Origin of the sequence: Tritonibacter litoralis, assembly GCF_009496005.1 — a bacterium.
GTDB lineage: Bacteria > Pseudomonadota > Alphaproteobacteria > Rhodobacterales > Rhodobacteraceae > Epibacterium > Epibacterium litoralis.
The window spans coordinates 1-42,551 of record NZ_WIBF01000019.1 but is presented as its reverse complement, the minus strand read 5'-3'; the positions used below and the strand labels follow the sequence as shown (position 1 = coordinate 42,551).

The 42,551-nt window shown below is 53.9% G+C and carries 34 protein-coding genes and 1 pseudogene; 31 read left to right on the top strand and 4 right to left on the bottom strand.

What is annotated here, in order from left to right:
* Positions 1 to 352 precede the first annotated feature (352 nt).
* The 6 genes from tssK to GFB49_RS19530 all read left to right on the top strand — a co-directional run bounded on the left by tssK (position 353) and on the right by GFB49_RS19530 (position 10,883).
* Positions 353 to 1,690: a type VI secretion system baseplate subunit TssK gene (gene tssK, locus GFB49_RS19555; protein ID WP_153217788.1), complete on the top strand. Its 1,338-nt coding sequence runs from the start codon at positions 353 to 355 to the stop codon at positions 1,688 to 1,690.
* Positions 1,691 to 1,693: 3 nt separating this feature from the next.
* A complete protein-coding gene (icmH, locus tag GFB49_RS19550) occupies positions 1,694 to 3,613 on the top strand; it encodes a type IVB secretion system protein IcmH/DotU (protein ID WP_153217786.1) in 1,920 nt (639 codons plus the stop codon).
* Between the two features lie 2 nt (positions 3,614 to 3,615).
* On the top strand, positions 3,616 to 7,221 hold the full coding sequence (gene tssM / locus GFB49_RS19545) for a type VI secretion system membrane subunit TssM (RefSeq protein WP_153217784.1): 3,606 nt from the start codon (positions 3,616 to 3,618) through the stop codon (positions 7,219 to 7,221).
* Positions 7,222 to 7,225: 4 nt separating this feature from the next.
* Positions 7,226 to 7,906: a type VI secretion system-associated protein TagF gene (tagF, locus tag GFB49_RS19540; RefSeq protein WP_153217782.1), complete on the top strand. Its 681-nt coding sequence runs from the start codon at positions 7,226 to 7,228 to the stop codon at positions 7,904 to 7,906.
* 83 nt (positions 7,907 to 7,989) lie between these two features.
* Positions 7,990 to 8,703 carry a protein phosphatase 2C domain-containing protein gene (locus GFB49_RS19535; RefSeq protein WP_153217790.1) on the top strand — a complete coding sequence of 238 codons (714 nt, stop codon included), beginning with the start codon at positions 7,990 to 7,992 and terminating at the stop codon, positions 8,701 to 8,703.
* The gene (locus tag GFB49_RS19530) at positions 8,700 to 10,883 is read left to right on the top strand and encodes a serine/threonine protein kinase (protein WP_153217780.1); all 2,184 of its coding nucleotides are present in this window, start codon (positions 8,700 to 8,702) and stop codon (positions 10,881 to 10,883) included. Before GFB49_RS19535 ends, GFB49_RS19530 begins: the two co-directional genes overlap by 4 nt.
* 39 nt (positions 10,884 to 10,922) lie before the next feature.
* Here the strand turns inward: GFB49_RS19530 and GFB49_RS21450 are convergent, their stop codons facing one another.
* From GFB49_RS21450 to GFB49_RS19515, 3 genes are all read right to left on the bottom strand, one after another.
* Positions 10,923 to 12,971, bottom strand: coding sequence for a peptidoglycan DD-metalloendopeptidase family protein (locus GFB49_RS21450; RefSeq protein WP_194269423.1), 2,049 nt, complete (start codon positions 12,969 to 12,971; stop codon positions 10,923 to 10,925).
* A 224-nt stretch (positions 12,972 to 13,195) separates the two neighbouring features.
* Positions 13,196 to 14,014 (bottom strand): hypothetical protein, encoded by an 819-nt coding sequence (locus tag GFB49_RS19520; protein ID WP_194269422.1) that lies wholly within the window; start codon positions 14,012 to 14,014, stop codon positions 13,196 to 13,198.
* A 170-nt stretch (positions 14,015 to 14,184) separates the two neighbouring features.
* Positions 14,185 to 14,625 carry a DUF1036 domain-containing protein gene (locus GFB49_RS19515; protein ID WP_153217774.1) on the bottom strand — a complete coding sequence of 147 codons (441 nt, stop codon included), beginning with the start codon at positions 14,623 to 14,625 and terminating at the stop codon, positions 14,185 to 14,187.
* Positions 14,626 to 14,792: 167 nt separating this feature from the next.
* Here GFB49_RS19515 and GFB49_RS19510 point away from each other — a divergent pair, with 167 nt between their 5' ends.
* The 24 genes from GFB49_RS19510 to GFB49_RS19395 all read left to right on the top strand — a co-directional run bounded on the left by GFB49_RS19510 (position 14,793) and on the right by GFB49_RS19395 (position 39,278).
* Positions 14,793 to 15,476 carry a hypothetical protein gene (locus GFB49_RS19510; RefSeq protein WP_153217772.1) on the top strand — a complete coding sequence of 228 codons (684 nt, stop codon included), beginning with the start codon at positions 14,793 to 14,795 and terminating at the stop codon, positions 15,474 to 15,476.
* 77 nt (positions 15,477 to 15,553) lie between these two features.
* Positions 15,554 to 16,027: a hypothetical protein gene (locus GFB49_RS19505; RefSeq protein WP_194269421.1), complete on the top strand. Its 474-nt coding sequence runs from the start codon at positions 15,554 to 15,556 to the stop codon at positions 16,025 to 16,027.
* A gap of 126 nt (positions 16,028 to 16,153) precedes the next feature.
* A complete protein-coding gene (locus GFB49_RS19500) occupies positions 16,154 to 16,696 on the top strand; it encodes a MotA/TolQ/ExbB proton channel family protein (RefSeq protein ID WP_343032648.1) in 543 nt (180 codons plus the stop codon).
* Between the two features lie 9 nt (positions 16,697 to 16,705).
* Positions 16,706 to 17,164 carry an ExbD/TolR family protein gene (locus GFB49_RS19495; protein WP_153217766.1) on the top strand — a complete coding sequence of 153 codons (459 nt, stop codon included), beginning with the start codon at positions 16,706 to 16,708 and terminating at the stop codon, positions 17,162 to 17,164.
* On the top strand, positions 17,161 to 17,574 hold the full coding sequence (locus GFB49_RS19490; RefSeq protein ID WP_153217764.1) for an ExbD/TolR family protein: 414 nt from the start codon (positions 17,161 to 17,163) through the stop codon (positions 17,572 to 17,574). The genes GFB49_RS19495 and GFB49_RS19490 overlap by 4 nt, the downstream gene beginning before the upstream one ends.
* A complete protein-coding gene (locus tag GFB49_RS19485) occupies positions 17,571 to 19,058 on the top strand; it encodes a hypothetical protein (protein WP_153217762.1) in 1,488 nt (495 codons plus the stop codon). Before GFB49_RS19490 ends, GFB49_RS19485 begins: the two co-directional genes overlap by 4 nt.
* A gap of 304 nt (positions 19,059 to 19,362) precedes the next feature.
* Positions 19,363 to 19,953 carry a DUF6931 family protein gene (locus tag GFB49_RS19480; protein ID WP_153217760.1) on the top strand — a complete coding sequence of 197 codons (591 nt, stop codon included), beginning with the start codon at positions 19,363 to 19,365 and terminating at the stop codon, positions 19,951 to 19,953.
* 20 nt (positions 19,954 to 19,973) lie between these two features.
* Complete coding sequence (gene tagH, locus GFB49_RS19475; RefSeq protein WP_153217758.1) at positions 19,974 to 21,467, top strand: type VI secretion system-associated FHA domain protein TagH; 1,494 nt, start codon at positions 19,974 to 19,976, stop codon at positions 21,465 to 21,467.
* A complete protein-coding gene (locus tag GFB49_RS19470) occupies positions 21,448 to 22,869 on the top strand; it encodes a type VI secretion system ImpA family N-terminal domain-containing protein (RefSeq protein ID WP_194269420.1) in 1,422 nt (473 codons plus the stop codon). Before tagH ends, GFB49_RS19470 begins: the two co-directional genes overlap by 20 nt.
* Positions 22,870 to 22,975: 106 nt before the next feature.
* Positions 22,976 to 23,515 carry a type VI secretion system contractile sheath small subunit gene (tssB, locus tag GFB49_RS19465; RefSeq protein WP_153217754.1) on the top strand — a complete coding sequence of 180 codons (540 nt, stop codon included), beginning with the start codon at positions 22,976 to 22,978 and terminating at the stop codon, positions 23,513 to 23,515.
* A 42-nt stretch (positions 23,516 to 23,557) separates the two neighbouring features.
* On the top strand, positions 23,558 to 25,048 hold the full coding sequence (tssC, locus tag GFB49_RS19460; RefSeq protein WP_153217751.1) for a type VI secretion system contractile sheath large subunit: 1,491 nt from the start codon (positions 23,558 to 23,560) through the stop codon (positions 25,046 to 25,048).
* Between the two features lie 41 nt (positions 25,049 to 25,089).
* Complete coding sequence (locus GFB49_RS19455) at positions 25,090 to 25,575, top strand: Hcp family type VI secretion system effector (RefSeq protein WP_153217749.1); 486 nt, start codon at positions 25,090 to 25,092, stop codon at positions 25,573 to 25,575.
* Positions 25,576 to 25,637: 62 nt separating this feature from the next.
* The gene (gene tssE / locus GFB49_RS19450) at positions 25,638 to 26,231 is read left to right on the top strand and encodes a type VI secretion system baseplate subunit TssE (RefSeq protein ID WP_153217747.1); all 594 of its coding nucleotides are present in this window, start codon (positions 25,638 to 25,640) and stop codon (positions 26,229 to 26,231) included.
* Between the two features lie 3 nt (positions 26,232 to 26,234).
* Complete coding sequence (tssF, locus tag GFB49_RS19445) at positions 26,235 to 28,163, top strand: type VI secretion system baseplate subunit TssF (protein WP_153217745.1); 1,929 nt, start codon at positions 26,235 to 26,237, stop codon at positions 28,161 to 28,163.
* Positions 28,088 to 29,176, top strand: a complete 1,089-nt coding sequence (gene tssG / locus GFB49_RS19440) for a type VI secretion system baseplate subunit TssG (protein WP_153217743.1) — start codon at positions 28,088 to 28,090, stop codon at positions 29,174 to 29,176. Before tssF ends, tssG begins: the two co-directional genes overlap by 76 nt.
* Before the next feature lies 1 nt (position 29,177).
* On the top strand, positions 29,178 to 31,811 hold the full coding sequence (gene tssH, locus GFB49_RS19435; RefSeq protein WP_153217741.1) for a type VI secretion system ATPase TssH: 2,634 nt from the start codon (positions 29,178 to 29,180) through the stop codon (positions 31,809 to 31,811).
* Positions 31,765 to 32,931, top strand: a complete 1,167-nt coding sequence (locus GFB49_RS19430) for a hypothetical protein (RefSeq protein WP_194269418.1) — start codon at positions 31,765 to 31,767, stop codon at positions 32,929 to 32,931. The genes tssH and GFB49_RS19430 overlap by 47 nt, the downstream gene beginning before the upstream one ends.
* A gap of 313 nt (positions 32,932 to 33,244) precedes the next feature.
* Positions 33,245 to 35,575 (top strand): type VI secretion system Vgr family protein, encoded by a 2,331-nt coding sequence (locus GFB49_RS19425; RefSeq protein WP_153217737.1) that lies wholly within the window; start codon positions 33,245 to 33,247, stop codon positions 35,573 to 35,575.
* Position 35,576: 1 nt separating this feature from the next.
* Positions 35,577 to 36,182: a DUF4123 domain-containing protein gene (locus GFB49_RS19420; RefSeq protein WP_153217735.1), complete on the top strand. Its 606-nt coding sequence runs from the start codon at positions 35,577 to 35,579 to the stop codon at positions 36,180 to 36,182.
* A gap of 1 nt (position 36,183) precedes the next feature.
* A complete protein-coding gene (locus tag GFB49_RS19415) occupies positions 36,184 to 36,486 on the top strand; it encodes a PAAR domain-containing protein (RefSeq protein WP_153217733.1) in 303 nt (100 codons plus the stop codon).
* A 15-nt stretch (positions 36,487 to 36,501) separates the two neighbouring features.
* On the top strand, positions 36,502 to 36,873 hold the full coding sequence (locus GFB49_RS19410; RefSeq protein WP_194269417.1) for a hypothetical protein: 372 nt from the start codon (positions 36,502 to 36,504) through the stop codon (positions 36,871 to 36,873).
* A 4-nt stretch (positions 36,874 to 36,877) separates the two neighbouring features.
* Positions 36,878 to 37,234 carry a hypothetical protein gene (locus GFB49_RS19405; RefSeq protein WP_153217729.1) on the top strand — a complete coding sequence of 119 codons (357 nt, stop codon included), beginning with the start codon at positions 36,878 to 36,880 and terminating at the stop codon, positions 37,232 to 37,234.
* Complete coding sequence (locus GFB49_RS19400; protein WP_153217726.1) at positions 37,231 to 38,205, top strand: LysM peptidoglycan-binding domain-containing protein; 975 nt, start codon at positions 37,231 to 37,233, stop codon at positions 38,203 to 38,205. Before GFB49_RS19405 ends, GFB49_RS19400 begins: the two co-directional genes overlap by 4 nt.
* A gap of 14 nt (positions 38,206 to 38,219) precedes the next feature.
* Positions 38,220 to 39,278: a hypothetical protein gene (locus tag GFB49_RS19395; RefSeq protein ID WP_153217724.1), complete on the top strand. Its 1,059-nt coding sequence runs from the start codon at positions 38,220 to 38,222 to the stop codon at positions 39,276 to 39,278.
* Positions 39,279 to 39,382: 104 nt separating this feature from the next.
* Here the strand turns inward: GFB49_RS19395 and GFB49_RS19390 are convergent, their stop codons facing one another.
* The gene (locus GFB49_RS19390; RefSeq protein ID WP_194269416.1) at positions 39,383 to 39,955 is read right to left on the bottom strand and encodes an invasion associated locus B family protein; all 573 of its coding nucleotides are present in this window, start codon (positions 39,953 to 39,955) and stop codon (positions 39,383 to 39,385) included.
* Between the two features lie 722 nt (positions 39,956 to 40,677).
* On the opposite strand from GFB49_RS19390, the pseudogene GFB49_RS19385 reads away from it, so the two are divergent.
* Positions 40,678 to 42,551: pseudogene (locus GFB49_RS19385) on the top strand (S-layer family protein); the annotation flags it as partial.

Sequence of the window (42,551 nt, the reverse complement as noted above, 5' to 3'; positions counted from 1 at the left end):
ACGGCTGAAAGTTATCTTGGCTTTGTTGACGTCACTTCAATCCGGCTCTGGGTCCGCCATTTGTCAACATGACCTAGTACAGTTTCGCTCGTCATTTATTCTTTTTGTGTCTCTCGAACCTAAGATAAATTTCAAAAAACAAAATTGATCAACAATTTGATTCTTTCAAAATAGATTTCTTATTCTTTTGAGGGTGGGTTGTATAATAATATTATTTCTTGCATCACTGTTGCCGAAAGCACATATTAAAACCTATTAACGCCACGGTTTAGTGGTACTTGACCCATTCTATTTAACGGTGCACATGTGATCTGATTTTTGCGTATCCAAGAATTTTTTTGGGGAATATTTTATGTCACGCTTTAGCAAGGTTGTTTGGAAAGAAGGTTTGTTTCTGAAACCTCAGCATTTCCAGCAATCGGACCGGTATTTTGAGAAACATCTCGCGTTTGGACGTTCGGAGATGGGCGCTCAGTCTTTTCCATGGGGCATTGCCGAAGCTGAGTTTGATGGGGGCCAACTGCGGCAGGGGCGGCTTGAGCTTCAGAGAGTTTCAGGCTGTTTTCGCGACGGTACCATCTTTTCCGCCCCTGACGTCGATATCTTACCGACAGAGATCGCGGTTCCAGAAGGCAGTCAGGGTAAAACCATCTGGCTGGTGCTGCCCAATCTGTCCCAGAACGGGCAGGATATCGGAGATATCACCAGTGAGGGCACACGCTACTATGTGAGCGAAGAGGCTGAGGTAACCGACAATGCCCGTGCCAGCCGCAATCAAGAGACGCTTGAAATCGCGGCGCCTCGGCTAGAACTGATGCTGCGGGCTACCGCTCCGGAAGGCTATCAGAGCCTTGAGCTGGGCCAGGTGGCAGAGGTGCGCGATGGTACCGTGGTGGCTTTGGATCAGACCATGCCGCCAACCGGAATGTCGATTTCCTGCCACCGAGCCTATGAAAGCTATCTGAGCGCCGTGATCGGTGCGGTGGAAGCGCGGGTGGAAGTATTGGAACGCTATGCCGCAGATCCAAGTTCCGCCGGCGGCATGCAGGGTAAGGACTATCTGATGCTGATGGTGTTGAACCGCAACCTGCCGTTGCTACGCCATTTGCAAACCCTGCCGGTTGTACATCCTGAGCGGCTGTATTCGGTTCTGATTGCATTGGCGGGAGAGCTGGTCAGCTTTGAGGACCGCGAGCGCCGGGTGCGCGACTATGGCCGATATCGTCATGAGCGGCCAAAAGAAACATTTCTGCCGGTTGTTGACGATATTCGCCGCTTCCTGTCGCGGGATGTGGGACGCGCTATACGCCTGCCGCTGGAAGACCGCAAAGACAATCGCTTTGGTGCCATTGTCGAAGATGCGTCGCTGTTTTCTAACGCAGCCTTCATCATAGAAGTGAAGGCCGATCTTCCGCTGACACAGGTGCAACAACAGTTCCCGCAGTTCTGTAAGGTTGGGCCCGCCTCGCGGATGCGCGAAATCATTGTCAACAACATGCCAGGCTTACCGATCGTGCACCAGCCGACGCCGCCTGCGCAAATCCGTCATGTGACAGGACATGTGTACTTTTTGATCGACAAGTCCAGCCCGCTCTGGCGCGAATTTTCGACGCTGCCTGCCATTGGCCTGCAGATTGCGGGTGCCTGGCCAGGGCTTGCTCTGGAGCTGTGGGCGATACCGGAGGAATGATCCATGACATCGGATGATGATGACCGCACGGTGTTTGGCCAGCGCCTGCCGCAACCACCGCAGTCGGCCTCGAAAGGCGTTGCACCGCAGGGTGGTGAGCAGACAATCTTTGGTATGCCGATTCCAGGCAGCGCCCCAAAGCAACAACCAGCACCACCTGCTTATCCGCCGCAGCCCGCTGCGCCGGCTCCGGGTTACTCTCAGGCCCACCCCCCGGCTCACCCGTATGAGGTGCCGCAGTCTCGAGCTGCGCCGGCGCCACATCCGCAGCAAACCCAAGGCGGCTATGCGCCCCCCCCACCACATGTGCCGGGCGGATACCAGCCGCCATCGCAGATCGCCGCCCAGGGCCAGCCCGCGCCTTATCAACAACCGGCGCCGCAGCCTCCTGCGCCCAGCGGTGACCGGGAAGATACGTGGTTTGGCGGCAACATGCAGCAGGCGCCCGCAAGTCAACCTCGCTATCAAAGCCCTGTACCGCCTTCCTATCCGAACCCAGCGCCAGCGTATGTACCGCAAGGGCAGGGCGTTCCGCCGCAACCCGGACATCCTGCCTCGCCACCCGGCTGGGGGCAGAGCCCAGAACAGACCCAGGGATGGTCGTCCTATAACGAGCCGCAGAACCTGCAGTTCCCAGATGCTCAAGCCGCAAAACAGGCGGCGGTCCAGCTTGCTGCTGCAACCCCAAAGATTGCCTTTGCCGATGCGCTACGTGGTTCGGGGCTTAATATTGGCCATACCTCAAATCCTATTCTTGCGGCGGCAACAGACCTGCTGGTTTTGCTGGGACGGTTGCGCACCGGTATCGTGGAGATGCATGCCATTCCTCTTCGGGACCATGTCGTACGGGAGATCCAGAGTTTTGTTCAAAAGGCACAGGACCACGGTATTGCTCCCGAAGATATTGAAACTGCGCGCTATGCGTTAGCAGCCACTGCGGATGATTTTGTGCAAACGATTCCCGGCAGCGATCCGGGCTATTGGCAACAGTATTCCATGGCGGCAGAGTTGTTGAATGACCGCTCAGCGGGGATTGGCTTCTTTGCCAGACTTGAGCAGGTTGTAGGGCTTTCACATCAGCGCAAGGATGTGCTGGAGTTGATGCTGGCCTGTTTGGCGCTTGGCTTTGAGGGCAAATACCGGGCCGATCCCAATGGGGTTGTGGCGCTGACGCGGATCCGAAATGAGCTTTATCAACGGTTTCGATCCGTGGAGCCGCGGCCAGGGCAGGACCTGTCGGTACATTGGACCCCGATCGTTTTGGGCGGACGACGCAATTCGGCCAGTGTGCCAATGTGGATTGTGGCCAGCGTTGCCGCGGCCATGGTTGTAGCGCTGTTTGCCACCTTGTCGGGGATTTTATCGTCAGATGCGCAGGCCAGCCAGAACACGCTCCTGACATTGACCAACCCAAACGAGCAGATTGCGCTCGAGACCAAAGCGAATTTCGTTGCGAGCGCACCTTATGAGGCGGCCACGCCGGCCCAGCTGGACCGGGTGCGCGGGCTGTTGGATGCGGCGATCAGCGACGGGCTGGTGCAGGTGGAAACCAAGGGCGATTTCATTGCCATACGGGTGGGAGCGCAGCTGCGGTTCAAATCCGGCTCTGCCGATCTGAGTTCTGATTTCACTAGTCTAGCTCAAAGTCTGGGTATCGTTTTGGAAGCCGAGCAGGGTGCCATCGTAGTGGAAGGCCATAGCGATAATATTCCGCTCAGCGGGCGCGGACGCTACCGCACCAATGAAGAGCTGTCGCAGGCGCGGGCAGAAACGGTGCTGGGGATCCTAGCTGGCACGTTGAGTGATCCCAATCGGCTGTCCGCCCTGGGCGTGGGGCCGAATGATCCGCTGGATACGGCAAATACACCCGAAGCGCGGGCGCGCAATCGACGGGTAGAAATCCTGATTGAACGGGAAGAGTGACGATGAGGCTATTCGGGTTCAGCTTGTCGCGGCTGTGGCAGACGCCATGGATGCGGGTGCCCTTAATTGTGGTGGGGATCGTATCGATCTGTCTGGCAGTGTGGTTTGGCTTTTTATGGACGGGGGTTTCCTGGCTGATTTCCCCTTGGCTGCGCGGTGGTGTGATTTTTGCGATCCTGGGCGTGGTGGCCTTGGCGGCTTTTCTAAAATACCGCAAGCGCAAGGCGGCGGCTCAGGCGCTGGAAGAGGCGCTGATTGAAACGCCCGTTGGGGATGGCGCGGTCTTGGCCGATCGCATGCGTGAAGCGCTCGGCAAACTGAAAAAGAACGGCGGCACCACTTACCTGTATGATCTGCCCTGGTACATCATCATCGGGCCGCCCGGCGCGGGCAAAACCACGGCCCTGGTGCATTCGGGCTTGGAGTTTCCCGGCACCGACAAGGCGGCCGTCGCAGGGTTTGGGGGCACTAAAAATTGCGATTTCTGGTTCACCGAAGAAGCGGTGATGATTGACACCGCCGGGCGCTATACCACGCAAGACAGTGATGAGCGCGCTGACCGGATGAGCTGGCAAGCCTTCCTGGAACAGCTGAAAACCGCTCGACCCAACCAGCCGGTCAACGGGGTGATCCTGGCGTTTTCCTGCGATGATCTACTGACGGCGAGCGATGATGCGCTTGATACCCACGCGGTGACAATCCGCAAGCGGTTAGAGGAAATCCACGAGAAGCTGCGCATTGATGTGCCAGTGTATGTGATGTTTACCAAAGCGGACATGGTGGCCGGGTTCCGAGAGTTCTTTGGTCCCTTTGGCGAAGATCGCCGCCGTAGTGTCTGGGGGGTTACGTTCCAGACCAAGAACCGCAAGGAAGAGACCTATAAGGCGGTACCAGCTGAGTTTGATGCACTGGTGTCGCGCCTCTCTAATGAGGTAACGGACCGGTTGAACGAAGAGCCAGACGGGGTTGCACGGATTTCCATTTTTGGTTTCCCCGGCCAGATGGCACTGTTGCAGCGCAATGTGAGTGATTTCATGCGCCGGGTGTTTCAGCGCCCACAGGAAATCCATGCCATTTTGCGCGGCTTTTATTTTACCTCGGGCACGCAGGAAGGCACTCCGATTGATCAAGTGCTTGGGGCGATTGGCGGCAAGGGGTTTGATACAGGGTTTATGTCCGGCAAAGGACGCAGTTTCTTTTTGCATGATCTGCTGCAGAAAGTGATTTTTGCCGAACGGGACTGGGTGGGCTATGATCTAAAAGCAATGCGGCGACGAGCCTTGATGCGGATGTTAGGAACCACCACCATTGTGGGTCTGACAACCACGTCAATGGGATTGTTTGGCTACAGCTATTGGAAAAATGCGAGTCTGATCAAAGAAGCGGACCAGATGTCGCTGGCTTATTCGCAAGAGGTGCAAGCTGACCCGGTGTTGCGCCAGACCATTTTGGATGATCCAAGCCCTCTGCCTGTGATGGAAGCCTTGGCGCTGTTGCGTGATATGCCGGGGGGCTGGGGTGATCCACGTGAACAGGGGATCATTGAGCATATGGGGCTATCGCGGCGCGGAAGTATCCGGCGCGCCTCTCTTGAAGTCTATTCCGATGGGCTGGAACGCCACTTACGTCCAAGAATGATGTTGCAGTTGGAAAATGAGCTGCAGGACTATATCGGCAAACAGGAAACAGAGAAAACCTATCGCGCGCTGAAAGCTTATATTCTGCTGGCAAAACAACAGCCGGGCAAACCGGATGAGGCGGCGATACAGGCGTATTTTGCCGATGCCTGGCTGCCTTATTTCTCGGAAGTGGGGCTAGAAGATGAATATAGTGAGATCAATGATCATCTAGCGGCAATGCTGGAACTGGATGACCGGGTTGAGCCGCGCCTGAAGCCCAATAATTCGATTGTAGAAGCGGCACAGTTGGTACTGGCAACATTGCCGCTTGCGCAGCAGGCTTATAGTTCGATCCAGTCGGATGCGGCGGCGATGGCACCTTACAGCCTGTCGGATGCATTGGATGGGGTACGTGCTGATCTGGTGTTTCGCACCACCGATGGGCGTGGGCTTAATACGCTGACGCTACCGGGGCTATATACGTTCTCCGGCTATTGGGGCAGCTTCCGCACCGCGATGGAAACTGCGGCGCAACGGCTGGAAGAAGAGGCCTGGGTTCTGGGTAAAGCCGGTGAAAAAGTGGATTACTCCGGGCAGATGGCCGGTTTGAACCGTGATATTCACGCACTCTATCAGGCAGACTTTAACCGCCACTGGCAAGAGATGCTGGATCGCATTGAATTGACGCCCATGTCACAGGGCGCGCCGGAGTTTCCTGCGCTGTCTGTGGCTGGAGTGGATTTTGCATCTCCAATCCTAAAGTTGGCTGAAGCGGTGGACCGCGAAACCCGCCTGTCCCGGTTCCTCGATACCATTGAAAACATGGAAGTGTCGCCGCAAGACTTGGCAAGCGGCAATGTCGCTGGGCAGCTGGGAGACGCAGGCTTTAGCGAGGTTGAGCGACGCTCGGGTGCGTTCCAGCGGATTGCGCTGAACCTGCTGAAAGATAAAGCTAAGTTCCAGGGACGCGCAGCGGGTGTGGGCAGCACAGGATCGCTGCAGCGGCGTCAACTGGAAGACGTGGAACGCAACTTTGAAAAGTGGCACAAATTTGTCGACACGGCGGGCGGCGCACGGGGCCGCCCGGTAGATGTGCTGTTGGCAGGGTTGCGGGCGCTGGCGGCCAACCGCCAGAGCGCGGCGCGTACCCCAAATGCGCTACTGGATTCACGCGGGCTGCAGGACGCGCTGAACGATTTGACCCAGAACTTGCCGTTTTATCCGCAGCCAGTGATTGGGTTTGTTAACCAGATCGAAAGTGAGTTCCTGACCATTTCCGCAAATACAACGCTAGAGCAGATCCAGCGGGCCTTGAACGAGGAAATCACTGCATATTGTCGTCAAAATATTGAAACCGCTTACCCTTTTGCCAGCGGTGGACGGCATATTTCAACTGCGGTGTTTGGTGATTTCTTTGGCTATGGCGGCCGAATGGAGAAATTCTATCAGGAGTATTTGCGCGACTATACCCAACGAGACGGGCTTGGCGGTCTGGTTGCACGCAGCGATCGCCCTCTGGGTGCGCGACTGTCACAATCCACGTTGAGTCAGTTCGCCCGCGCCGAACGTATTCGTCAGGCGTTTTTCCCTGCTGATAGCAATCGCCCATCGGTAAGTTTTACCATTCGTCAGACCACCAGTAGCGAGGAGGTGGATTCCACACTGTTGGCTTTTGGTGAGCGTCGGGTGAAGATCTTGCCGAATTCAACCGCCGTGAGTGTGACCTGGCCGGAAGAGACAGCGGATATTGTCTTGACGCTGCTGCCCCAAAAAAACCGGGTGTCCAATTCGCTACGCTTTGGTGGTGGTCGCTGGGCAATCACCGAGTTTATCGAAAAAGGGCGGGGGCGTGCCAATGGCACACAGGTGGACATCACCCATTCCGTAGGTGGGCGTTCCGGTCGCTACCGGTTGGAGTTTGATAGCATTACCGTGCCCTTTCTGATGAAGGAGCTTCGTGCGTTCCAATGTCCGCAGAGCTTGGAGTAAGTGAATGAGTACCCTCTCATCCCGCACCATGATCTATGGCAAGCACCGCGCCTTTGGTGATTTTATCGCCCATGGTCTGCCTCATTCGCATCTGGCGCCACTGGACAGCTGGCTTGAAGCGCAGCTGCCGGTGCTGCGTGCGCAGCTTGGGGACAATTGGGAGATGGTCTGGGCCACGGCCCCACCGCTGTATTTCTGGATCGGGCCAAACATACTAGGGGTACCGCTGCTGGGGGTCTTCATACCCTCTGCTGATAAAGTGGGGCGCCGGTTTCCCCTCATATTTGGTCTAACCGATGTTGTTACTCCGCCACCGGTTGCCGATGGGTTTGAAGCGGGCCCCTATGAAGCGCTGTGGTCCCACATTGTTGAGTTTCGCATGCCGGAGCGCGGCCTGCAGGGCGGCGAGGGTCTGTTGCAAGGTTTTGTAATGCCGCAGTTGCATGGAACCCCTTGGGAGAGCGGCAGTGACGGCACGCTTTGGGGACAGCGGGAAGATGGCAATCTGATGCGCCTGTTTGCGGATGCAAGAAGCCAGGACGCCATTCAGGCACAGTTTACCCGCTCGCATTGGTGGCATCCGGGGCACGACGCGGGGTGGCTGGCCTGCAATGGCTTGCCGGATGCATCCGCGCTGGCGTGGTTGCTGGATCAACAGACAATGCGGCGGGGGGACGGGCAGTGACCACGCAATGGGGCACGCAATTCGAATTTGACGACGCTGGGCGCAGCGACGTGGGACGCGTGCGAAAAATAAATGAAGACAGTATGTTACTCGATCCGCATTGCGGGTTGTGGGCGGTGGCCGATGGCATGGGTGGGCATGCGGCAGGGGATTTTGCCAGCCGAACCGTTGTTGATTGCCTTGACACGCTTGGGGTGGCTTCAACTTATGAAGATCTGCGCCACCGCATGGCGGATCGGCTTAACCAAGCGCATCATCGGGTGAATTTGCACGCGGCTGAGCTTGGTCGTGGATCGATTGGCTCCACCCTTATCGCGCTGGCCACAATCGAAAACCGCTTCCTATGCTACTGGTCCGGCGACAGTCGGATGTATCTGCTGCGTGACAACAAATTGGTGCAGGTCAGCCGCGACCACACCGAGGTGCAGGTGCTGCTAGATTCCGGCCAAATTACCGAAGAACAGGCTGAGACCTGGCCGCGCAAGAATGTTATTACCCGCGCGATTGGTGTGACTCCCTCACTCGAAGTGGAGATGGTAGAGGGACAGTTACAGGATGGAGATCTGTTCCTACTCTGCTCGGACGGGCTTTCGGAATACTTTGGAACTGAGGAATTGGAGCATCTGCTGGCGGCGACTGAATGGTCGCTGGAGGAAATCAGCAATTATCTTGTCGCTCAGGCTGTAGAGCGTGGCGGCAAAGATAATGTTTCAGTGGTTTTGGTTCGAAGCAAGGATATCGGCCTGCGTGCTTTTGAAGTAGATGGGCAATTCCCAGAGTTTGAGGGGATGTTATGAGTGATGAACGCGACGCCTTGACGCCAATACAGTCTGGTGAAGTCTCTGCGGATACCGGACTCGACGATGAACGCACCATTATTCGTCCGATGAGTGCTGCAATGCAGTCGGGTTTGGATCCGGATGCGCCGGCCGCGCAGTTTGACGATCAGACCTCAGGGACAATTCCGCAGCATTTGCCTGGCTCCAGCAAAGGCCCAATAGACGAGCGCACAATCATCTCTCCAATGCAACCTTTGGCCCAGCCTCCTGCTTCTGCGCCACCGCCGGAACAGATCGATCCGAACCAAAATGGTGTTGATCATACAACTGGAGGCCCATCGGCAGTGGAGACCCTTGTGCCTCCGCCGGAAGGCGCTTTTGCACTACCTTTGCAAAAACTGGAACCGGGATATGTAATCAACAACATGTATCGGGTGCTGCAACCATTGGATCAAGGCGGTATGGGCCGGGTGTTTCGGGGGGAAGAGATTGGCACCGGAGAGCCTGTGGCCATTAAGGTGATCTTGCCGGAGTTCGCAGAAGACACAAAAGCAGCTGATATGTTTCGCCGTGAAGCACGCACATTACGGCTTTTGCACCATGATGCGATTGTACGCTATTTTGCCTATGTCCCACCGGATGAGCGGCTCAATCTTCACGCGCTGATCATGGGGTTCATCGAAGGCACCAAACTGTCTGATCGGATCAAATCAACCGGTGCGCTCAGCCTGAATGAAATCTATCGGCTGTTTTCTCGGTTGGCAGACGGGCTCGCAGCGGCGCATGAAATCGGCGTGGTGCATCGGGATCTGTCGCCTGACAATGTGATGTTGCCGGATAGCAAGATCGGCAAAGCGGTGCTGATTGATTTTGGTATTTCGCGCTCAAACGCCATCAAGGATGTCACCCTAGGCAATGAGTTCGCAGGCAAGCTGAAATACGTGTCACCGGAGCAATTGGGCGCATTTGGCGGAGAGGCCGACGGGCGTTCGGATATTTATTCCATGGGGTTGTTGATCTATGCGGCGGCCACCGGTGGCGCGGCGCAAATGGGCAGCTCGATCATCGAGGCGGTCCGGATGCGCGAAAGCGTGCCGGATCTGAGCGCGCTGCCCGTTGAATTGCAGGGGTTGCTGTATCAGATGTTGCAACCTGATCCTGACGCGCGATTAAGCAGTATGACGCTGGTCAAGCAAGCCTTGAGCGAGCTGCAGGGAGATCAAGGTACATCGGCTGGGTTCGTCACCACATCAAGAGGCACCGTCACCCGCGGCACCGGCATGGGTACGATGGGAACACATCCAGGGCAGGCGCAATCTGCCATGACCAGAAGTGTAGAAGGCCTGCAGGCCGCCCCAAATATGACCAATTTGTCTACGGCTGGAACGAAGCCCAAGGCAGAACAAGGGGCGACGACACTCAACACAACAGATGAATTGGCGACACCAAAGCGAAAACCCATGCGGCGGCTTGGCCTGTTGCTGTTATGTGCAGCGCTGTTGGGGGTTGGCGGCTATATTGGCTTGGCCACCCTAGAGAGCAATGGCAGCGCTGAGACACAGCAAAGTGAGGACTTGCCAGAGCGAGATGAAGGACCTGAGGCGTTTTTGGCCAATGCGGTTGCGCCGGGATGTACCTTTGCAACCTTGCGTCAGCATGGGGTCAATGCAACCGCAATCGAAGGATTCCATTCCTCTGGGGTCTCGCTTGCGGGGATCGATGCGGCTTGGGCTGCGCATTTCGACGGGCAACCTGAGTTGGTGACGCGCTTGGTTGAGACCAGCCAATGTGGGGCGCTCTCGTTCGCCAAGGCGTTTCAGGGCCGCGCGGCGGCACAGATTGAACTGGATGTTGCTGACGGGATCGTCAGCCGCCGCGACGAAATTGCAGGACGGCTGTGGGGATCGGCGGGACGCGCGGACTGGCTCGCGATTGTCACGCCCAAGGGCAATGTGCATGCTTTGACCCCACGTCTGCAGGAGCCGATCGGGGAGCAACGCCAGTTTGAGTTCCGCATTCGCTCCGGTGCGCCTGGCACATATCTATTGGTCGCAGTGTCATCTGAAAAAGCGCTGGTTCGCGCAAGCGCAATGCAAGATGGCACCGAAGCGGCTGTGATCTTTGATCTGATCGCGCGGGAACTGGCCCTCGACAGTTCTGGCGCCGTTGATCTGGGTTATGTGCATATTACCCCCTAAGCTCAGCCTGCGGAATTTACGCTCGTAAGCGCAGGCCGATCACAGCGCCGCAAAAAAACGGTCAAGCCGTTCCTGAAAATTGCGAACTTCCACAGGGATTTGGCGCGGCACTGGGGCGGAAGCTTGACCAAGCACGGATAGCTTACGGTCTGCCCAGGCCGCCATCTGAGCATTTGTCCAGCCTTTTAGAAACGGATTAGCCTCCACCACATTTGCACCCATCGTATCCAGTACAGAGGCTTCGGGGTCGGCTCTGAGTGCAACAACTGCGCCTTTGGCACCGAGAAAATGCGCCAGATAGAGGCGGCCCGGCGAAATGTTGAGCCCCGCAGCGCGCAAGACAGCTTCATTTTCGCGTGCCAAATTTGTCACCATAGCGCGGCTCAAATCGGGATCAAAACGCAGCTCCAAGAGTTCTTCACGGCTGAGGCTCTGCGCCAGATCCGGACGATAGGTCCCCATCATACGGAGCCAGGTAGAGGAAATGAACTGGCCCAGACCGGTGGCGGAGGAGCGGCTGTTTTTGGCCCGCGCATTGCCGGCGCTTTCCACCTGAATAATACGGTTGACCAGCGCCTCAACAGCAGCGGATCCGCCGGATGTGCCAAAACCCAGAGGATCGACCGGAACACCGCTGAGACGCATTTCGAAGTGCAGATGTGGGCCGGTGGAGCGTCCGGTCGTGCCCACATAGCCAATAAGTTGGCCTTGTTCGACCGCAGCGCCCTGGCGCAATCCTTCTGCGAAACCATCAAGGTGGGCATAGCGGCTTTCGATGCCGCCGTCGTGGGACAAGTAGATGATGTTGCCATAGGTTGTGGATCGATCAATCTTGGTGATGGTCCCTGAAGCCGTGGCCACTACCGGAGTGCCAATGGGAGCGGCCCAATCCACCCCGTTGTGATGTTGATGTATCTGGGTGACCGGGTGAATGCGCGATCCGAACCCGCTGGTTTTGACCCCTTCCACCGGAACCTTATACCCGGCGCCGAGACCGCCCGGTGCAGGCAAATTTTGAGGCGCGCTTGGGTCAAAACAGCTGAAAGCGCCCGCATCCTGTGATGCGCCCAGCTGGACTTGAGGCACCACATAACAGCGGAACTTAACTTCGGCTTGGTCAACCGCGATGAAAAGCAGCCGGGCAGAGGGCAGTAGGCTTTCGTCCGAGCTCATCAAGAGGCGTAAGGTATCATCCGCACGCACCAACCGATCAAGGTTGGTTGCCCGGCTCAGCATGAGCATGGTTTCACCCACGGCATCCGAACTCATGCCGTTGCGCAACAGTGCCGTATAAAGCGCGTCTTTCAGGCGCATGTCCGCGTTTGGACCCCGCGCACGCAAAACCCGGTCAGCCTTTTCAAGCAGGTTGTCCGAGAACCAAGGATCATCAGAGAGCTCAAAGCGGCCTGGCGCTGGTTGTGACAAAGACAACAAATATTGACCTTGCACATAAAATGAGGCTTGAAGGAATTTCGCCGCACGCCGCTTCGCACTGGTGCGCAGCGCCAGAATATCCCCATCTCCAAGCGAGGCAAATTGTTCGGAGTTCAGCTCTCTTGCTTCGGCTTCGCGGCTGAGTGCACGCAAAATGCGCTGGATTTCGTCGTCGTCGAGACCAGCTTCTTGCAGAACTGGCTCCAACGCGCGGGATCGATCAAGTTGAAACACGTGATCTTGATAAAGTGGCAGCCGCTGCGCCGCAGGCAAAGCGATAGCTTCGGTCACCGTGTTCAGCGGCACTATGGTTTGGGTGGAATGAGTCTCGCTGGCGCCATCAGATGCTGTGGAATTTGTCGGCCGTTGAGGCGTAGCGGAGCGACGCTTTTGGAACGCAGCAAGATCGGCCCCGCTGGAGGGGAGCGTCAAAGTCAAAGTCTGATCAGGATCCAGCAGGGGATCATCGATCAATATCAAAGCGCTGCCTGCGGGGGCTCGCCCACTATCGAGGGCCTGATCCAAGATCATGCGCTGCCGGCCCAATGCGCCGCTTTCCGGCAGCTCGATCACCATGGGCGCGCGTTTGATATTGAGAAAAACCGAAGCATCTAGATCTAGAGTATCCAGCGCTGCAACGTCTTCGGATTGCACCAAATCCTGGTTCGCATCTAAGTCGAGATCTGCTGTGGGCGCGGAAAGCCAGACCTGCCATATTCCAAAGGCGCTGCATGCTAACACACTTAACGCGGCTGAGATCTTTAAACAGATGCGCAACAGGCGCTTGCGACGCAACTTTTTACCGCTCCCGAGAAAGCGTGGGTCGACTTCAATTGTTCTGTTTAAAGGGGGCAGGTGATCCACGTTTTTGCGTCGCTTTAACGGAAAACTCCGGCACGCGGGACAGAGCTCCCGCTCGAAGCTGGGGGGCGTGCAGGTGCGGGCGCTGCCTGCGGCGCGGGTGTAGTTCGTCGTGGCCGGTTATTAGTCACCGAAGGTGTTGTTGGTTGTTGAACCCTAGCAACCCGGCAAGTGACGTCACCGTTCAGAACAATGCTGCGAAACAGCTCATTGCTGGGTGCAGAGCTCGGCGCACGATTGCCATTGTCCAGAGTCTGGAAATAACTGGTAACCGATCTACGTGAACCGCCGCCCCAAACACCATCAATTGAAGAGCGATAGCAATTCATCCGTGCCAGTTCCTGTTGCAAAACGCGTGCCAGCTGTTCTTCGGGCGGGTCGATGTGACCGCCCTGAACCAACTCCCGAAACAACTCCGGGTTGGAAGTTCTCAGCGCTTCGCGACTCTCAAGATCATCAAATGCAAAGCCAAAGGCAGCCACAGTTTCGTCTAGCAAGCCTTCTATACCAAAGCGTTCTTCGGCGCCGGGCTCTATTATTCCAAGAACAATCGAAGGACTGGGGCGGCCGACTGTTGTGGGCCTTGCTTCGCGGCTAGCGGTATTGAACCTGGAAATTCTAGGCGGTAGGGCCTGAGGTGTATATGCCGTTACCAAAATAACTTCTTCTGTGGTGTCAGCAGAGATCTGATCTTCGATATCGAAGGTAATTGGCTCGAGGGAGAACGCATCTCCGGCATCCGCCGTCTGATCGACGCTCTGAGCCAAAAGCGGGGCGCCGCTTTGGATCATAATGATCAGAGCGCAGCATAGCGTTGAAAAACCTGACACGCGCATGGGTGGAACGGTCCTAAAAATTGAATTAATCTATAGGTTGAGTGTCTCTCGAGACGGCCGCCACTGTCAATCGCGTGCGTTCGGTTTCAGCGCGAAAACGCCATTGAATGTGAAGGCTCCGGACTGATCTGGGAATAGGTATCTTAACATCGATGAACCCCAACGCCGGATTAATGACCAGCCGCATCCTGCAGTGCAATAATATTGAAGGTCCAGTGCGGGGAGTTGCCTGTGTCGATCTCTCGAAAATCCGCAGCGATTTTACCACGTTGCAGGCAGTTATCGCGGCTTTCAATGCGAAATTCGCCATTGTCCACACACATAGCGGTGTCGCCTTCGAACATTGGATTGCGAAAGACATCCTGTGCATACACATAGACAAAGCGTGACGTCAGATCTGTTTCGATTACATCGGCGCATTGATTTGGGCCTACCACCCACCAACCAGAGGTGACCCAGGCCTGGAGATCCCACTGGCCGATCGCAATATTCACCACATCGAGGGTTTGATTACAGATTCGCAAACTCGCATGCGTTTGCTGAGGGAAATGTGTCAAAAAAAAGGTAAAAATGACAAAAAAATGCCGCCTTTTTAACGGTCTGCGGGACATCTTTAATCCGTTTGTGTTTTCTGGATCACTACAAGGGTGACCCTAACGTGTTGAATTTACAAGGCTAGATTGTTTTTCCCAAAGGGCCGAAGAAAAAAACAGGAAATTTTGTGTGAGCGTGAGTTTAGGGGATGCTGCTCATGAAGTGGATATGGTAAATTACACTCATGAAACGTGTCTTTGCCATTTCGGGTTGCTTGATCGCATTAACCAGCGTTGGAGGTGTTGTGTTGTCTGAGGTGCACAACCAATTCGCGCGGCCTGCGATGGTCAAGTCAGTGGACATCAAAATGCCCCAAGGCCCAGAGATGGTAGCGCCAGCGGCTGAGACGGCTTTTGTTGCAGCTGAGGTTGGGGCGTTTACGCCCAACGTTGGCGGACGCTCGCTGATAACAGCTTTGAGTGTTCCGGTGGCATCGGATGCTCCGATCAGAGCGCAGAACGTGATCCACGCCCCACGGGAATCCACTAATGTGCGCGTTTCCCTGCGCCCTCGGGCGCGTCCGGCGCAAACTTTGCACGCCATTCCACAGACAGTTGTTGTTGCGAGTATTTCTAAGGAGCGTACCTCCCAAAACAACCTGTCTTCCGAGCCAGAAAAAACCAAACAATTGGCCGCCTTGGTGCTGAACCATTCCTCTGCCAACGGGAATCACCCCGTCGCGCGAAAAACGCCGCAAACCACACTCTCTCAGAAAGATTTTGTCAGGGTCGGTATTTTAGGACCCCGTTCATCCCCGCAGTCTGAGCGCAAAACTCAACAAACAGATGGCATCCGAGGCCTGTTTGCATCCTGGGGTGATGGCGGCGCAAAATACGATATAGGAACGCAGCACGGTGTCTACCGTTAGGCGAGTTTAGGGTTGACAGAAACACCTCATAGGCCACTAAATGCAGGCAATTGATTTTAGACAATTGCAGGAACAGTATGTTTCGTCGGTCCTTATATTATACCTTGGCAATTTTTGCCTGGTACGGCAGTGTGAGTGGTGCATTTGCGCAGGAAAGCGCATCAGTACTGGAAAATAAAGACGCTGGTCATTTTCTAATTGAACTGAACCGAGCGACAGACAAATCCACTGATAGCATAAATGCATGCGAACTGGTGATTTTTGCCCACAACCAAATCGGCGCAAGTCTGGATCAAATATCATTCAAGCTCGCGGTTGTTGATTCATACAGCAAATTCATCAGCTTACTGTCTCTTCCCCTGGGGCCCATGCGAGCGAATGATAGCAAGTTCGCCTCTTATACATTGAAATTGGGGTGTGGTGAAATTTCCAAAGTTGTGGTGAACGAAATTGATGTTTGTCTGCTGGATGACGCAACAGACAATAGCGGAATTTGCCACGACACACTTGAGGTTAACTCGTTAGAAGCCGCTATAGAGATGGCACTTTAAAATTATTTAGAGAGTACTTTTGAAATGCTATCTAGTGAACTGACTCTCCTTGGTGTCGTATCTTTTGGAGTGTACGCGACACTTGCGGCACTGTCCGTTTTTGCTCTTTCTACGGGTATTTTTAAGGTGATCCAATTTTCGCGTCGCGGTTTGGGTGGGCGGAAAGAAGCGGAAAAAATCCTTGATGACTGGCTGAGTGGCCGCGTAGATGACGCCATTCGTCAGGCTGGTACGCGCAAATCCGTTCTGGCACGTGTTCTGCATGCGGTGTTTTCCGGATTGCAAGCCCGTCCCAATGATCCCTCTTATGCCGAAGAGCTGAGCCGACAGACCGTGCTGATCGAGCTAGCACATTTAAGCGAGCGCATGCGATCGCTGGATATGGTGGTCCAGGCGGCGCCGATGTTGGGGCTGCTGGGTACAGTGGTGGGGATGATCGATGCATTCTCGGTGTTGGCGGTGGTTGATGGCATCGTGGATCCTGGCGCCTTGGCCGGAGGGATTTATGTTGCGCTGACAACCACTGCGGTGGGGCTGGCAATTGCTCTTTTTGCGTTTTTCATTGCCACCTGGCTTGAAAGCCGCATTGACCGAGAGCGTACGATCATGGAGGCGCTGGTGTCCGCCGCTATACATGGACGCGTTGGGCCAAACAGCAAAGCGGCCTGAGGCAGTGTCATGAACCAGTCGAAAATGGCGGTTCCAGTAAAAAAACGATCTTACAAGGTGGCGTTGACACCTTTGGCTGATGCGATGTTTCAGCTGCTGACGTTTTTCATGCTGACAACCAGCCTGACCCCATACTCAATTCTGACCATCGGATCCAATCCAGAAAGTCAAGCTGCCGATGCCGTTGATGCGCTGGGTTCAGGTGCAGGAAATGGCGGCGATGCGTTGCCATCGGACGTAATCATCTGGCAGTTGGAGGATGGCATTGTGCGCTCGGGTGGGACCAAATTCGACCGCACACAGCTGCATGATCTGTCTGAGGCATTGTCATCGCAAGCAGGCACGGTTCATGTACAGCTGGTCATCGGGCCCACCGCACTCATTCAGGATGTCGCCACTGCGATGGCTGCCTTGCGTGCTCATGGTGTTGAGCACGTCGAAATCAAGCGAGTTGGAGCGGACTCATGAGCCGTTTTAACAGTCGTTTTTTTGAAGAAGAGCGCGGGCAAACCAAAATCGATTCCTCTTTGGCGATGGTTAACATCGTGCTTTTGTTGATCTTCTTCTTTATCTCAAGCGGCTCGATTCTTGCCTCGAGAGAGGTGACGGTTGAACTGCCGGAAACCACGAATCTATCACTGGATACGCTGCCGAGCCCATTGTTGGAGATACAGTCCGACGGTGGCATGATCTTGGATGGAGTTGAGATCCCAGTGGGAGCGCTGGCTACCGCAACCCTGGATACGCCAGTTCTACATGTACTGGCGGATCGCGACACCAACGCTATTCGGGTGTTTGAGGTACTGGAAGCTGAAAATCTGGTGGCGGTTGAATTGCGTTTGGTTACATTGCATCAGGCCGGTGAGGCAGGATCATGAGTTTTCTGCCCTATGCACCCCCGCGCCCTTGGCAATGGCGATTGTCCACTGGGTTGTCGTTTTCGGTGCATGGGGGGGTTGCCGCAGCATTGTTTGCGGGATCAGTTTCGTTTTTGCCGTCGCTCCGACCAATGAACGAGCCGGAGGAAGATTTTGCGCTGGTCAGCATTGATGTATTAAATCCGGTGCAGGTTTTGGAGCCGGAGGAAGAAACCCCGACACTACTGACGCCGGAGGATCCCGAGAATGAGCTGCTGCCTGCGGCGGACGAGCTTGCGGAAGCGCTTGAACCTGAGGTGATTAGCGAACAGGTTGCAGAGGACATTGAGCCAGAAGAGCTTCTACCTGATTTGCCCGCTGAGATCGCCGAGGTGGAGCCGGTTGAAGAGCAACCCGTGCTACAAGAGCTTGAAGCGGTTGAGACGCCAGAAGTTTTTGAGGGAGCAGAACAAGTAGCTGTACTCCCTGTGGAAGAGAGCATTGAGGCAGATGTGATTGCGGCGGATGAGCCGGTAGAGGAACAGCCTCTACAGGAGCCACCCGCGGCTGAGGTGGTAGCTGAGAGCGGCTTTGAAGTTGAAGACAACACATTTGATATTGCTACAAAAGATCTGCTGGAAATCGAAGGGCAAGGCGTCGGCTTCGGCGACACCCTCCCGCCGCAAGATGTGGTGTCATTAGATACCGCAGGGAATATTCAGGAGCCAGAAAGCGTCGGCCCAGATCTCCCCGAAGATACCATTGGGGCCGTGGACGATGCAGGTACAGGTTCTCAGCAATTGGCCACGCTTTTACCTGAGGTAGTGGAGACGGGGCCACTTGATACGCCCAGAAAGGCGCAGATAATAACGGCGCCAAACGCTCAAATGCGGGGTATTGGCCAGCTGATTCATCAGATCAGGGCGGCTCCGCAACCTCAGTGCGGTTTGTTGCTGCCGCGACGCGGGAGCAATGGGGGCCTTGGGTTGTCCATGATCGGGGCAGACGACCTGCTGCTAAATGCGGCGGCAGATAGAATCGTAGACCGTGTTGATGCAACTGTTGCACGTCATTTCGACAGTATTGATCTGCGCCAATGCGCGGCACTGGATGCGTTGCGTCTTAGTGCGGCGTATCCGGCCAGCCGATTGGGGCTGGTGCTTGAGCAGAGCACTCTGAACAGCGGTGACAGTCTTCGCGCGCGCGTGGTAGGGGCAGGAGGGCTGAACCTTACGCTCTTACTGATCGATGACAACGGCGTGGTTCAGGATCTTTCGCGTTTTGCCACAATCGAAGGAGATGTGGTGGAGGTGGATGCGCCCGTTGTACGCGTGGGCACAAATCGGGATACCAAGCAGTTGCTGTTTGCATTGGGGCACGGCGAAGCTAGTTTCAATCTTGAAAATGAAGTCGGTCAGTTAGCGCAAGACGTGTTTTCCAGCCTGTCGACCAATCTACTGGAAGATTCAGTATTTGGAATGGCTGCGTTTCAGGTGCTTCAGTGATTTGGAAATTCAAATACCCTGAAGAAATTTTTCGGCGCAGATGACTAAAATCGGGTGGTTTATTATTGACTGTATAAGTATTGCGAAATTTCTGACATCATCCATGTTTATAAAATAGATGTTCGCAAAAGGCGCCGACGCCTTGACTTATGGTAAGGCTCGAAGCTTAAGGGAATTTTGAGAGTTAAATTTGTTGTTTTGGATTGATTTTCTATTTTACTAAAAGGTTGTAATACTCAGTGGAGATTTGCCACACATGCAAAAGCATCTATTAATTGGCTGTAGAAGAAGCGGGACACATTAAATGGATTTTCTTGGCGAACAAGGCAATGATTTAACGGTGCCGCCGTTGCGTACTTTGCGCCATGACAGCCCGTCTGCTTTATATAATGCTCTGCCCGAAGTTGCCGCCTTTACGAAACACCGGCCAATGGTAGAGGAAGATAGTTTTTCTTATTTTGAGAGGTTAAGGGGATCTACCACTCCAGAGGATGCGATTACTTTTACAGCCTTTGCTGCAGAAGCGAAATTTTCCATTCACTGGGCCTTGCAGGCAGCCCGCAGTATTTTGCCTGATCCGGCCGCAGAAGAGGTGCATCTGCTGACAGCAATCACCCAATGGCTGGACGCTCCGGGCAATCAAACGCGCTGGCGCACCTTGCAACTGGCACTGTTTGCCCATCAACGCACACCATTTGTCTACCTGGGACTGGCAGTTGGTTGGTCTGGCGGCATGATGGCACCCAATGATCCCTGCCGCCCTCCCTTGTGGCGCAGCCCTTGTGCTGTCAACGCAGCTCTTCTTACCACATTGGCTCGCGGCGGCGCCGAGCAAAGATCGGTGCATATGGCGCGGATTCTGGATGCTTCCTCGCCGCTCTTTCGAATGATTTAAAATAGACAGTCCTGAGTGCGATGACAATGTTAACCCTGCGGATCGAAAATCTTGCCACGCTGGACAATGGCGGTCCAATTTCCTTGCAGCTCGCTGGCAAGGGGGCGCAGATCGGCCGGAAGGTGGGGATGGATTGGGTCTTACCAGATCCCACTCGTCATATTTCGGGCCATCACATTGATATCACCTATGAGCAAGGGGCTTACGTTTTGCATGATGTGTCCAGCAACGGCACATTTCTGCATGGGGAACGGTATCGGATGTCCGAGCCGCGTGTGTTGCAAAATGGTGACCGGCTGAGCGTCGGGCATTATGTAATACTTGTGGAAATCAGCGCCGCATTGCAGCCCGCAACTGAGATGGCGCACCAGGCTGTAGCGGCCACATATGCAGGTAGCGGTGGCCACAATAACCCAGCGATGCCGCCGCCGATACAACCGCCAATGCATCCACCCGAATCGCCACCGGTTCCGCATCAGCCTGACGCAGGCACCGCGCCGGAGCCCGCCCAGGAACCATTTGACGACGTTTGGGGGGATTTTGCTGGCCTGCAGAAACAAGACTCGGCGTTGGTGCAAGGGGCCGAAACTCCACAAACTGCAAATCTGGAGCATTTTGCGGGCAGCCCGGCGCCACGTGAGCTGTCTGTTCCCCCTCAGTTCACAGCACCCCTTGCGGATCCATCGCTGGCGGTGCAGCAGCCGCAGCCAGGTCAATGGGGAGACGCCGGGGTTGAACTACCGCCGTCCGCTTCATTTGTGTCACCTCCGGCGCCCGTCCCGCAAATGCCCGCACCTGCTGCAACACAAATGCCGTCACAGACGCTGGAGCAACACCACCCTGTCGGCGAGATTTTCACACCTGCAAGTCTGCCAGAGATGGCCGCTCCTGCACGGGCTGCACCCGCGACACCAGGCCAAACCGCTGCGCCGTCTGAGGCAGATTTGCTGTTGCAGGGTTTTCTGCAAGGGGCCGGCTTAAGCGATGTGCAACAGCTTCAACTGCCCCTGGATGAGCTTGGGCGTATGTTGGGGCGCTGCGTTCGCGACGGTGCCTCTGATATGATCGCATTGCTGCAAAGCCGGTCTGCAGTCAAATTATTCATCAGTGGCGAAGACCGAACCATGCGGGTAGCCAATGGCAACAACCCAATGAAATTCCTCACCGATCCAGAGCGCGCTTTTGAAGCCATGTTTGTGGCACCACGCGACGGGTATATGACCGGATCGGATGCATTCCGCGACGCGTTGAGCGATATCCGGGCGCATCAGGATGCAGTGGTTGCGGCACTGCAGCCAGCTTTGGCTGAAATGCTGGAAGGGTTGTCGCCGGAAGAAATAGAGGAAGCGGTGGGCGGACGTCTGGTGGGCGGCAATGGCCGCAAGTTCTGGGCGGAGTTTACAAAACGCTGGGAAGCCGGGGCTTCGCAGGGCGAGAACGGCATGCTTGATGCATTTATCAAAGCTTTCTCGCGCCACTATTCCGATGCGATCCGTGAAGGACAGGGTAAGTAATCAAATGAGCTTAGAATGGATTTCTCAACCGCTTAACGAGGCTTCTCCGGCGGGGGATGACTTGTTTGAGACTGATGACGCCGCATATGGAGACTACTATTTTGGGGCGGTGGGACGATTACCAGAACCGGGGGATTATTTCCGACCCGGTATGGAGATTGGCGGCAACAAACAGCCAGATGTCATCTTTGACCCCAAATCCGTAGCATTAGGCGAGGAACTGGCCGCAATTGATGGGCTGTTAAAGCGCAGCCGTGATTTGCGCCTGCTGGTGTTGCGGGCGCAATGGGCCATGCTCGCGGGGGATTTAGAGACCACGGTGGAGAGTGTGGAAGCCACGGCTGCCTTACTGGAGGCTTTGCCCGATGCGGCACATCCCAAGCTTGTGGACGGGCCACGAGATCGTTTGGACGCGTTGAACGATTTAACTCAGGTTGGGGCGATGATATTGCCCCTGCGCTATCTGAACTTGGCGGGCAGTGGAACTAGCCTACGCAAGATCTTGGTCACGAAAGGGCGCTATACGCCGCATGACGGCGAACATGACCTCATGCTGGATCCTTTGCTCAAGATGTTAGCGGAGGCGGGCGACGAGTTCGATGTAGTGCGGGGCTTGATCAAACGCTTTTTTGCTGCCTTGGAGCAGATCGAGATGGCATGTCTGAGCAGTGATACGCCGCATAAGCCGCAATTGCGCAGCCTGAAAGACGAGCTGACAGAGATTTTGGCCCTGTTGGCAGAGGCACGGCCTGATCTTGACCAGCTGGATGGCGATTCGGACGAAGTAAGTGGCTGCGAGCTGGAAGTGCCGCCTTATGCGGCTGCCCAGGCGTCCCACGCGGGGCACATAGAGGGCGGCTCCGTCTGGGTTGCTCCTGTGACTGAAGTCCAATCTCACGATGAGGCGCGCGAAAGGCTGAAAGCTGTTGAAAACTATTTCACCCTGCGCGAGCCCTCGTCGGCAGCCCTGTTGCTGGTAACACAGGCACGGTTGCTGATCGGCAAAAGTCTTATTGACGCTTTTGAGGAACTGATGCCCAATGCCGTGGACCGGGCTGTGGTTGAATTTACCTCTGCTTTTGACTTTAAGCTGGCACGCGGCCAGCTGCGGTCGCTTGCAGATCACGCGGACATTGGTGCGGAAGAGGTGGCCGATTCTGGCCACTCGGACACGGCTTCTGGTGGTGGCGGAATTGAAACGCCGGACCTTTCTCCAGCTACATTTGGAAACTTCAAAGTAAACAACCCTGAGGATGCTAAATCTCAGATTGCAGCCGTTGAAAATTTCTTTCGTTCGGTGGAAAAATCATCTCCAATTCCCCTTCTCTTGGCGCGCGCCAAGGGTTACATAGGTAAAGATTTTGAGTTTTTGATGAGAGAATTTATTCCAAGCGATTATTAACCTTTTAGGTTGTTAAAATGGCAAGTCGCACCTTGACTCAAATGGTGTGACTAAGTCAGATGCCGTTGAAATTATCTGTTTATGCATTATGGGAAGGAGCGCTGATATGGCGTCTGATACTGGTTCTAGTCATATTCGTAGAAATAGACCTCCGCGCGTTCACATCTCCTATACGGATCCGATCGACGCTCAAAAAGAGGTTGAATTACCCTTTGTCATGGGAATGATGAGCGACCTTTCGGGAAATGCGCCCGGCAAAGAAAAATCTCCAGTCGAGCAACGAGAATTTGAAAAAGTCACAAATTCGACTTTGGACAGTTACATGGAAAAGAAAATCCAGCCGGGCCTTGCAGTCATGGTGGACAACAAATTAGACGGCGGCGAAGGTAAAATGGGTCTCAATCTTCGATTTAATTCGATGGAAGATTTTGAACCTGCAAAAATTGCCACACAGGTTCCTGCCTTAAATGAGCTGCTGGAGGCGCGCACGCAATTGGCAGATCTGCTTTTGTACATGACCTCCAAGCCAAAGGCGCAGGAACAGATCAAAGATCTGCTGAATGATCCGGAACGGCTGAAGGCCATGGCTGAACAGGCGCGTGCCGAAGCTGCAGCCGCCGCTGAAGAGAACAGCGGCGAAAGCTGAAGTCTCTTTCTGGCTATAGACACATTTTAGGGAGCGTGCCCGATGACTGAAGAAGCTCAGGTCCAAGAAGCCGTTAGTGCCGGTCAATCTGATCTGGAAGACTTTTCCGCAATTTTGAAAGCCACGATCAACCCAACCACTGAAGTGGCCGAAAAAGCCATCGACAATGCCTTGGCAACTGTGGTGCAGGAGGCTGTCAAAGATCAGGCGTTGATCGATGACGACGTGATCGACACCATTCAATCCATGATCGCAGGGCTGGATCGGCAGCTGAGCAATCAAGTGAATGAGATCCTGCACAATGAAGAGTTTCAGGCGCTGGAGTCTTCCTGGCGCGGGCTCGCTTATACGTTGAACAATTCAGAGACCGGCGCCAGCCTGCAAGTGGAAGTTATGAACGCTTCCAAGTCAGAATTGAGCAGCATGATGAAACGGTATCCCGGAGCAAAATGGGACCGCTCACCGCTGTATCGCCAAGTCTATGAGCGCAAAATTGGTGCATTGGGCGGCGCTCCAATGGGTGCGCTTGTTGGTGATTACTACTTTGATCACTCTTCGGCCGATGTGGCTTTGCTGAACTCGGTTTCTAAGATCGCAGAGGCATCGCTTGCTCCTTTCATTTCGGCTGTGGGCCCCCGGTTGCTGGGTCTGGAATCCTGGAATGACATCTCTAACCCGCCAGATGTGGAAGATCTGTTCACCGCCTCAGACTATGCCGGTTGGAACTCTCTGCGCGACAGCGAAAATGCACGCTTTCTTGGGTTGACGTTGCCACGCGTTCTTGCGCGAGAACCCTATGGCCCAGACAGCACCATGACGGTCGAGGAATTCAACTTCACCGAAGAGACCGATGGTCACAATGGTGAAAAATATTCTTGGATGAATGCCGCGCACGCGATGGCGGTAAATATCAACCGCGCCTTCAAGGAGCACGGCTGGACGGTGCGTATTCGCGGTGTTCAGTCCGGCGGTGAGGTTTCTCAGCTGCCAACGCATTTGTTTGACACCGGATCGGGTGAAAACGACCTTAAGTGCCCAACCGAAGTGTCGATCGATGATCGTCGTGAAGGGGAACTGTCCAAAGTCGGGTTGTTGGGCCTGATCCATCGGCAAAACACCGACAAAGCAGTCTTCCTTGGTGGGCAATCGCTTTATAAGCCCAAGAAATACACCGATCCATTGGCGACGGCTTCTGACAATATGTCTTCGCGCCTGCCGTATATGTTCGCGGTCTCCAGGTTCAGTCACTACCTGAAGTCCATGATCAGAGACCAGATCGGATCCAGTGCTGACAAGGATCAGATCCGGCAGAACCTGCAAACATGGATTGATCAATATGTGACCTTGAACCCGGAAAACGCCGATGAGCGTGAAAAGGCAAGTAAGCCATTGGCTGACGCTAAGGTTGAGGTCGTCGAGGATGAGTTAAACCCCGGATATTACATGGGTAAATTCTTCCTTAAACCCCACTTCCAGATGGAAGGTATGGATATCGGGATGAGCTTGGTATCCAAAATTCCGCCTCCAAAATAATTGGTTGGCACCGTCATTTTCGTAACTAAGGAGACAGGTAAATGGCTGTCGATATTTTCCTCAAATTAGACAAAATTAAAGGCGAGTCTGTTGATGACAAGCACACGGGAGCAATTGATCTCTCTCAGTGGTCATGGGGTATGACCCAGTCCGGAACCACTCACCTTGGGCCCGGTGGTGGCTCTGGCAAAGTCAACGTTCAGGATCTGACGTGTACCAAATATGTAGATATGGCGACGCACGACCTGCTGAAGCATTGTGCGACAGGTACTCATATCGCTGAAGGCGAGCTGATCGTTCGTAAAGCGGGTGCGACTCCTCTGGAGTATATGAAGATCAAGATGTGGGAAATCATGGTCTCTTCCTACTCCACCGGTGGTTCCGGTGATGGCATGGATCGGGTGATGGAAACCGTCACGCTGAACTTTGCAAAGTACGAAGTGACTTATGCATCTCAGAAAAAAGATGGTTCCAAAGGTCCGGAAGGCAAAGCCGGCTTCGACATCGCGAAGAACGTTCCTGTTTAAGTCAGGATCTTATGGGCGGTGTAACAGCCGCCCATTTGTGATTGGATTATTTTTTAGCACCCATGGCAAGCCTCGTTCCGGAGACAGAGTACGACCGACCACGACGGACTCGGCGCGTTCACGAGCGCTCGCGGGTCGCGCTTTTTGATGTCTTTCGTCATTCGTTCGAGGAGAACGATGCAAAGGCAACAGATGGCCGAAAGAGAAGTGGCGATCCCGGCCAGCATGCGCGGTCTACTGCCCGGCGCATTGGTGTAAGTGAGGAAGAGCTTCGCAGCCATGTTAAAAAGCATCTTGAGGTTTTGATGAACACGGTGCGCCTTGATGCCGTGGTGGACCTCAAAGGGTTTCCAAACGTTGCGCGTTCGGTGGCAAATTATGGGTTTCGCGATCTGTCCGATTTAAGCCGCAAAGATCTTTTTGCGCCTGATGTGGGCCAATCCATAAAGCAATCTTTGCGTGACCATGAGCCCCGGCTGGTAGATGAAAGCATTGAAGTGAAGATCCGGACGGTAGATGGAGACGAAACGCAGCGAATTGCGCTCAACGTATTGGCAGACTTAATCGCAGATCCAGCGGATATTCCTGTTGATTACCAAGCGGATATAGACACCGGGAGCGGCAAGGTCATTTTGCAGTCCCGAAAGCGGTCATAAGTTATGAAACTTGCGTTCAAATCTGCCTATGAACGAGAGCTTGCGCTGCTAAAAGAGCGCGCCGCACAGTTTGTTGATGACCATCCCGGTCTTGCTGATCGTCTGGGCGGTCTCTTGGAAGAGAACCTCGATCCATCAATTCAGGGATTGTTGGAGGGTTCTGCATTTCTCGCAGCGCGGGTCCAGTTGAACATTGATCAGCAGTTTCGCACGTTTTCCAATGAGTTATTGGAACAGATTTGCCCGGATGCAACTGCGCCTCTGCCTTCAGCAATGTTGGTGCGGGCGCAACTTCAGGGCGGCCGCCCCGAGGATCTGGCGGTTGGTCACCGGTTACAAGCGGGAGAGTATCTAGAAACGTCTTTTAGTCACGCACAACGCCGGGTTGGATGCCGATACCGACTTGCAGAACCGATTGATCTTTGGCCGGTGGAAATTTCCCAAGCGGCGTTTCACGCCTCGACCGCTGTTTTATCATCAATGCTCGGGGATCAGGTACCCGAAGGAAGTGGCGATCAACGCAGCATCGCTGCGGGCCTATCGCTGACACTCGCACGTACTGACGGTGAGGCTCTGGGAACGTTGCCGATCGATAGCCTGCCTGTGCATTTTCTTGGTTCCGCGTCAGAGGCGATGGCGCTTTACGAAGTCTTAACCTCCGGGGTAATTCGCGCAACCCTTTGTTGGCAAAATGATTTTGGTGATCCCGTTTATCGCACGCTTGCGCCATCAGAACTTTTAGAGCAGCTGGGGTTTGACCGAGACTACCCTCTTTATGAGCGGGATGAGCGACTATTTCCCGGCTTTGCGAGTTTGCTGGAGTATTTCTCTTTTCCACGAAAGTTTTTGGGGGTGCGTCTGAAGGGGCTAAAGCAGGCTTTGCGGGGGATCAAAGCGCACTCGGCCCAAATCATTTTTGAGCTTGATCGCGGCAGCAGCCGTTTGGAAAGCCATTTCGACCGCGAGAGTTTGGGACTGTTTTGTGCACCTGCTGTCAATCTCTTCGAAGATGACGCCAAACCGATTGCCCTGGATCAGAAGTCGCATGCGTATCTTATCGCTCCAAACCGGACTCCGAACAGCAACTACGAAGTTCAAAGGGTGCTGTCAGTCACAGAGCAAAATGAAGGTCAAAAAGAACGGCGCCAAGTTCAGCCGCTTTATTCCCTGCCGGTAGGGGGGCAAGATACCCGCCAGATTTCATACTATACCTTTGAACGCCGCCGACGCCGTTTGACCCGGCAAGAGCGCAGCATTGGCGGCACCCGTTTTCGCTATGAAGGCACAGAGACCTGGCTCACCATCTATGAGCCTGACGTCGCCACTTCGGGACATCAGTTGTTTGTGCGCACCCTGTGCTCCAATCGGCATTTGCCTGAAATTTTGCCAATACGTGAGTCTTCTTTCCATATGCTAGAAGACCGAAATGTCATGTTTGACGTTGTGGCTGGCCCAACTGATCCACGCGAGGCGGTTGCGGAGCTTGAAGCCGAAGCGCCACATCGCGCCCGCGCTGGCGACAATTACTGGCGGCTATTGTCATTGCTTTCCATCAGCTACCGCGGATTTGTAGGCGCAGATGGGCGCGGTAATGTGGAGGCTTTGCGGGAGACCCTGCGCCTTTTCAGCAACGTCTCTGAGCAGCTCACCGAGAGCCAGATCAATGGGATCAGCAGCCTTGAAGCAAGCCCAGTCACCCGGACGGTAAAACGGTTCGGAGGCTATCTGCCAACACGGGGGCTCGAGATCAGGGTTTGTTTTGATGAGAAGGTATTTGACAGCGGGGCAATCACATTGCTCTCTGCGGTTTTGGACCGGTTTCTTGCAGACTATGCGGGCGTAAATACCTTTACTCAATGTGTCGCCTGCGATCAGAAAGGCAAGGTTATGACACGTTGGCCGCCACGGGGCGGTTCGGGGCCACTGCTGTGACTGGTGGGGACAAGCAAGGCTTTGGCTTTCTCGCGTTAATGCGCCGATTGGAACGCGGGGCAGGGGACAGGCCGCGCGTCGGTCAGAGTCGGCGCACCCATGAAGAGGTCGCGCAGCTGGGACAGGATCCCTATTTGGGATTTGCGGATAGCGATTTATCAGAAGTGGATTTGAACGCCACACCTCCGGTGGTGAGGCCGCGGTTTCTGGGCTTTTTTGGCCCGTTTGGTGCTTTACCGATTGCTATGACCCGCGAAGCTAAGCACTGGCAAGACAATGGCCAGCCTGGCTTTACCCGTTTTGTGGATATTTTTGCCACCCGCTTTATCCAGTTGTTTTATCGTAGCTGGTCAGACGCACGCCCTATTACCCAATTTGACCACCCTTCGGGCGGAACGTTTCCCGAACAGCTGCGAGCGCTCACCGGGGATAGCGGCGATGTTCATCGAGGGCTTGGCGTTGTCGATGATATTGTCAGGCTACGCTATACAGGGTTGCAAATGGCGCGTGTGCGCTCCCCGGTTCGCTTGCGGCAAATCCTAAGTGCGCATTTTCAAGTGGATATGAAGCTTGAGGAATTTACAGCCTCATGGCTGAATTTTGCAGCCGAAGATCTATCGCATTTGGGGCTTCAGGCCAGTCAGCTTGGTGCGGATGTCAAGTTGGGCAGCAGTATGGCCAGCACTGAAGAAAAGATCACGCTTCATATCTATTGCCCATCGCTGGACAGTTATCGAAGCTTTTTACCCGGAAAGCTGAGCAACCTTGAGCTGGTGGATCTTGTCTTAGGCTATCTTGGGCAGTTTTACACCGTGGATGTGAAACTTTGGCTTTCGAACGCGCAGCTGCAGGCAGCAGAGTTAGGGCGTAGCTCCGAATTAGGTTGGATGACCGTTCTGTCGCTTGGCGAACAGCATCAGTCTAAGGCCGGTTGGTCGCATGTTTGTGCCTATCAGATCGATTTCGATGATTTCCTTGAAAATTCAGAATTTAGATGTTCGGGAGGCCGATAAAATGGCGGCAGAAATTCAGGTAGAGACCTATGTAGGAAAACTTAATCAGTTGGGGCATGATGCATTTTTTAACGCCATGCGCCTGGCCCGTGGTGATGGTCACCGGCACGTAGATGTGCTCCATTGGATTTATCAAGTCGTATCTTTGAAAGACTCCGATGTCTCATGTACCCTCCGCGCGTTAGGGCTGGACCGGGCTACGGTGCTGACAGAGCTGGTTAAATCGCTGGCGCGACTGGACAAGAACGTGACCGAAATGCCGGTGATCTCGGACACGCTGTCAAAAGCGTTCACCAATGGTTGGGTGTATGCAACCCTGTTGTTCGGGGAAGTGCAGATCCGAACGGGTCATATTCTGGTGGCGCTCCTATCAAATTCCGAACACCGCCGCGCGGTGGCGGCGTTTTCTGAAACGCTTGGTCAGCTCTCTGCGGAAACCCTTGCGAAAGAAGCGCGCGGCCTTTGGAAGGACAGTGAAGAAGAAAATCAACGTCCAGTGGATGGCGCTGGTCTGTTAGAGGCCGCGACAGATGAAGGGCCGGGCGCATCAACCGCCCTGGGTCGATTTGCAAAAGACATGACAGCTGCAGCAGCCACCCTAGATCCGATTGTTGGGCGTGACGATGAAATTCGCCAGATCATTGATGTATTGCTGCGCCGCCGCCAGAATAACCCCATTCTTACCGGGGAAGCGGGCGTTGGCAAAACGGCCGTAGTTGAAGGCTTTGCACAGAGCCTAGCAGCCGGGGATGTGCCGCCGAAACTGAAAGGAACCAAACTGTTCGAACTAGATATCCAGGCGATGCAAGCCGGAGCATCCATGAAGGGTGAGTTTGAGCAACGTTTGAAATCCGTGATTGATGAGGTTCAGGCATCGCCGACGCCAATTATTCTGTTTATTGATGAAGCGCATACATTGGTTGGAGCCGGCGGGCAGGCTGGCACCGGCGATGCCGCCAATCTGTTGAAGCCAGCACTAGCGCGGGGCACATTGCGCACAATTGCGGCGACAACCTGGGCCGAGTATCGCAATTATTTCGAAAAAGACCCGGCGCTGAGCCGTCGTTTCCAGGCCGTTGATGTGGCTGAGCCCAATGTGGAGCGTTGCTGTACAATGCTGCGGGGCATCCTCGGGGTGATGGAAGAACACCATGGCGTACGTATCGCCGATGAGGCGGTTGTCTCTGCTGTATCCCTGTCTGCGCGCTACATCCCGGCTCGGCAGCTACCAGACAAAGCCGTATCATTACTTGACACGGCCTGCGCGCGGGTCGCCGTGAGCCAGTCGGCCAGACCTGCCAGGATTGCAGATCTCGAGCAAAACATAGCCGCGCTTGAAACTGAGATCGTTGCCAAGAAAGCCGAGCGTGAACTGGGTGCAACCGATGAGGCGCGGATCCTTGATGCAGAGGCCGAAAAGACTGCGCTAAGCTTGGAACTTGCCGAAGTTCAGGCAGCTTATGATGCTGAAAAAATCCTTGTGGATGAAATCCTTGAACTGCGCAAAGCCATGAACGGCCAAGACAGCGATCCCGGCGAGCGCGATCTTCTGGCTGAGAAAATGGCGCAGCTCAGCGGGACCAACCCCGATGATCGAATGGTCTATGCACATGTGGATTCTCAATCAGTTGCCTCTGTAATTTCGGATTGGACCGGTATTCCCGTGGGACGTATGGTTCAAGATGAGCTCGCTGCAGTACTCACGTTGTCAGATCGTCTGCAAGAACGGGTTATTGGCCAGGACCACGGTCTTGCAACGATCGCCAAACGCATTGAAACCTCGCGAGCAGGGCTGGCCAACCCGGATAAGCCTATTGGTGTTTTTATGCTTTGCGGTCCCTCTGGGGTGGGCAAGACCGAAACTGCGCTGGCGCTGGCTGAAACACTTTATGGTGGTGAACAAAATATTATCACTATCAATATGTCCGAGTTTCAGGAGGCACATACGGTTTCATTGCTGAAAGGTGCCCCTCCCGGATATGTGGGTTATGGTGAAGGTGGGCGGCTGACAGAAGCGGTGCGGCGCAAGCCTTATTCAGTGGTGTTGTTGGATGAAATTGAAAAGGCTCATTCTGATATCCATGAGCTGTTCTTCCAGGTCTTTGACAAAGGGATTATGGAAGATGGCAATGGGCGGCCGATCAACTTCAAAAACACCCTTATTTTGCTTACGTCGAATGTGGGAACCGATGTCATCATGGAGATGGCACAGGATGGCAACATTGAGCCCGATGTGGACGAGCTCTCGGCCGCGCTTAAGCCGTTTCAGTTGGAGGTGTTCCCGCCCGCGCTTTTAGGCCGAATCGTTTCAATTCCTTACTTCCCGCTGAGTGGGGCCGCACTTGCGGACATCACCCGTCTCAAGTTGCGCTCTGTTGCCAAACGGCTGCGCGGCAGTCACGAAGCGCAGTTGGTCTGCGACGACGATGTATTCGACTACATCATCAGCCAGTGCCGCGACCCTGACAGCGGCGGCCGCATGATTGACAACATTATCACCAATACCATTCTACCAGAGCTCTCACGCAATGTGCTTGAACGCATGGTGTCAGACAAAGCCTTTGACCGGGTGACCGTTGGCTATGCCGATGGCAAATTCAATTTCAAATTTTCGAGCGAAATGTCTGAAGTATGACAACGGCCTGGCAGGTATTGAACCTCCAAAGGCGCCGTTTCGTACTTCTGAATATTATAAGGTTATTTCAATGTATAAAAATATTTCGAATAGTCTGCCTAAGATCGATGGTGACCTGACGTGTTATGAGAACCCAACCGCAAAGGCAAGCAATGCGTGGTATTCACCCAACCGCGAAGTTGTCTTTGTGAATGGGATGCTCAATTCGCCCAAAGATCACATGGATGCAGCGCTTGGCCTGTCTTTGTTGCAAATGTGTAAGGTCATTGGTGTCTATAATGCCAGCTCCGTGTCCGAAGGGACTATGAACACGGTAAACGCCGTTGTCGAAGATCTCGTGCAATGTCTTGGCGACAAGCTGCAATGGGACAGTCACCAGATTGACCGCGATTTGGTGAAGTTGCAAATGATGTTGGAGGCAGGTGCAGGAAACAAGCAAAAATCCAAAGATCTCGTGCGCTTTTGGTTAGCAAGAAACAAAGCAGCACTGACGCTGTTCGACTATCTTTACGTCAATAAAGGTAAATCGACCACGATATTTGCGCATAGTCAGGGTAATCTGATTTCCTCAAATGCATTGACCGGGCTGTTCCTTCTGGAACCCGAAGCTTTGATGAATATTACAGTCAATTCTTACGGATCTCCGGCAATCTTCTGGCCAGATGGGATCTCGCACAGTTCTTATTCCTATACTTTGGACCCTGTTGCGCTGCTGCCTGGCCTCGGAAACTCTTTGCGGTTCAGCACCTCGACCATTGGAGGCCAAATCACCCATGCGTATGAGAATTACCGTCGGGATGATGCGACCTTTGTCGTCAACGCGTTTCGCTGGGGCATGTTGCGTATGACCGCAAGTATGGATGAAGAGGGTTTGGCAAAAGCACTAGTAGACATGGGAACCAATATGGGCCGCGTAACAAAGATCTTTGAGCGGCTTCAAAGAGCGCACTACACTGATTCAGACGATGTAGCGTTGCTGTACATTGAAAAGATCAAGAACAACCCTGCCTTATTGCAGACAGTCAGAAATGCCGCTGGCTTAACCAAAGTGCTGAAGACCTGCCTTGAGGAAGGATGGACCACAGACCGTGAGCGCAAAGCGATTGCAGCCATCAGCTGAGCTTAGATCTTGGTGGGCTTTCGATAAGGCTCGCGTTTGCAAAATCCTCTGCTTCGCTTTGTGCCTCGCCGTTCGCTTCAACCCCCAGTCAGAGCCGCATCAAGCAGTTTTGATGCGGCAACAAAGATGCTGATCGTAATATCAAAGACTTCAATATGTATTTCTTACTAGGCTTGGCTGAGTATAAATTAAGTTGACGTTGTGAGGTTATATGTTAAGCGTCTTTATAGGCTTTTTAATTCAATACTCCTTTGGCTGATATTTACATCAGCATGCAAATATTCGAATTATTTTCCTCCTAGCAGTGTTAGATATGAACTTTATTCAATCAGACCGTCATGGCTCCTTAACAACTCAATTGGGCAAGGATATTCTTGTGCTCAACCGTTTTGACGGAAGCGAGGAGATGTCTGGCCACTTTGAATGGCACGTTGAAGCAATTTCCCAAGACCCCGATATTGATTTAAACCAGCTATTGGGCACTCATGCTACCGTAAGCGTCAAAACGGTGCACGGGCCGAGATACTTTGACGGTATTGCAACCGAAGCGAGATGGGGTGGAACCTCGGAGCAGGGAAACAGTTATGATCTCGTGCTGCGCCCATGGCTGCATCTCGCCGGCCTGCGGCGCAACCAGAGAATATTCCATAATAAAACGGTTACCGATATTCTGACTGAATTGTTCACCGATTATGCGAGCCTTGGCGCACCGCACTTCGACATTCAATTGGCTGATGATTATCCGACCCTTGAGTACACAGTGCAATATGGTGAAAGTGACGCCGTTTTTGCGATGCGGATGATGGAACGGTTCGGAATCTCATGGCATTGGCAACACTCTGAGCGCAATCACTGCCTCGTGCTCACGGACTACGTTACAGCCCATGCCGATCTGCCCGGTGGGGAGCGACCGTTTTACGGAGTTGATGGATATCACCAAGATGAAGACGAGCATTTCCGAGAGTGGAAGGGCGGTGCTCGAATGCAAACTGGTGCGGTACGTCTGACCGACTACAACTTCAAAACACCCAATGCCGTTCAAGAAGTCGAACGCGAGGGCGGCGGGCTCTATGAACACGGCAAAATCGAGAGCTTTGACTACCCTGGTGATTATTTGAATCAGGGAGTGGGTGAAACCGTTGTGTCTCGCCGGGCGGAAATGGAAACTGGCGGCATCACGCGAATGGAGGCGAAAGGCAATGTTATTACCCTTGGCGCAGGCCTCTGTGTGACACCGGTTGGCAATACTTTGCCAGGGGCCACCGGGCGTAAATTCCTGTGTCTGCGTGCAGAACATGCCCTAAGAACGCAAGCCTATGCCACAACTCAGGAAATATCAGAGGAAGACGCCTATCAAGGACGGTATGTGCTTAGCCCGGCAGATGCGCCAATGCGCCCCGAGCGACGCACCCAACAGGTCGTAATGAAGGGTCCGCAGACAGCGGTTGTGGTTGGCGACGGGGAAATCGATGTCGATGAGTATGGTCGGATCCTAGTTCAGTTTCACTGGGATCTGGAGGCATCTTATTCCATGCGATGCCGTCTGAGTCAGAACTGGTCTGGTAACGGCTGGGGCGGCATGGTGATCCCCAGAATTGGCATGGAAGTCATGGTCGAATTCCTGGATGGTGATCCGGATAAGCCCCTGGTGACTGGCTGCGTGTTCAACGGTAAAAACAAGGTGCCCTATAGCCTGCCGGAACATAAGACCAAATCTGTTTTCCGCACAGATACGCACCGTGCGGCGGGATTTAACGAAATGGTCTTCGAAGATGAACCGGGCCACGAAAACATTGCTTTCAAGGCACAAAAAGATATGTCGCAATTGGTGCTGAATGACTCCTTGTCGCGGATCAAACGGCATGACGTTCAAAGCGTTGGTTCCAATCAGATCACCGAGGTTGGGCAAAACCAAAAGACCGAAGTCGGCGGATCTGTCTCGGTTGTGGTGGGCGGCACCGGACCCGATGCGGCGGGACTGTTGTCCGGGCTATCAGGCCTAGCCGGCATTACCTCAAAACTCGTCAAAAAAGGCGCCCGCGAAGGGGGAGGAGGAGGCAACCCGCTCACTCAATTTGCTGACGCATTGGGTAAGTCAAAGTTAGGTTTCCTCGATGGTCTGGGCGCTCTGGGGCGCAGCGGATTATTACAGGCTGATGAATCCGGTAAGGACGCCAACAATGAAATGCGGATGGCCGGATCTAAACTCGGCTCCAGCGTTGCGGGCTTATTTGATGCGCCCGGAACCATGAACACATTGGTGTCCAATTTCCGTTCCGACAGCACCGGTGTGGTGTCAGCTGAACAAGTCGGCTTGACTAAAATCGTAAATGTTGGCGGCGCTTCAATGGAGCAGATTGGCAAGGCAAAACAAGTGACCATCGGTGAAAAACTGATGACAACTGTTGGCAAGATGATCCTGTCCCGTACTAAAAAGCACACGATTGTAGCTACAGAAAAGTTTACGATTTCAGCTCCTGGAGGATCAATCGAAATCGACGCCGCCGGTATGACTATCAAGGCCACCAAGCTGAAAGTTCTAAGCGGATCCGTTGATTTTGATCCTGGTGCGCCTTCGCAGTCAGAGGTGCTCAAGGCCGAAGAAGCGTTCTGCGAAGAATGCCAAGCCTCTGTAGGAGGTTAATATGAGCGCCCAACCCGCAAGTCCTGAGCTGGACTATGAGAGTGTGACTGCGCTGACCGACGCGCTTTTTGATGCACGCCCACAGGGTCACAAAATCTATCTGGTTCTGGACGCCAGTCGATCAAAAGAGATTTCAAGCCTTGTGCAGACTTTGGACGATGAGGCGATGTGCCTTTTCGACGGACAAGCCTATGTTGACCTCGCTGAAGTTGCTCCCTGGATTGTTCCAATTCATAGCAAAACAAATGCGGTGCTTGACTGGTTTTTGAACGAAGCCTGGGGACAAGACATCGGCTATTTTCTGTTCTCCAATGGCGTCGCGAGAAAAGTCAAAACAAGCCTGAAACGCTCTTTTCGCATTCAGGACGAGAACGCAAGAAACCTTTTTTTCAAGATTTACCGACCGTCAGTATTCAGAACTTACCTACCGCTCATGGAACGCGATCAGGTGGTCTTTGTACTGAGAGATTTTCCGCAGGTATGGACTGAAGAACCACAAGACCCTTGGGTTGTGAACACATTCAGCCATTCAGATGGACTCCTAGAGCACAAGCGCTTGAATATTTCAGCTGACAGCCATGATACGCATGAAGAAATAGGAGAATGACATGCCAGGCAAACCAGTTTCTCTCTTAGGTGATCATCATGTTTGCCCATTGGTCAATCCCGGGCCAGTGCCCCATGTCGGGGGACCGGTGGTTAATCCAGGGCAGGGAATTGTGCGGATCGCAGGGCGTCCAGTTGCCGTGGTAGGTGGCAAAACGCTTTGTGTTGGCGTGCCCTGTTCTGACGCTATCACATCGGGCTCTGCGATTGTCCGTATTGCCGGCAAACCGGTCACTCGGCTTGGGGATTCCACCTCCCACGGCGGAAAACTTGTGGTTGGCATTCCTTTCGTGCGTGCAAGTTAGAGGCCGGAGCAGATTATGGGGATACCGGTTAAATTACTTTTCGGCACGGCGTTTCTGTTTGTTTGCCTTGTGGCACTCGCGGTTTTGAATGAGCGTATCTTACCGCTTTTTGGCGGCGATCGCGATCTGGCAGCGCGCGTGATGAAGGTGGTTTTTGCGTTGTTTGGCGGTGTGGCCGTTGGACTGGCCCAGCCGTTCTTTTGGCAAAAAGCGATTGCGAGCGTTCAGGCACGTGTGCGCCAGGGTGGGTCGGAAAGTGGTTTTGCACAGTGGCTTTTGCGCCCAGAGCTGAAAGATCAGTTTGCAACATTGGGCTGGATTGCATTGCTATTGGCTCTGATCGCAACAGCGTTGGTTGCAGGCTTGATCTGGGCAGGTCGAGAATAACACCATGCTACAGATTAAAACACAACAATTAGAAGCGTTTACGGCACAAGGAGCCAAGGCGTTTTATGACAGGCTGGCGGTAGACCTTCGGGAATACATCTCACAAAAATGGCCTTCGATTGCACAAACGGAGGTCGACATGAAGATTTCTCATGCCTTCGATCTTTGCCGACACTACAGCATTCAGAGCGAGGCGCATATTACAGAAATGAGCTATATCTTCATCGCCTTTCCTCCGGAATTTTATTTCGATGACCGCTATGCTTGGTTGGATCAAGTCCTCAGATCCCAAGCTTCAGCTGAGACCCGTGTTCGTCAAATTCGGGCTGTCCTGAGCCAACAGGAGGAGACCTCCAGATGAATGCTCCTGTAGATACCAACACGACCAAAACCTATCAACTGCAGCGTGGGGACACGTTGTCTGCTGTCGCACGGCGCAACGGGACAACCGTACCCGCTTTGGCCAAGGCTAATGGTATCGCAGATCCAAACCGTGTCGATGCCGGGCAAACCATTGTCATACCTGCTGAACAGGTCGCGCCTGCGAGCGCCGCAGACGCTGCACAAGCAGGGCAAGAAGCGGCATCTGACAAGTCGGACAGCAAACCTGGCGAAGTTGTCAAGCCCTGTGAAAAAGCCGAGAAAAAGGAAGAGGTTGCGAAGGTTCGCGCAGGTGGCGACGACAATGTAGACGTCTTTTACGCCGAAGCTGGCGGGAGCGCCAAAGATGGGGTCGTGCAGGGGCAAGTTGGAGCAGGCATGACCCGCATGAACCATGCAGGTCACTTTGGAGATAGCAGTATCTTTGGAGGATCTCACCAGCTCGAGACGTTCACCGCGGATGCCAAAGGGCACGCCGGCACGGATGGCGGTGTTGGTTTCAAGGGCGCCGCAGGTGCGCGTATGGTAAAAGAAGGCGGCACCCTTTTTGTGGGTACAGATGCGAACAACCCTTATGCTGAGGCGGGCGGCGAGTACGAACTGTTCTCCAGTGAGTTAAAAGGCGACGCATTGCTAGGATCCGACGGCAAACGCGTTGGGGCTGCACTTGGGGGAGCGGCTTCGGCTACCGCGGCAAAGGCTGATCTTATGGGGGAGATAAACATCCCCATTCCTTTTACCAAATGGACTCTTTCATTGAAGGGGAAAGGCGGTGTTTCAGCCGGCGCTCTGGGTGCTGGCGCACGGGGCTACGGATACAAAAACCTGGAAACAGGGCGCTATCATTTAGGTGCAGGCGGCGAAGCGGCCGCGCTTCTCGGGGTAAAAGCGGATTTTGATCTCAGCCTTGGACCATCCTATACATCACGGGACCGTCCAGATGGCCCCTAACAGTGGAACAACCAATGAATGATCTCGGCATTGAGCTTCTTACGCAGCCAGTATCTACAAAAGAGCTGATCGAAGCCACCTATATGGAAGCGGTTGTGCGCGAAGGGGTTTTCCCATCCGCTGCTTTCAAAATCGCGGTGCCAAAGCTTTGGCAGGTGGAAACGATCGGTGCAGATGTTTTTCCTGATCCCAACACGCCGGCGGTGCCAATAGCCAGATTTACGCCAGGCAGAACATCGGCACATGGCGCGGACATGGACGCCAAAGTTGTGGTGTATTCAGTGTTTCTGCCACGTGTGCTCAACGGTTCAGATTGGTTGCGCGCCTTTGCTCCTAGCCAAGGTTTGAAATTGGTTGGAATGCGTGAATTGCCAACCGCTTATGGCCTCATGGGGGATGCAGTGGCCTATGCGCCGTCAACAGGGCGTGTTCACCGTTTGTTAACCGTCAAAGATGGCGATCTTTTGTTTCTGATTGATGGCTCTGTTCACGCGCAGGGTAACCCATCAGCGCCCGGCTTGCAGGAAATAGGTCTGATGGCGGCAATGCGATTTACGTTGTTGTCACCTTCGGGACAACACTATGCAGAACCCATGAATGCATTGGAAATAAGGGCAAAAAGCCACAGTGCATCGTTCTTGGTGCCCGCGAGCTGGGATCCTGTGCAGCCGGTTGATACTCCACCGGACGGCGCTGCAGTGCACTTGCTTCACTTGCAAGATGAGGTGTCCGCCGGATCATTGTCAGCGGTGCTTGCGGGCTCTGGTAACACCACTGCAGAAGAGCTGGAGGCCGTGTTTCTCGCAAAACTTCGCCGTCAAGGTTTTCAGCTGTCCGAAGCGGAACCAATCTTGCACGGCAGTCGTGGCGATATCAATTTCAACGTGGTGCAATACCGGGGTTTTTTGCGCGATCAAGAACGGATAGTGCTCTCTCTTCGAGCCCATGCCAATGCAATGCCCTTCAGTGGGCAGATTGTGTCGGCTTCAGATGAAGCAAATTTCGAACAATGGGCAATCAACAGAAGAGTGTTCGAGATCATGCTGGAAACACTTGATATTTCAATGCTTTAAGCCACTTTTCTCTATTATGTTGCTGAAACAAGAGGAGCGCTAAACCTAGAGCTAAACGACATGCAAGCGATGCCAGGTAGGTTACGGCGCTACCGAATGTCGTTTTATCTGCCGATCGCTGACAAACCGGCAGTCACACCTGAGAGCGAAACCTCAAAAATTGTTGGCTGGGTGTCCTTTGCTAGCTGATATCCAACGAGGATTGAACGGCCCTTTTTTAGCTCAGTGACCTCTTCAACTGAGAGCACTCTGGACGCAAGACAACTGGTTTGCGAACATGTTCGCCAGGTTAGGGTTTTGACCTCTCCACTGACTGTGCGACGATATCCCGGTTGGATGGTCAATGCCATATTTGTTGGCGTCGAGATCGCCAAGACAACCCGCTTTTGCTCCTTCGCAATCGCAGGCTGTAGTGCAATTTCTGCCAGAAACTCACCGTTTTCCGTTTCGGATAGCTGCTGGATAATAGTGCAGAACTTATCCTCGCCTGCGAACTCTCGGCAGGCCAATCGCCAGTCACGGAACTTCGTGCCATCTTCGTTCGCTTGCGCAGTAGCTACGCACCCAATCGCCCATAAGGCGCAAAATATGATTGAAATATTATTTTTTAAATTCATCACCAGCCTCAGTGATTCGAAGAGAAACGACACTTTAATTTCAAAAAATCGTGTTAACAAATTTTATTATCCAGATAGAGGGAGTAAGTACGCAGATCAACTCACTGCAAAACAACAAAACGACAACATGTATTGCCAAAATTTAAAATTTAATGTTCATGCTGATGCGTTTTAGTGTATTTGCGACGCAACGGAATTAACAAGGAATCAGCCCACTGTATAGCTGTCATTTTAATTTTCCATTTTTTCAAATTTAACAACCATAGAGCAAGTGTCAGACAACGTATGGCATGAGCTTAATTCTCCTTACGGATGCTGTCTTCGAGGCCAAGCCCATCATTTTATGGGCTTCAAGTCCTTTGTCGCCACGAACCTTAATTTATAGGCCAGTTATTATGCTCAGGAACCAGATTTCATTTATTCAAACAGGTATTCGTCAACGGAGCATTAGCCGCCATTGTCGTTTCGGGCGTTCGACTGAGCTGGTCTTTGTTCTGGCAACAGGATGTACGCTTGTTTTGGCCGACAATGCCCGAGCAGCGGATGTGACATGGACTGGCTCAGAAAACCAACTTTGGGACACATCATCCCAAAACTGGACCAATGGTGGCGATACAGCGTTTGAAACGGAAGATTCCGCAATTTTTGGCAATGCGGCTGACGATCAAGTTATATCCATTGATGAAGGAGCTACCATTCGAGCCACAAATGTCACAAGCTCAGCGACAGGCTTGACCATAAATGGCTCAACTCCAAGCGACACGTTAACAGTAACTGGCCAATTGAACGTAATCGTCGGCAGCCTCATCCTGAACACGGATGTTGAGGGCGCTGCGAATGTTGAAGCTGGCGCCACTCTCGATCTAAACAGCACGCTCACTGGCAGCTTAACCAATGCAGGCAGCGCGGATATTGATGCCACAATCGACGGTAACGTCTCCAACGCAAGCACCCTTGATCTGGCTGGAGACGTTACAGGCGCCCTGACACAGAGTGCGGGCACTACCACTGTTTCCGGGACCAGCACGGTGACCGGTGGCTTGGACATTAACGGCGGTGATCTGATCCTTAACGCGGTCACAATCGGTGATGTGGATATCGCCTCAAGCGCCACCCTGGATCTCAACAGCACGCTCACCGGCAATGTTACCAACGCAGGGAATACAGATCTGGCCGGAAACATCACCGGCAGCTTGACCCAGAGTGCAGGCACAACCACAGTGTCCGGGGCCAGCACAGTGACCGGCGGCTTGGATATTAACGGTGGCAATCTGATCCTCAACGCAGCCACCACCGGTGATATCGATATCGCCTCAACCGCTACCCTGGATCTCAACGATACGCTTACCGGAAACCTGACCAACGCGGGTGATGCGGATATTGATGCCACAATCACTGGCAGCGTCTCAAACGCCAGCACCCTTGATCTGGCTGGAGACATCACCGGCAGCCTAACACAGAGCGCAGGCACTACCACTGTTTCCGGGACCAGCACGGTGACCGGCGGCTTGGATATTAACGGCGGTGATCTGATCCTTAACGCGGCCACCACCGGTGATATCGATATCGCCTCAACCGCAACCCTGGATCTCAACGACACCCTCACCGGCAATATTACCAATGCGGGTAGTACAGATCTGGCCGGAAATATCACCGGCAGCCTGACACAAAGTGCAGGCACCACCACTGTTTCAGGGGCCAGCACGGTGACAGGCGGCTTGGATATCGACGGCGGTGATCTGATCCTCAACGCGGCCACCACCGGTGATATCGATATCGCTTCGGCCGCGACCCTAGATCTCAACAACACACTCACCGGAAACCTGACCAACGCGGGTAATTCAGATCTGGCCGGAAATATCACCGGCAGCCTGACACAGAGTGCGGGCACAACCACCGTGTCCGGGGTCAGCACAGTGACCGGCGGCTTGGATATCGACGGCGGTGATCTGATCCTCAACGCGGCCACCACCGGTGATATCGATATCGCCTCGGCCGCAACCCTAGATCTCAACGACACGCTCACTGGCAATATTACCAATGCAGGTAATTCAGATCTGGCCGGGGACATCACCGGCAGCTTGACACAGAGCGCGGGTACCACCACTGTTTCCGGAACCAGCACGGTGACCGGCGGCTTGGACATCGACGGTGGCGCTCTGATCCTTAACGCAGCCACCACTGGTGATATCGATATCGCCTCGGCAGCAACCCTGGATCTCAACGACACCCTCACCGGTAATATTACCAATGCGGGTAGTACAGATCTGGCCGGAACCATCACCGGCAGCTTGACACAGAGTGCGGGCACCACCACCGTGTCCGGGGTCAGCACAGTGACCGGCGGCTTGGACATCAACGGCGGTGATCTGATCCTCAACGCGGCCACAACCGGTGATGTCGATATCGCCTCGGCAGCAACCCTGGATCTCAACGACACCCTCACCGGCAATATTACCAACGTGGGTGATGCGGATATCGATGCCACAATCGATGGAAACGTCTCAAACGCCAGCACCTTTGATCTGGCCGGAGACATCACTGGCAGCCTGACACAGAGTGCGGGCACTACCACCGTATCCGGGGCAAGCATAGTGACCGGTGGCTTGGACATCGACGGTGGTGATCTGATCCTCAACGCGGCCACCACCGGTGA

Excerpts from the sequence above, each read along its gene's own strand:
- GFB49_RS19430 (WP_194269418.1), top strand. The coding sequence starts at position 31,765 with ATGGCAAATTCAATTTCAAATTTTCGAGCGAAATGTCTGAAGTATGAC.
- tssG (WP_153217743.1), top strand. The coding sequence starts at position 28,088 with ATGTGTCGCCTGCGATCAGAAAGGCAAGGTTATGACACGTTGGCCGCC.
- GFB49_RS19485 (WP_153217762.1), top strand. The coding sequence starts at position 17,571 with ATGAGTTTTCTGCCCTATGCACCCCCGCGCCCTTGGCAATGGCGATTG.
- GFB49_RS19495 (WP_153217766.1), top strand. The coding sequence starts at position 16,706 with ATGAACCAGTCGAAAATGGCGGTTCCAGTAAAAAAACGATCTTACAAG.
- GFB49_RS19455 (WP_153217749.1), top strand. The coding sequence starts at position 25,090 with ATGGCTGTCGATATTTTCCTCAAATTAGACAAAATTAAAGGCGAGTCT.
- GFB49_RS19395 (WP_153217724.1), top strand. The coding sequence starts at position 38,220 with ATGAATGATCTCGGCATTGAGCTTCTTACGCAGCCAGTATCTACAAAA.
- GFB49_RS19480 (WP_153217760.1), top strand. The coding sequence starts at position 19,363 with ATGGATTTTCTTGGCGAACAAGGCAATGATTTAACGGTGCCGCCGTTG.
- tssC (WP_153217751.1), top strand. The coding sequence starts at position 23,558 with ATGACTGAAGAAGCTCAGGTCCAAGAAGCCGTTAGTGCCGGTCAATCT.
- GFB49_RS19490 (WP_153217764.1), top strand. The coding sequence starts at position 17,161 with ATGAGCCGTTTTAACAGTCGTTTTTTTGAAGAAGAGCGCGGGCAAACC.
- tssB (WP_153217754.1), top strand. The coding sequence starts at position 22,976 with ATGGCGTCTGATACTGGTTCTAGTCATATTCGTAGAAATAGACCTCCG.
- GFB49_RS19420 (WP_153217735.1), top strand. The coding sequence starts at position 35,577 with ATGAGCGCCCAACCCGCAAGTCCTGAGCTGGACTATGAGAGTGTGACT.
- GFB49_RS19535 (WP_153217790.1), top strand. The coding sequence starts at position 7,990 with ATGTTACTCGATCCGCATTGCGGGTTGTGGGCGGTGGCCGATGGCATG.
- tssM (WP_153217784.1), top strand. The coding sequence starts at position 3,616 with ATGAGGCTATTCGGGTTCAGCTTGTCGCGGCTGTGGCAGACGCCATGG.
- tagF (WP_153217782.1), top strand. The coding sequence starts at position 7,226 with ATGAGTACCCTCTCATCCCGCACCATGATCTATGGCAAGCACCGCGCC.
- GFB49_RS19405 (WP_153217729.1), top strand. The coding sequence starts at position 36,878 with ATGCTACAGATTAAAACACAACAATTAGAAGCGTTTACGGCACAAGGA.
- GFB49_RS19520 (WP_194269422.1), bottom strand. The coding sequence starts at position 14,014 with ATGCGCGTGTCAGGTTTTTCAACGCTATGCTGCGCTCTGATCATTATG.
- tssF (WP_153217745.1), top strand. The coding sequence starts at position 26,235 with ATGAAACTTGCGTTCAAATCTGCCTATGAACGAGAGCTTGCGCTGCTA.
- tssK (WP_153217788.1), top strand. The coding sequence starts at position 353 with ATGTCACGCTTTAGCAAGGTTGTTTGGAAAGAAGGTTTGTTTCTGAAA.
- tagH (WP_153217758.1), top strand. The coding sequence starts at position 19,974 with ATGACAATGTTAACCCTGCGGATCGAAAATCTTGCCACGCTGGACAAT.
- GFB49_RS19410 (WP_194269417.1), top strand. The coding sequence starts at position 36,502 with ATGGGGATACCGGTTAAATTACTTTTCGGCACGGCGTTTCTGTTTGTT.
- GFB49_RS19515 (WP_153217774.1), bottom strand. The coding sequence starts at position 14,625 with ATGTCCCGCAGACCGTTAAAAAGGCGGCATTTTTTTGTCATTTTTACC.
- GFB49_RS19415 (WP_153217733.1), top strand. The coding sequence starts at position 36,184 with ATGCCAGGCAAACCAGTTTCTCTCTTAGGTGATCATCATGTTTGCCCA.
- GFB49_RS19505 (WP_194269421.1), top strand. The coding sequence starts at position 15,554 with ATGTTTCGTCGGTCCTTATATTATACCTTGGCAATTTTTGCCTGGTAC.
- tssH (WP_153217741.1), top strand. The coding sequence starts at position 29,178 with ATGGCGGCAGAAATTCAGGTAGAGACCTATGTAGGAAAACTTAATCAG.
- GFB49_RS19425 (WP_153217737.1), top strand. The coding sequence starts at position 33,245 with ATGAACTTTATTCAATCAGACCGTCATGGCTCCTTAACAACTCAATTG.
- icmH (WP_153217786.1), top strand. The coding sequence starts at position 1,694 with ATGACATCGGATGATGATGACCGCACGGTGTTTGGCCAGCGCCTGCCG.
- GFB49_RS19510 (WP_153217772.1), top strand. The coding sequence starts at position 14,793 with ATGAAACGTGTCTTTGCCATTTCGGGTTGCTTGATCGCATTAACCAGC.
- GFB49_RS19530 (WP_153217780.1), top strand. The coding sequence starts at position 8,700 with ATGAGTGATGAACGCGACGCCTTGACGCCAATACAGTCTGGTGAAGTC.
- tssE (WP_153217747.1), top strand. The coding sequence starts at position 25,638 with ATGGCAAGCCTCGTTCCGGAGACAGAGTACGACCGACCACGACGGACT.
- GFB49_RS19400 (WP_153217726.1), top strand. The coding sequence starts at position 37,231 with ATGAATGCTCCTGTAGATACCAACACGACCAAAACCTATCAACTGCAG.